This window comes from Streptomyces sp. NPDC039480, assembly GCF_055597165.1.
The window spans coordinates 508,799-564,849 of sequence record NZ_JBVITX010000003.1; the positions used below are offsets into that span (position 1 = coordinate 508,799).

The 56,051-nt window shown below is 68.8% G+C and carries 56 protein-coding genes and 4 pseudogenes (2 of these 60 running past the window's edge); 40 read left to right on the top strand and 20 right to left on the bottom strand.

Annotated elements, in window-relative coordinates:
• Positions 1-411: the 5' portion of an ABC transporter ATP-binding protein/permease gene (locus ACZ56E_RS12920; RefSeq protein WP_471213755.1), read on the bottom strand. The gene continues 1,956 nt to the left of window position 1, outside the view; only the first 411 of its 2,367 coding nucleotides appear in the window; its start codon is at positions 409-411; its stop codon lies beyond the left edge, outside the window.
• Positions 412-690: 279 nt separating this feature from the next.
• Between ACZ56E_RS12920 and ACZ56E_RS12925 the strand changes: the two genes are divergently transcribed.
• Positions 691-1,521, top strand: coding sequence for an alpha/beta fold hydrolase (locus ACZ56E_RS12925; protein ID WP_471214091.1), 831 nt, complete (start codon positions 691-693; stop codon positions 1,519-1,521).
• Here ACZ56E_RS12925 and ACZ56E_RS12930 read toward each other — a convergent pair.
• Positions 1,515-1,885 (bottom strand): annotated as a pseudogene (locus tag ACZ56E_RS12930) (glycoside hydrolase family 6 protein); the annotation flags it as partial. The gene ACZ56E_RS12925 and the pseudogene ACZ56E_RS12930 sit on opposite strands and share 7 nt — an antisense overlap.
• Positions 1,886-2,388: 503 nt before the next feature.
• Positions 2,389-2,970, bottom strand: a complete 582-nt coding sequence (locus tag ACZ56E_RS12935) for a snapalysin family zinc-dependent metalloprotease (protein WP_471213756.1) — start codon at positions 2,968-2,970, stop codon at positions 2,389-2,391.
• 441 nt (positions 2,971-3,411) lie between these two features.
• On the opposite strand from ACZ56E_RS12935, the gene ACZ56E_RS12940 reads away from it, so the two are divergent.
• Positions 3,412-3,870, top strand: a complete 459-nt coding sequence (locus tag ACZ56E_RS12940; RefSeq protein ID WP_471213757.1) for a hypothetical protein — start codon at positions 3,412-3,414, stop codon at positions 3,868-3,870.
• Positions 3,871-3,960: 90 nt separating this feature from the next.
• Positions 3,961-4,224 (top strand): hypothetical protein, encoded by a 264-nt coding sequence (locus ACZ56E_RS12945; protein WP_471213759.1) that lies wholly within the window; start codon positions 3,961-3,963, stop codon positions 4,222-4,224.
• Between the two features lie 53 nt (positions 4,225-4,277).
• On the opposite strand, the gene ACZ56E_RS12950 is transcribed toward ACZ56E_RS12945, so the two are convergent.
• From ACZ56E_RS12950 to ACZ56E_RS12965, 4 genes and pseudogenes are all read right to left on the bottom strand, one after another.
• Positions 4,278-4,736 carry a hypothetical protein gene (locus tag ACZ56E_RS12950; protein ID WP_471213760.1) on the bottom strand — a complete coding sequence of 153 codons (459 nt, stop codon included), beginning with the start codon at positions 4,734-4,736 and terminating at the stop codon, positions 4,278-4,280.
• A complete protein-coding gene (locus ACZ56E_RS12955) occupies positions 4,733-5,431 on the bottom strand; it encodes an amidase domain-containing protein (protein ID WP_471213762.1) in 699 nt (232 codons plus the stop codon). Before ACZ56E_RS12955 ends, ACZ56E_RS12950 begins: the two co-directional genes overlap by 4 nt.
• A gap of 101 nt (positions 5,432-5,532) precedes the next feature.
• Positions 5,533-6,096 (bottom strand): hypothetical protein, encoded by a 564-nt coding sequence (locus tag ACZ56E_RS12960; protein ID WP_471213763.1) that lies wholly within the window; start codon positions 6,094-6,096, stop codon positions 5,533-5,535.
• A 311-nt stretch (positions 6,097-6,407) separates the two neighbouring features.
• Positions 6,408-7,173, bottom strand: a pseudogene (locus tag ACZ56E_RS12965) (RHS repeat domain-containing protein); the annotation flags it as partial.
• A gap of 539 nt (positions 7,174-7,712) precedes the next feature.
• On the opposite strand from ACZ56E_RS12965, the gene ACZ56E_RS12970 reads away from it, so the two are divergent.
• The 8 genes and pseudogenes from ACZ56E_RS12970 to ACZ56E_RS13005 form a co-directional block, all read left to right on the top strand.
• Entirely contained in the window at positions 7,713-8,009 is a 297-nt protein-coding gene (locus ACZ56E_RS12970; RefSeq protein ID WP_471213765.1) for a hypothetical protein, read from the top strand.
• A gap of 92 nt (positions 8,010-8,101) precedes the next feature.
• A complete protein-coding gene (locus tag ACZ56E_RS12975; protein WP_471213766.1) occupies positions 8,102-8,410 on the top strand; it encodes a hypothetical protein in 309 nt (102 codons plus the stop codon).
• A gap of 458 nt (positions 8,411-8,868) precedes the next feature.
• Positions 8,869-9,438 (top strand): SMI1/KNR4 family protein, encoded by a 570-nt coding sequence (locus ACZ56E_RS12980; RefSeq protein ID WP_471213768.1) that lies wholly within the window; start codon positions 8,869-8,871, stop codon positions 9,436-9,438.
• Between the two features lie 397 nt (positions 9,439-9,835).
• Entirely contained in the window at positions 9,836-10,195 is a 360-nt protein-coding gene (locus ACZ56E_RS12985; RefSeq protein WP_471213769.1) for a hypothetical protein, read from the top strand.
• A gap of 310 nt (positions 10,196-10,505) precedes the next feature.
• Positions 10,506-11,309: a S1 RNA-binding domain-containing protein gene (locus ACZ56E_RS12990; protein WP_471213770.1), complete on the top strand. Its 804-nt coding sequence runs from the start codon at positions 10,506-10,508 to the stop codon at positions 11,307-11,309.
• Between the two features lie 510 nt (positions 11,310-11,819).
• A complete protein-coding gene (locus ACZ56E_RS12995; RefSeq protein WP_471213772.1) occupies positions 11,820-12,332 on the top strand; it encodes a hypothetical protein in 513 nt (170 codons plus the stop codon).
• Positions 12,333-13,685: 1,353 nt separating this feature from the next.
• On the top strand, positions 13,686-14,618 hold the full coding sequence (locus tag ACZ56E_RS13000; RefSeq protein ID WP_471213773.1) for a hypothetical protein: 933 nt from the start codon (positions 13,686-13,688) through the stop codon (positions 14,616-14,618).
• Between the two features lie 551 nt (positions 14,619-15,169).
• Positions 15,170-16,111: pseudogene (locus ACZ56E_RS13005) on the top strand (ISKra4 family transposase); the annotation flags it as partial.
• A 107-nt stretch (positions 16,112-16,218) separates the two neighbouring features.
• Here the strand turns inward: ACZ56E_RS13005 and ACZ56E_RS13010 are convergent.
• A complete protein-coding gene (locus tag ACZ56E_RS13010; RefSeq protein WP_471213775.1) occupies positions 16,219-16,728 on the bottom strand; it encodes a hypothetical protein in 510 nt (169 codons plus the stop codon).
• Positions 16,721-17,332: a DUF2867 domain-containing protein gene (locus ACZ56E_RS13015; RefSeq protein ID WP_471213776.1), complete on the bottom strand. Its 612-nt coding sequence runs from the start codon at positions 17,330-17,332 to the stop codon at positions 16,721-16,723. The genes ACZ56E_RS13010 and ACZ56E_RS13015 overlap by 8 nt, the downstream gene beginning before the upstream one ends.
• Positions 17,333-17,434: 102 nt before the next feature.
• On the opposite strand from ACZ56E_RS13015, the gene ACZ56E_RS13020 reads away from it, so the two are divergent.
• The 3 genes from ACZ56E_RS13020 to ACZ56E_RS13030 all read left to right on the top strand — a co-directional run bounded on the left by ACZ56E_RS13020 (position 17,435) and on the right by ACZ56E_RS13030 (position 19,653).
• Positions 17,435-17,983, top strand: a complete 549-nt coding sequence (locus ACZ56E_RS13020) for a TetR/AcrR family transcriptional regulator (RefSeq protein WP_471213778.1) — start codon at positions 17,435-17,437, stop codon at positions 17,981-17,983.
• 159 nt (positions 17,984-18,142) lie between these two features.
• Positions 18,143-18,541, top strand: a complete 399-nt coding sequence (locus tag ACZ56E_RS13025; protein ID WP_471213779.1) for a DUF6234 family protein — start codon at positions 18,143-18,145, stop codon at positions 18,539-18,541.
• A gap of 194 nt (positions 18,542-18,735) precedes the next feature.
• On the top strand, positions 18,736-19,653 hold the full coding sequence (locus ACZ56E_RS13030; RefSeq protein ID WP_471213781.1) for a hypothetical protein: 918 nt from the start codon (positions 18,736-18,738) through the stop codon (positions 19,651-19,653).
• A gap of 363 nt (positions 19,654-20,016) precedes the next feature.
• Here ACZ56E_RS13030 and ACZ56E_RS13035 read toward each other — a convergent pair.
• The 5 genes and pseudogenes from ACZ56E_RS13035 to ACZ56E_RS13055 form a co-directional block, all read right to left on the bottom strand.
• Positions 20,017-20,177: pseudogene (locus tag ACZ56E_RS13035) on the bottom strand (transporter); the annotation flags it as partial.
• Positions 20,178-20,213: 36 nt separating this feature from the next.
• Positions 20,214-20,375 (bottom strand): hypothetical protein, encoded by a 162-nt coding sequence (locus tag ACZ56E_RS13040; protein WP_471213782.1) that lies wholly within the window; start codon positions 20,373-20,375, stop codon positions 20,214-20,216.
• A 202-nt stretch (positions 20,376-20,577) separates the two neighbouring features.
• The gene (locus tag ACZ56E_RS13045; protein WP_471213783.1) at positions 20,578-21,780 is read right to left on the bottom strand and encodes an HAD-IA family hydrolase; all 1,203 of its coding nucleotides are present in this window, start codon (positions 21,778-21,780) and stop codon (positions 20,578-20,580) included.
• Positions 21,780-23,099, bottom strand: a complete 1,320-nt coding sequence (locus ACZ56E_RS13050) for an aminotransferase class III-fold pyridoxal phosphate-dependent enzyme (protein ID WP_471213785.1) — start codon at positions 23,097-23,099, stop codon at positions 21,780-21,782. The genes ACZ56E_RS13045 and ACZ56E_RS13050 overlap by 1 nt, the downstream gene beginning before the upstream one ends.
• Positions 23,096-23,938, bottom strand: coding sequence for a formyltransferase family protein (locus tag ACZ56E_RS13055; RefSeq protein WP_471213787.1), 843 nt, complete (start codon positions 23,936-23,938; stop codon positions 23,096-23,098). Before ACZ56E_RS13055 ends, ACZ56E_RS13050 begins: the two co-directional genes overlap by 4 nt.
• A 416-nt stretch (positions 23,939-24,354) precedes the next feature.
• On the opposite strand from ACZ56E_RS13055, the gene ACZ56E_RS13060 reads away from it, so the two are divergent.
• Genes ACZ56E_RS13060 through ACZ56E_RS13120 form a run of 13 tightly spaced genes read left to right on the top strand, consistent with a single transcriptional unit; the run spans position 24,355 to position 37,533 of the window.
• Positions 24,355-24,930 carry a LysE family translocator gene (locus ACZ56E_RS13060; protein ID WP_471213788.1) on the top strand — a complete coding sequence of 192 codons (576 nt, stop codon included), beginning with the start codon at positions 24,355-24,357 and terminating at the stop codon, positions 24,928-24,930.
• A gap of 16 nt (positions 24,931-24,946) precedes the next feature.
• Positions 24,947-25,864: a diiron oxygenase gene (locus ACZ56E_RS13065; RefSeq protein WP_471213790.1), complete on the top strand. Its 918-nt coding sequence runs from the start codon at positions 24,947-24,949 to the stop codon at positions 25,862-25,864.
• A 20-nt stretch (positions 25,865-25,884) separates the two neighbouring features.
• Complete coding sequence (locus tag ACZ56E_RS13070) at positions 25,885-26,865, top strand: ornithine carbamoyltransferase (RefSeq protein WP_471213791.1); 981 nt, start codon at positions 25,885-25,887, stop codon at positions 26,863-26,865.
• Positions 26,862-27,839 (top strand): 2,3-diaminopropionate biosynthesis protein SbnA, encoded by a 978-nt coding sequence (gene sbnA, locus ACZ56E_RS13075; RefSeq protein ID WP_471213792.1) that lies wholly within the window; start codon positions 26,862-26,864, stop codon positions 27,837-27,839. The genes ACZ56E_RS13070 and sbnA overlap by 4 nt, the downstream gene beginning before the upstream one ends.
• A 17-nt stretch (positions 27,840-27,856) precedes the next feature.
• Positions 27,857-28,870 carry a 2,3-diaminopropionate biosynthesis protein SbnB gene (gene sbnB, locus ACZ56E_RS13080; RefSeq protein ID WP_471213793.1) on the top strand — a complete coding sequence of 338 codons (1,014 nt, stop codon included), beginning with the start codon at positions 27,857-27,859 and terminating at the stop codon, positions 28,868-28,870.
• A 29-nt stretch (positions 28,871-28,899) separates the two neighbouring features.
• The gene (locus tag ACZ56E_RS13085; protein WP_471213795.1) at positions 28,900-29,646 is read left to right on the top strand and encodes a 2OG-Fe dioxygenase family protein; all 747 of its coding nucleotides are present in this window, start codon (positions 28,900-28,902) and stop codon (positions 29,644-29,646) included.
• A gap of 21 nt (positions 29,647-29,667) precedes the next feature.
• Positions 29,668-30,753, top strand: a complete 1,086-nt coding sequence (locus ACZ56E_RS13090; RefSeq protein WP_471213796.1) for an iron-containing redox enzyme family protein — start codon at positions 29,668-29,670, stop codon at positions 30,751-30,753.
• Between the two features lie 34 nt (positions 30,754-30,787).
• Positions 30,788-31,654, top strand: a complete 867-nt coding sequence (gene dapF, locus ACZ56E_RS13095; RefSeq protein ID WP_471213797.1) for a diaminopimelate epimerase — start codon at positions 30,788-30,790, stop codon at positions 31,652-31,654.
• Positions 31,651-32,736, top strand: coding sequence for an aminotransferase class I/II-fold pyridoxal phosphate-dependent enzyme (locus ACZ56E_RS13100; protein WP_471213799.1), 1,086 nt, complete (start codon positions 31,651-31,653; stop codon positions 32,734-32,736). The genes dapF and ACZ56E_RS13100 overlap by 4 nt, the downstream gene beginning before the upstream one ends.
• Positions 32,736-34,115, top strand: coding sequence for a hypothetical protein (locus ACZ56E_RS13105; protein ID WP_471213802.1), 1,380 nt, complete (start codon positions 32,736-32,738; stop codon positions 34,113-34,115). The genes ACZ56E_RS13100 and ACZ56E_RS13105 overlap by 1 nt, the downstream gene beginning before the upstream one ends.
• Positions 34,112-35,455, top strand: coding sequence for an MFS transporter (locus ACZ56E_RS13110; protein WP_471213803.1), 1,344 nt, complete (start codon positions 34,112-34,114; stop codon positions 35,453-35,455). Before ACZ56E_RS13105 ends, ACZ56E_RS13110 begins: the two co-directional genes overlap by 4 nt.
• Positions 35,448-36,209, top strand: coding sequence for a PIG-L deacetylase family protein (locus tag ACZ56E_RS13115; RefSeq protein WP_471213805.1), 762 nt, complete (start codon positions 35,448-35,450; stop codon positions 36,207-36,209). The genes ACZ56E_RS13110 and ACZ56E_RS13115 overlap by 8 nt, the downstream gene beginning before the upstream one ends.
• A gap of 49 nt (positions 36,210-36,258) precedes the next feature.
• On the top strand, positions 36,259-37,533 hold the full coding sequence (locus ACZ56E_RS13120; RefSeq protein WP_471213807.1) for an ATP-grasp domain-containing protein: 1,275 nt from the start codon (positions 36,259-36,261) through the stop codon (positions 37,531-37,533).
• Positions 37,534-37,564: 31 nt separating this feature from the next.
• Here the strand turns inward: ACZ56E_RS13120 and ACZ56E_RS13125 are convergent, their stop codons facing one another.
• Genes ACZ56E_RS13125 through asnB form a run of 4 tightly spaced genes read right to left on the bottom strand, consistent with a single transcriptional unit; the run spans position 37,565 to position 42,052 of the window.
• Positions 37,565-38,659 (bottom strand): diiron oxygenase, encoded by a 1,095-nt coding sequence (locus ACZ56E_RS13125; protein WP_471213808.1) that lies wholly within the window; start codon positions 38,657-38,659, stop codon positions 37,565-37,567.
• Positions 38,660-38,695: 36 nt separating this feature from the next.
• Positions 38,696-38,977 carry a PqqD family protein gene (locus tag ACZ56E_RS13130; protein ID WP_471213810.1) on the bottom strand — a complete coding sequence of 94 codons (282 nt, stop codon included), beginning with the start codon at positions 38,975-38,977 and terminating at the stop codon, positions 38,696-38,698.
• A gap of 6 nt (positions 38,978-38,983) precedes the next feature.
• On the bottom strand, positions 38,984-39,808 hold the full coding sequence (locus ACZ56E_RS13135; RefSeq protein ID WP_471213811.1) for a hypothetical protein: 825 nt from the start codon (positions 39,806-39,808) through the stop codon (positions 38,984-38,986).
• A gap of 48 nt (positions 39,809-39,856) precedes the next feature.
• Positions 39,857-42,052, bottom strand: a complete 2,196-nt coding sequence (gene asnB / locus ACZ56E_RS13140) for an asparagine synthase (glutamine-hydrolyzing) (RefSeq protein ID WP_471213813.1) — start codon at positions 42,050-42,052, stop codon at positions 39,857-39,859.
• 505 nt (positions 42,053-42,557) lie between these two features.
• Here asnB and ACZ56E_RS13145 point away from each other — a divergent pair.
• The 11 genes from ACZ56E_RS13145 (at position 42,558) to ACZ56E_RS13195 (ending at position 52,533) form a co-directional block, all read left to right on the top strand.
• Entirely contained in the window at positions 42,558-43,571 is a 1,014-nt protein-coding gene (locus ACZ56E_RS13145) for a hypothetical protein (protein WP_471213815.1), read from the top strand.
• A gap of 19 nt (positions 43,572-43,590) precedes the next feature.
• Positions 43,591-44,274, top strand: coding sequence for a hypothetical protein (locus ACZ56E_RS13150; protein ID WP_471213817.1), 684 nt, complete (start codon positions 43,591-43,593; stop codon positions 44,272-44,274).
• Positions 44,274-45,005: a hypothetical protein gene (locus ACZ56E_RS13155; protein ID WP_471213818.1), complete on the top strand. Its 732-nt coding sequence runs from the start codon at positions 44,274-44,276 to the stop codon at positions 45,003-45,005. The genes ACZ56E_RS13150 and ACZ56E_RS13155 overlap by 1 nt, the downstream gene beginning before the upstream one ends.
• Positions 45,002-45,775 carry an alpha/beta hydrolase gene (locus ACZ56E_RS13160; protein ID WP_471213820.1) on the top strand — a complete coding sequence of 258 codons (774 nt, stop codon included), beginning with the start codon at positions 45,002-45,004 and terminating at the stop codon, positions 45,773-45,775. Before ACZ56E_RS13155 ends, ACZ56E_RS13160 begins: the two co-directional genes overlap by 4 nt.
• Positions 45,772-46,758, top strand: coding sequence for a nucleoside-diphosphate kinase (locus ACZ56E_RS13165; protein WP_471213821.1), 987 nt, complete (start codon positions 45,772-45,774; stop codon positions 46,756-46,758). Before ACZ56E_RS13160 ends, ACZ56E_RS13165 begins: the two co-directional genes overlap by 4 nt.
• Positions 46,755-47,429, top strand: a complete 675-nt coding sequence (locus ACZ56E_RS13170) for an HAD family hydrolase (RefSeq protein WP_471213823.1) — start codon at positions 46,755-46,757, stop codon at positions 47,427-47,429. Before ACZ56E_RS13165 ends, ACZ56E_RS13170 begins: the two co-directional genes overlap by 4 nt.
• Entirely contained in the window at positions 47,416-47,622 is a 207-nt protein-coding gene (locus ACZ56E_RS13175) for a (2Fe-2S)-binding protein (protein ID WP_471213824.1), read from the top strand. The genes ACZ56E_RS13170 and ACZ56E_RS13175 overlap by 14 nt, the downstream gene beginning before the upstream one ends.
• Before the next feature lie 372 nt (positions 47,623-47,994).
• Positions 47,995-48,981: a helix-turn-helix transcriptional regulator gene (locus ACZ56E_RS13180; protein ID WP_471213825.1), complete on the top strand. Its 987-nt coding sequence runs from the start codon at positions 47,995-47,997 to the stop codon at positions 48,979-48,981.
• Between the two features lie 104 nt (positions 48,982-49,085).
• On the top strand, positions 49,086-50,372 hold the full coding sequence (locus tag ACZ56E_RS13185; RefSeq protein ID WP_471213827.1) for an MFS transporter: 1,287 nt from the start codon (positions 49,086-49,088) through the stop codon (positions 50,370-50,372).
• A gap of 294 nt (positions 50,373-50,666) precedes the next feature.
• Positions 50,667-51,080: a hypothetical protein gene (locus ACZ56E_RS13190; RefSeq protein ID WP_471213828.1), complete on the top strand. Its 414-nt coding sequence runs from the start codon at positions 50,667-50,669 to the stop codon at positions 51,078-51,080.
• Positions 51,081-51,183: 103 nt separating this feature from the next.
• Positions 51,184-52,533, top strand: a complete 1,350-nt coding sequence (locus ACZ56E_RS13195) for a cytochrome P450 (RefSeq protein WP_471213829.1) — start codon at positions 51,184-51,186, stop codon at positions 52,531-52,533.
• Here the strand turns inward: ACZ56E_RS13195 and ACZ56E_RS13200 are convergent.
• Both ACZ56E_RS13200 and ACZ56E_RS13205 read right to left on the bottom strand, forming a co-directional pair.
• Positions 52,508-53,248, bottom strand: coding sequence for a response regulator (locus ACZ56E_RS13200; protein WP_471213830.1), 741 nt, complete (start codon positions 53,246-53,248; stop codon positions 52,508-52,510). The two genes, ACZ56E_RS13195 and ACZ56E_RS13200, sit on opposite strands and share 26 nt — an antisense overlap.
• Complete coding sequence (locus tag ACZ56E_RS13205; protein ID WP_471213832.1) at positions 53,245-54,540, bottom strand: sensor histidine kinase; 1,296 nt, start codon at positions 54,538-54,540, stop codon at positions 53,245-53,247. Before ACZ56E_RS13205 ends, ACZ56E_RS13200 begins: the two co-directional genes overlap by 4 nt.
• A gap of 222 nt (positions 54,541-54,762) precedes the next feature.
• Between ACZ56E_RS13205 and ACZ56E_RS13210 the strand changes: the two genes are divergently transcribed.
• A complete protein-coding gene (locus ACZ56E_RS13210; protein ID WP_471213833.1) occupies positions 54,763-55,452 on the top strand; it encodes an ABC transporter ATP-binding protein in 690 nt (229 codons plus the stop codon).
• On the top strand, positions 55,452-56,051 hold the beginning of the coding sequence (locus ACZ56E_RS13215; RefSeq protein WP_471214093.1) for an ABC transporter permease. 1,845 nt of this gene lie beyond the right edge of the window; 600 of the gene's 2,445 nt are visible here — the first part of the coding sequence; it begins with the start codon at positions 55,452-55,454; the stop codon falls past the right edge of the window. Before ACZ56E_RS13210 ends, ACZ56E_RS13215 begins: the two co-directional genes overlap by 1 nt.

Below are 56,051 nucleotides of genomic sequence, written 5' to 3' on the forward strand. Positions count from 1 at the left end.
CGGGCGCACGGTCGTCGGCTGCCGGAAGGTGCCGGTGGCCGAGGGCGTGCTGACGGAGGAGGGGCGTTCGGGAGCGCGGGGTTCGGGCTGGGTGCGGCCGACGACCACCGCGCGCGGGCCGTCGGTGACGCTGCCGAAGCGGATGACGCTGCCCGGCCCGATTTCCCCCTCTTCGACGCGCCGCCCGTCGGCGTACGTTCCGTTGGTGCTGTGCTCGTCCTCGATGGTCCAGTGATCGAGCTCGGCGTGGAGGACGGCGTGATGCCACGAGACGCGGGCGTCGTCGATGACGATGTCGCTCAGCGGGTCGCGGCCCACGTGATAGTCCCGGCTCGGACTCATCACCGTGGAGCCGGTGTCGGTCTCCAGCAAGAGTTCGGGCGCAGTCGGCGCCACGGGCCGATTCCCCATGCCCAGAATTCTACCCATTCGCCCGAATCTCCGCCTGAGGACACCGCCACCGGCCTCCACTGGCCTCCACCGGGCCGGTGAGCACGAGGGCGGTCAGCGCATGGGCGATGAGTTCGGCAGTGGATCGGGTCTGCCCAGGCATGACGCAAATCCTTGAGGTGGCTGCCGCGCCCGACCTCGGCTGCGCGACGCGGCCGTCGTACGACGACGTACTCCCGGAGATCCGCTGACCACTGTGACCACGGACCACGGACCACGGACCACGCCAATGGGGTCGCCATCGGCATCGAGTCGTTCGGTGACGACGACGCACCCCTCGTCCTGCTCGCGGGCGGGACGACGATGCTTTCCTGGCCCGACGCGCTGTGCGAGCGCCTCGCCGCCGACGGGCGCCGCGTGGTGCGCTACGACCTGCGCGACAGCGCGGAGTCGACCGGCGCGGACCCGCAGGCACCCGCCTACACCCTGCGCGACCTCGCCGCCGACGCGGCGGCCCTCGCCGGCGCGCTCGGCGGGCGGCCCGCGCACCTCGCGGGGATCGGCGTCGGGGGGATGGTCGCGCAGGTGGCCGTGCTCGACCATCCGGCCGTGTTCTCGGCGCTCACGATGGTCGGCACCCGCGCGGTGGCCCCCGACCCGCCCGACGCCGACCTGCCCGACCATGACCGGGCGACGATGAGCCGGCTGTTCGCCCGCCCGCAGCCCGACTGGACCGACCGCGAGGCGGTCACGGAGTTCGCCGCCGCCGGCGCGGAGATCCGGGGCGACGACCCCGTTGCCGCGCGCGAGATCGCCGCGCGCGTCTGGGAGCGCACGCCCGACACCACGCCCCCGGTCCAGACGGCCAACCAGCTGGGCGTGGTGTTCTCCCGGCTCGACTGCGCCCCCCGCTGGCGCGAGCGCCTGCCCGGGATCGGCATCCCGACGCCCGTCGTCCACGGCCGCCGCGACCCGTTCTTCCCCGTCGGCAACGGCGAGGCGATCGCGCGCGAGATCCCCGGGGCGCGGCTGCTCGTCCTCGAGGAGGCCGCCACCGCGATCCCCGGGGCGGCGGCCGGTGAGAGCGCCGAGGCGATGCTCATCCTCGGACAAGGGCCCCCGGATCAGTAGCCGCAGATCATCTTGTAGGCGACTACGGGGAGGAACTGCCCGGCCGAGGAGCCGGTTCCGACGCTGCAGTTGCCGTCGGAACCGGCTCCTCGGCCGGGGCCTTGGTCCACAGGAGCATCTCGGCGCCTCCGCCCAGTTGGGTGGGGGTGCCGATGCGGCGGCCCGAGGGGTTGCACCACTGACCGTTGGAGCCGTTACCGTTGCCGTTGCCGTTGCGGCTGGTGTCCACCACGAACGGCTTGGTGCAGCCGTACGGAGCGCTGAGTTCGCGCTTGATGGCGTTGCCGTACGCAGTGTTCTCGGCCGTGGTCAGGTAGTTGGAGACGTTGAGTGAGAAGCCGTGGGCCTGTCGGAGGCCGGCCTCGGGGCCACCGCGCATCCGACGGTGTCCTGGGTGGTGCAGTTGGGGCGCAACCTCGTCATGGACACCTTGAGCTGGAACCAGCGCCATCTGCTGCACGCGCTACGTGAGTTCCAGCAGTTCTACAACGGGCACCGCCCTCACCGGACGCTCGGCCAAGCCGCGCCGCTTCGAGCTCTACCCGAACCGGTCAAAGGCCCGGCGCGGACAACCTCTCTCAGTGTTCGCCGACACAACCGACTCTGTGGCATCCTTCACAAGTACCGACATGCCGCCTGACCAGCACAGATGATGTATCGGCACCCGCAGTGTCCCGCTGCTCGACGGTGGCGCGCCGTGCCGCTCAGAGGTAAGGGCCATCGCGGCAGGTCGGTCCGGCCGCCTTGCCGTCGCTTCAAGCTGCCGACGGAGGCATGATCGCTTACCGCCGCACACGCGCGGGTGACGATGCCTGACCGCGATACAGCTGGCGTCGGGCATCGTCACGTCGGGGTGGCCCTTGCCGACTAGGGCGCGTCCACCAGCACGCGGCCGCCGGTCCGGGTGTGTGCCGCGGCGCCGCTCGCGTACGCGTTCTCGACTCGCGAGCGCTCGGCCGCGTCGGGCACCGCGTTACGGCAGCTCGTACCGGCGCTGGAGCCCGACATCAGCTGCGAGCAGGGGCCGGGCTTGGTGTCCGGCAGGCCCAGGTTGTGGCCGAGTTCGTGGGCGACGATGCGGGTCTTGTCGTAGCCCTGGGAGACCGCCTGGCTGCCGAGTTCGACCCGTGCCCGGCCGCCCGGCCGGACCGGTCCGAGTGTGGCCTGCGGCCAGCCGGTGGTGGCCACGATCTGGATCTCCGCTCGGCTACCAGGGGCGGCTTTGACCAGCTTGACGTTGCCGACGTTGCCGTTCCACGAGGCGACCCCGGCAGAGATCGCCTGCTCCCAGCCTGCCGCTCGGCTGGCGTCGTAGCGGAGCGTGACCTGCGCGGCCACGCTCTTCGGCATGGTGGGCTCGGCCGCGGACACGGCGTGTGCCGTCGGGACCGCGGTCAAGAGCATCCCTGCCGCGGCACCGGCTATACCCAACCGTAGAAAGTGCACCATCACTGTCCTCTCACACGTGGGGGCTCTCGGACCCTTGGGGACCGAAAGAGGGGACCAAGACGAGTGTCGCGAACATGCCAACCGTGTCAACTGGTTGGGTTGATGGCCCGTGACGACGACGCAGTGCCGAGCCAAGGCGGCGGCGCATGCTTACCCGCTGTCTGTCGTCAGCTGTTGGAGGCGGCGGACTGTATCCAGTTGGTGTACGCGGCGGTGGCCGTGTAGTTCGACTTGGACTGCCGGTCGCTGGTGGAGGCGACGCTCCCCCGTCGGACTGCTCTCGGAGGGCGCGGTCCGTGGGTCCGGCTGTCGGTCACTGCGCGCGCGGATCAATCCACATTTGAAGGGGGCCTTGACCAGTCCGCAACAGCTGAGGCTACGAGTCTGCCGGGATAGATTCACTCCAAGCCTCGTCCGTCCCCGTGGAGTCAACATCCGCACATGTCCGAAAAGTTCGATGCCATCTCGTTCAGCCCCGTGGGTGAGCAACATGTAGTGTGCGGCGCCACCCCCGCCGGGTTCGGCGCGCCGATCTACGTCCAGAACCCGGACGCACAGCCGAACGACGTCTTGAGAAGCCTGCTTCGGGACTACCCGCGGCTGCCGAAAGGGTTGAAGTCCGTCAGCCAGCTCAAGGCCGCAGGGCTGCGCCCGTCGAACTTGTTCCGTCCCGACGCCTACGTGCTCGGGCCTCCGCGTTTGATTGCCGTTGCCGCCCCCGAGGCCCCGAGCACCGGGCGCACGACGCCGGATTGGGAAGAAACCGTATATCCTCCGGCGCCTGTCTACCGCGCGGATCAGGCTGTCACCTTCTCTGCACCGCCCGATGCCGACAAAGCCCAAGCCATCCGCCAGGGAGCGATCTGCTGGGCACAGGATGTCCTCCCGGTGAGAGGTTGAGACGTCCGGGCCATGCCGGGTGGCCCAGATGGCGTCCTGGGTGACGTCTGCGTGGTGCCACTGCCGTTCGCGCCGAGGACTCGTACGGGCATGCTCTTCGCGCTGGGCACACCGCCCTCGATGCCGACGCCCTTGTCGGTGGGCGGCGGCGATGCCGCTCCGGTGATCGACGGCCCCGACCTGGTCGGCGTGGTCGCCCAGGCCGACGTCGCCCGCTCCCTCGCTGGACCACCCCCTCAGGTCGCCGAACTCGCCTCCTCGAAGGGCTCTCCACCGCCGCCCCCCCCCGGCGTCCCCGGGTCCGGCTCCGCCCACCGGGCCCGGGGGCCACCGGCCAGGGCCGCGGAACCGTGAAGGACCCCGGAGTTCACCGTTCCGGGGTCCTTACGCCCTGCTTGACCGTCCGGTTACTCCTTGTCGGACTTCTCGGCGGTCACGATTCCGTAGGTCCAGTCCTCGTCCGTGTCCGCTTCGAGTGTGAGGGGCAGATAGCCCTTGACGCCGCGGAAACGGATCTCCACGCGCACGTACGTCTGCGGGTCGACGGCGAAGTCGGCGACCATCGGCTTCCGCGCCGCCTCACCCCATCTCGCCACCCACTTCTCCGCGCTCTTCTCGGCGTCCTTGCCGTCGGACGACAGCTTCGCCAGTCCCTCCGCGTCGTGCCGCTGGATGCGGACGAGTGCCTTCTCCACGAGGGCCAGGGATTCTGAGGACGGCTGCCCGGTCACGGACAGGTCGAGGTCGGCCCTGCCGTCCTTGACGGGCGGCGGCGTGTGGTCGGTCGTGCACGCCGCGAGCAGCAGCAAAGCCGCTGTCACCGCCGCGGCCAGGAGCCCGCGCTCGCCTGTGCGTCCGTGTGTCAACTGCGTCTCCCGGGCCTGATGATGCTCACCGCCGTGATCTTCTTCGGCTTGAGCCACTGGTTGAGCGTGGTGTGGTTCTTGCTGCCGTGCTGGGTGATGGAGATGTTTCCGCGGCTGCCGCCGGTGACGACACCAGCATGGTTCCACTGCCGGTCCTTCTTGTAGTACGCGAAGATCACGTCACCCGGACGGACGTCGTAGCGGGAGATCTCCCGGCCACCCCGGTGGTTCTTGAGGTGCTGGCGCAGATTGGCGGCGCCGGCCCAGGTGTAGCTGTCGACCCGCTTCCAGCCGATGTTGTTGCGGAACCAGCGTGAGGGGTTCCTTCGGCCGCCCTTACGCTGCTTCATCTTGCCGCCGTGGTGCAGGGCCTTTGACACGAAGTTCGTGCAGTCCTGCTTGTACTGCCAGCCGATGCCGACGTGGCGCTTGGCCCAGCTCGATGTGCCGCTGCCCTTGGGGGCGGCGGTGCGCAGCATCGGTGAATCGGCCGGCGGGGCGGCCTCTTCGGGCAGCATGCCGTCGGAGTCCAGCTCGATCGGCGGGGGCTCCTGCTCGCCCTCGGTGACCTCCTCGATGCTGTCCTCGGCGGGCGGCGCCACGCTCGCCAGCTTCGCGGCGTCGGCGGTCGTGGGCAGTGTCACCTCGACGCCCGCGTCGTCGGTCTCCATGCGCAGGGTGGTTGATGGTGCCATTGCGGGACAGGGTGAAGCCCAACCCGAGCTCGATGAGGCCGACTTCGAACCCCATGTCCCTCGACGCACCCGCTCCGTCGCCCCGGAAGCAAGCCCTGCCCTCAGGAGCGGCCGTCGCCGAGGAGCGCCTCGTGCCACCTCTCGGCCTTGGCGAGATGCGGGCCGCTCACTTCGGTGGAGCCCGCGACGTAGGCGAGCCAGCGCAGTTCGTCGCAGGCGAAGAAGGACTCGCCCCACGTGTCGACCCAGATTCGGGCGGTGCCGTCCGATGAGTGAGTCAGGTCCCACCACGCCCAGCCCCGGGTCTCCAACTCGGGGTCGAATTCGTAGAGCCATTCCTGAAGTCTCCAGGGCCCTCCCTGAATTGCCGAAGCGTACAGTTCCCTGCCCCTCCGCGCGAAATCCGGCGAATCCGCGGAAAGGGGTTCGCATACGGCGGCGAACCATTCGGGGACCGAGTCCTCGGGCAGCGTGTCGTCGAACTTCTCGGTGAGGGCCAGCCCCAGCGCCGCGTCGAGCACGGACCGCAGGCGGTCTGCGTACGCGTCGAAGGGCACTGTGGGAGCGACGTCGAACCAGCACAGCACGGGCGGCGCGTCCTGGGCGGAGGGACGCCGGGCGACGCGGAGCCTCTCCTGCTCGATGTCCTCGATCTCATGCATCATGTCGCCGGCCTCCTCGCCAGCCTTCCTGAACGACCCGTCCAGGATACTTGGCCACTTCTCTCCTGAACTCGTCGAGCATGCCGCTGGGGATGCCGTAGAGGTCCCGCCCCTTGGTCGCGTCCGAGATCTCGGGGTAGAACTTCTTGAGCTGTTTCCATTCCGCATCCGCGAAACCGAGGTCCTCCGGCTGTTTCTGCGGAATTAATTCGACGGTGGATGTCCCCGCTCAGGTTCACGTAGAGCGATCCCTTGCCGGTGATGGTCACCTTTCCGTCCTCGCCGATGTGGATGCGCCTACTCAGCGGGTGATCGGTCTGCTCACGGTAGCCGTCGACCGTGTTGTAGTGGAGGCCGGTCTCCGGGTCGAAGTACTGGCCGGGAAACCGCAGCGGCGTGTATGCCGTGGCATCCGTTGTCCAGACGGTGTTGCCCCACAGTGTGGAGCGGGCACGCCAGGCGACCGATCCCGTTTCGTCGACGAGCTCCGCCGGGGCGCCGACCAGGTCGGTGACGATGGCGAAGAACCGTGCGTCGACGTCGTCCTGGGGTGCGTCGGTGCTCTGTTCGCAGAGAGTCGAGCCGTCCCAAATGAAGCGGGTCTCCTCGACGGGAGTCGTGCCGTCCGGGCCCATCCGCTGCTTGGCGATGCGGCGGCCCAGGGCGTCGTACCGGTAGCGCCACCGTTGCCCGTCCGGTGTGACGACACAGGAGAGACGGTCCTCGGCGTCCCACGTGTAGTGCCAGGTGTCCGGCTTGTGGGGCAGCCTGGTGCGCTGCCGCAGTGTGATGCGGCCCAGAGCGTCGTGTTCGTAGCGGACACGCCGGCGCGGGTGAGGCGCGTACCGGTGGGACGCGCTCCCCGGTTGCCTCTTGGCCGAGGTGGGTGGAGGGCCATGCGGCGTCGGTCTGGTTGCCCGCCGTGTCGTGGGCGTAGCGATCGGGCCAGTTCTGGGCGTCGAGAGCCAACGAATCAGTGAGAGACATGGGCGCGGTCAGCACCTGCGATGCCACCATGCCAACTCCGGGCCTGCCATAGGCTCGTGATGCGTTCGCCCGAGGAGCACCATGTCCAGGCGCTCTACCTGTACCCGTAGTTCGCCGGCGGCCCTTGGCGGAAGCATGTACAGAGCGTCTCGCAGCTTGTCCCGGGCCCACCCCGCACCGCAGCACGGGCAGGTGAACTCAGCCTCCCATCGCCTCCACCGGCGCTTGGTGCCGTGGACGCGCACGGACCACACGCTCAGCGCCACCGCCACGATGCCCGGAGACAATCGCCCCCGTTCGAGCACACGGACGGCGGCATTTGCCGCTCCCGACAGGCCTGGGACATCGCGATACCGCACCCAGGGTCTTCCCCAGCCGCGTTCCCGCTGTCGAAGTGAAGCTGGTGTTCTACGCGGCACGGCCCCTTCGGCTGCAAGTCATGGATGACATCCTCCCACAGTCCAACATCGGCCGGACAGAACCCAATTGGAGATTCAAGATTCATCCAAGGTTTCCACACTGCTGGTGATGCACCGTGTCAAGCGCGCCAGGTGACCACACACCGTGCGCCGAAAGAGAAGCCCTGCGCGCACAGGCAGGGATTCATTCGCCGCTACTCGAAGGGAAATCTGATGCGACTGCGTCATGCACTCACGAGCGCCGGAATCGGAGCCGCGCTCATCATCGGGGTCGGAGTCACAGCAACACCCGCAAGCGCCAAGCCTGCCGGCTGTTGGAGCAACGGCACGGGCACGTCCTTCGGCCGAGGCGGCTGCTCGGACATGTCAGGAGGCGGCTGGTGGCGGCTGGGCATCCGGTGCTCCGACGGCGACTACAAGTGGTCCCTCTGGAAGAACACGACCACGCCCACCAGCCTGCGCTGCACCGGTGGAACCGTCATCACCCACGACTGGACCGACTCCCGGTAGCACCTGCGACACACCCGGGCTCGTCAAGCCAGACAGCCACCGCTCTCGTGTTCAGTACGGACCCGTGCACCACTACCCGAAGGGAAGAACCGATGCGACTGCGTCATGCACTCACCAGCGCCGGAATCGGAGCCGCGCTCATCGCCGGGGTGGGAGTCACAGCAACACCCGCAAGCGCCACACCCCGCGGCTGCTGGAGCGAGCTGACCAGCCCCACCTTTGCCAGGGGCGCGTGCTCGGACATGTCGGACGGCGGCATCTGGCGGCTCGGCATCAGGTGTTCAGACGGTGACTACAAGTGGTCCTCCTGGAAGCGGACCACCACCCCGACCAGCCTGCGCTGCACCGGTGGCACGGTCATCACTCATGACTGGACAGACGCGAAAAACGAGTCCCGGTAGCGCGGACCACCTCGTCGTTGCCCCGTGTCTGCGGCATGAGACCGAGCAATCCGCTTCAGACGGCTCCGCCGTGATGAGCGGGCAGTCCCATTGCAAAAGGGACTGCCCGCTCATCGGTGTGCTCGCGTCGTTAGGGGGCCCTTTTCACTTCGCGCCGCCGTTGCACTACGCGCACGCAACAACTCCACGATATGACTGGGTAGTTGCGGCCCTGCCCTCTCCCCCCCGCCCGGCGCCGGCGCCCGCGGGCTTCCTGGGGTGATCAACCGGCGGCGAACGGTTCCTGATCGGACTCCGACCGGTTAAAAGTGCGTGGTTCGCAGAATCCCGGTTGGAAAAGGACGCGAACCGGCGGGAGGAGGCTCGGTCGAGAGGCGCCGTTCGGCAGACAGGTTCACGCCATGCGCGTTGGCTGGAGTACTAAGTGGTGCCGGTCTGTTGGCGAGTGGAGGACACGAGTGTCGGTGGATGAGTCGTGGGAGAAGATCGAACGCTGGCTGGACCAGTACGCTCCGCAAGAACAGCCTCTGCCGGGGCCGTGCACCCGCTCCGAGCTGGACGACCTCTATAGCGCGCTCGGCGTGCGGCTGCCCGAGGATGTTGAGCAATCGCTGGTACGGCACAACGGGTCAGGGCTCACCGACGTCATCCCGTCCAAGTACGCGCTCTACAGCGCCGATCAGATTGCTGAGGAGCATCTCGGAACGCTCAAGTACAAGCTGAAAAACGATCACTACGGCTGGGGCGACAGCCGCTTGATCGTGCCGATCGGCGCGCTGGGCGAGATGCAGCTCGTCGTCGACACCCAGACGGGGCACCCCGGGTCATGGGACATCAAGGAGACCGGCTACCGCTGGTTCGAGGGCCCGGAGTGGGCATCCCTTTCGACCGTGCTCGAAGTCATCGGAAACGCCCTGGCATCCCCGCCCCCGTGGATCGCAGTCATGGGGGACGGTGACGAGTGGCGGGCCATCGATATGGACACCGACTTCCCGGGCACACTGGTCTGGGCCGACGTTGGGGATTAGGGCCTGTCGCTCGGAGCGTGCTCGGCTCAGGTGAGCAGAGTCCGAAGGTGTGCGCGGGTGGTGCCGGATGGCTCGCCGGCGGCCGAGTGGTTGAGGTGCCCTACCGCAGCTGGGCCTCTGTCTCGTGTTGCAAGGATCGGAAACCCATGATCACTGGCCGCAATTCGGGCATCGCCCACTGCGGCGTCCGCGCGTCTCTACGATCTCTGCCCGCTCACGCATCCGCTTCACCTCGCACCATGCGGCCCCCTTCGTCCAGCGAACAGTAAGTCACGTCCCTGATCAGCTCACACGACCCATCGGACACGGCCTAGGGGCTGTTGGGGCGTTCATGGTCGCGCTGTTGAGTCTCCGAAGCCGATTACCCAAGTCCCGTTTGCCGCGGGATCATCACCGGATGGATGAAGTTGAGGGTCTGATGCTGGTGCGGGTTGTGCAGACGTCTTCCGCTCACCCGTCCCAGTGGGATGCCTGGACGGCGGAGGGCCAGTACCTGTACCTCCGGTACCGGCACGGCGAAGGCTGCGTCGAGCGGCACCCTGGCCCTGACGTCGACACACCAGACACCTGGAACGAGGGCCTCTCGAAAAGCCTGGTCGAATGGGACGACGGCACCGGCAGCGGAGTCATCAGCCTTGAAGGCTTCCTCGCCGCCTCTGGCTTGGCATTGGCTCCCGGCGCATCGGTGATTCAAGAAGTCCCTGCTCAGCTCCCGGGCGGTATCGATGTCCGCACTACTGACCTCGAACGCAGCTGAGACCGGTGACCTACGCTCCTGGAGCCGCAGTCGGCCATGGTCTTGCCCAAACAGCAGTGCACCTCACCTGACGACGTCACCCTCGAGCTCCGAGATGTTCTCACCGAGTGCTGGATCGAGGTCACCAACGCAGGCGGCGCCGCCGGTTTTCCGTTCCCGCCTGTCGACGCAGCCACAGTTAGGCCCGCCCTTGATCACATAGACGAGGTCCTTATGATTCTCGCCCCACTCTGAGTGACTGCGCCTTCAGAGACTTACTTCTCACGAGTGCTGGAAAGCAGTGCGGTCGGCACCGGCTAGGCTCATTTCCATGTCCGAGCCAGCCCGTGACCCTCGCATGCAGTCCTTGATCGACCAACTCCGGCCGGGGGCCGTGAGAACGGTGAAGGTCACTGGGTTCGACGGAGCGGACGTCCTGGTGCGGCTTGTGGATGCCGAAGGCGAGGGAGCCGAGATCGGTCGGTTACCTCGGCATGAGGCGTCGATGCATCGGAGGGAGCATCCATCCGAGCTGTTCGAGGTCGGCCAGGAGATCCATGCCGAAGAGATCGGGCGTTGGTGCGAAGGTCAGCTTCACCTCTCCGCCAAGGCGTGTGAGCTCCCGGCCCTGCGGTCCTTTCTCCTCGCGTTTGAACCAGGACAGGTCGTCTCTGGGACGGTGTCCGGGGTTCACAACTTCGGGGTCTTCGTCCACGTCGATGGCGAACCGGAGGGCCTGTGCACCGGATTCATCCGTGTGCCGGACCTGACGTGGGGCTGGTTCGACCACCCCTCCGAGGTAGTCGAAGCCGGCCAGCGGATCACCGCCGAGGTGATCATTTCCGAGACGCGCTCCGGACAGGTCACGCTCTCGTTGAAGGCTCTGCAGGAAGACCCACTCCTTCGGTTTGCGGATCAGGTCGGCCGGGTCCTCACCGGGCCGATCATCAAGATCGTTCCCTTTGGTGTAGTCGTGCGGCTGGCTCCTGACGTTGCGGGGTTCCTTCACCTCTCAGATCTGACTGACGAGCCGGTCGAGACACCGGATCAACTTGTCGATGAAGGTGAGCTGATCACGGTGAAGGTCACTGAGGTCGATCTCCAGCATCACCGGGTGCGGCTGGGGCGCAGCTGACGTCCTCCTGCACGGTATGTCGAGCCGTGACATCGAGCCCGGGCAGGTACCGGCGGCGCCCGGCACGTGCGTCCAGGCTCAAGGGGCTGCTGGGAGTGGCGCCGCCCGCGATGATCCCGTCAGCCCGCTGACCGGCTGGAAGTCTTCCGAGGCAAGCTGCCGATGAACCACACGGCCGAGGCTCCGGCGGTGTGGGATCCGCCTCGTGTCTGCCGAAGCTCAGAAGATCCACGATGGCATCGCCTCCGGACTCCTCACCATCCACCAGCACGCCCACGGCGGACATAACACCGTCGCGGTGGGCACTACCGGCATGCCAACAACGTCCACCTCCACGGCGAGAACCACCTACACGTCGTCAGCGGTTTCCACGACACCCCCGGCCCCGCACCGACCCCTGTCAAGCCGCGGCGGTTGTACTTGTGGGTACGCCGCTCGGTGGATGAGGACACGACTGCGGGCCGACGCGTGGTGGTGCCCTCGCGCGCGAGTGTGGATCACATGTTGAGAGTGAATACGCTGCCGAACGTGCCACGCTGGGCGCAAAGTGCGGCCCTGGGCGCCGCGCTGACCAATGTGCCCTCGGGGCTGTGGCGCCTGGCCATCGCGGTGGGCCTTCCGGTCGGGCTGGCCCAGTCCGAGTACGACCAGATGCACGCCCCTGGCTGGGGATCGTTCTACCTTGTCGTCCTCAGCCTGGTCGCCGAGTTCTTAGCGTTGCTCGCCCTCGGGCTCGTGCAGGGTTGGGGCGAGACCTGGCCGCGCTGGATCCCGTATCTGCGCGGGCATCGAGTCCCGGTGCTGCTGGCCACCATCGTGGCGGGGCTTGGCGCCGTTGCCACGACGGTCTTCGGAGCGATGTTCGTCTATACGTCGATCAACGCGGACATGGATGCCTCCTCCTGGGGGCTCTGGCTGCTCTACATCGTTTACGCGCCGCTCCTCCTGTGGGGTCCTCTGCTGGGCGCGGTCACGGTGCACTACTACCGTCGCCGCACGGCCGTCTCGCCGGTATCGGCGTGAGCGTCCGTCCACGGCATCCATTGAGTGTTCAGGTCGCGCGTCCCGCCACCCGAAGCACTCACACCCCGAGGCCGCCTACCTCAACGCCCACATGACTCGCTGCCCCGGCAAGTCCCGACCGGCAGCGAAGGTTCTGCACAGCTCGTCAGCGAGTTCCTCGCCAGATCGTCGGCCCAACCACGCACGCCCCGCGCGCGCAACCACTGCGGGCCAGTCCAACAGCTCTTGCCCGCACGGCGCTTCCAATCAACCTGGTTCGCCCTCCACCCTCAGACCAGGTGACGTTGGGGCCCGGCTGGAGCCACATCGCCGACCACATGGCTCCAGCCTCCGCTCTCCCGGGCGTGACGGCCAACAGGGCTACTACCGCAGCCTCTGCCGGCGCCGGAGGGCACCCTCGCGTGATGCCGAATCGAGGGGAGCCCGGTCCCCCGCGCTCCGGCCGCCGCCGTGCCTGTGCGGCGGCCGCACACCACAAGCGCCTCACCGCCGCCTTCCCCTGTCCGCGCGATGCCGTATCCGGGTTACGGATTCGTCCTGTTGCACCGGGCAGGTATTCGAACTACGGCCCCACGGCCAGCCTGCCCGACTACGAGGGGGGAGCTCGACGCGGCCGGACGTCTTGATCCCACTCTCCTGCTTCGCCAGGAGGCAAAACGGGCTGGGACAGCGCAGTTTCTCTACTCCACGGATACACCGCCCGGCCTTCGCCCTCTTGGCACGTCGGCTTCATCAGCGGCTTCTCACTTCCACGAGATCGAGGGCACCGCTGCCACGACTGTTCCGATGGCGACGTCCATCATCGCCGCTCGCACCCGACGAAGCCTGTCCGCAGTCTGCTTCCCTGCCAACTGTGGACCGCACCAGCAGCCTTCTGACGACCCGTGCACCGGGCTCTCCAGCCAGTACGCGCCAGGCAGCTCAGGCGAGCACCACACCGGTTCCGCCCCGGCCACCAACCCCTCTTCATGCCCGTCTCAACGCGCCCCGGCTGCGAGGGAGGAACTCGACGTGGCCGGAACGTCTTACTTGGGTGTAGCTCTCTTCCGGGGACGGCCCCGATGGTTTGAGCTGGGAGATCGTGGTTGTGGTAATGGCGGCGTGGTCGGGTCCCTGCCGTGGGGGTGGAGGAGGCGACGCTGATGGGGTCGGTGATCGGCGAGTTGGAGGCGCGGGAGGCGGCGGCCCGGGCCCGGGTGCGGTCGCCGCCGTCCTCGACGAGTGACGGAGCCGCCGGGGCCGCACCGTGCCGGGGGCCGAGCGGGGCGGGCCGCCCACCGGCTAGCATCGCCGAGTTCGTGCCACCCACCGGCCCGGGCACCGCGGGACGGCGTACAAGGGAGTCGGCACGGCATGAGAACGAAGAGCGCAGCGGCGTGGGCGGTAGCGGTGCTGATGATCGGCGCAGCCGTCGGCGGCTGCGCCGAGCAATCGGACAGGGGACCGTCCGGCAGCGGCGCGAAGCACACAAAGTCCCACCGCGAACCGGAGGACAAGCCTGATTCACGGGTCGTCGAGGACGACGACGACCACACCGTCCTCGAACTCTCCGACGGTCGGCAGGTGTCCCTCCGCTTCACTCGCCGCGGCCTGGAGGCACAGCATCGCCACGCCTCTGACGACGCCTGGTCCGCCCGGAAGACGGTCTATGAGACCGGCACCAAACCGTGCGAGGGCATCAGGGCGAAGGCGTACCGGGACACCGTGTGGCTCGCGGCCGGCTTCGGCCAGTACTGCACGGACGGCGAAGAACCGCAAGAGGTGATCGCGGCCGTCGCCACCGGGGACCTCTCCTCCTGGACCACCGACCCGACCAAAAACACCCTCGTCTGGCCGAAGGTCCGCATCCGCGACGGTGGCGCCCGAGTGGACTTCGTCGATCCCAGCATGCTGGAAACCACCACGCTGACCTGGCGCAAAGGCTCCGGATTCGCCAAGGCGGCCACGGAGTACAAGCCCCTCCACCCCTGGTTCGTGGGCCGGTGGCGAGCCAGGGACGGCAGCCAGCAGCTGACCATCCACCAGGTCGAGTCGGGCAGGCCCGCACGCGTGGTCATCGAGACCCGCACCGGCCCGCGATGCAAGGGCAGCGCCACTGTCACTGGCATCTCCCAGTACGACCTGTCCATGAGCAACTTCAAGCTCGAGCAGGGCACCAGGACCGTCAACTGCCCGCCGGACGAGCTCAAGTACGACTTCGACGTGAAGTCCTCGGACGGCCCGCTGCGTCTACGCAAGATCGGCAACCACCCGAAGACCGTCCTTACCTATGAGCGGGCGGGCTGACGTACGACTGCGCATGAGGGGCGGCGGCCTGGTTGGGTCTCTGCCGTGTGGGTGGAGGAGGCGACGCTGATGGGGTCGTTGATCGGGGAGTTGGAGGCGCGGGAGGCGGCGGCCCGGCCCCGGGTGGAGGCGCTCGAAGCGGAGCTCGCCCGGCTGACGGCCCGTCTGGAGGACGAGCGGGAGGCATGGTCGCGGCTACGGATCGTCCGGGAGACGGTGGCAGAGGTGATCACGGATCTGGGCGGGTCCGGAGCGACCGCACCGGTGGCCGGCGGCGCGGAGCCGGAGAGCCCGGTGCACCCTGAGGTGCGGGTGGTCGGGGCGATACAGTGCCGCGCTGGCGCCATGGGCTGTCGGCTCCGGTGCTGCCGGATGTCTACCGGGACATCATCGAGGTCCTTACCGACGCCGCGAAGCCGATGCAGGCCTAGCAGATCGTGCCGCGGATCGGGCTGCGCGCGGTGACAGGAAAGATCGAGGGGACGCGGGGGAAGCTGAAACGGCTGGTGGAGCGGGGCTGGCTGACCGAGGACGAGCCCGGACGGTTCACGGTGGCCCACCTCTACAGCAAGGGCAGCGCGATGCGGCCGTCCGGTCTGCGGCCGGCCACGCTCAAGGCGCACCTGAAGACCCCGCGGGCGATGCGCACCCGCCTGGCGCCGGGTGAGAAGCCGCACCGCAAACGGATGGCCACGCTGGCCTGCGTGTTCGACGCCGACCCCGCCCCGCGGCGCCCGCACGACATCATCGCCCCGCCGGAGGGCCGCAGCGGCCTCCGGTCTCCGCGCCCGGGACCGAAATCGCGGGCGGAGTGGTTGGCCGGCTCGGTCATCCACCCGCGCGAGCACACCATCGCCGCGGCCTTCGATCAGGCCCAGGCCCGCGATCGCGACCACGTGCGGACCTGGGTCGTCCTGGTCGACGGCGCCCGCGACCAACTCGACCTGATCCCGCGCCGAAGCCGACCGGCGCGGGATCACCGTGCAGGTCCTGCTCGACATCGTGCACGTCAGCGAGTACGTCTGGGCTGCCGCGCACAGCTTCCACCGGCCCGGCACCCCGGCAGCCGAAGCCTGGGTCGCCGGGCATCTGACCACGATCCTCCACGGCCGGGCCAGCCGCGCCGCCGCGGGGAACACCGCGCAGGCGGAGCGGGTCGGCCTGCGCGGAGCGAAACGCGAAGCCGCAGACACCTGCGTCCGCTACCTGGCCGGCCACCTTGACCAACTCTGCTACGACACCCCATTGCCCGAGGGCTGGCCGGTCGCCACCGGCCCGATCGAGGGCGCATGCAGACATCCTCATCGGCGACCGTCTGGAGATCACCGGGGCAAGGTGGGGGGTGGGGGCTGAGCGGCGCCGAGGCCGTCCTCGAACTTCGGGCGGTGAAGGACAACGGTGACCTCGACGCCTACTTCGCCTTCCATCTCGCCCGCGAGCACGAATGGCTCTATTCCACCTCTGACCAGCACGACTACGACCTCACGGTCTGAACTGCAGGCGTCCCTCAGGGAGAGCTACACCCATTGCTTATGCCGAGGCACGCTCGTCGTCTCCCCGACACACCGCGAAACGACTCCCGCCCAGACCCCACAATCAGTCAGGCCGGCGTCGTCCGGGATACGGCCCTTTCGAGGAGCCCGTGCATGACCTGGGGGTGTCGTCCCTCGGCCGGGGCCCACAGGGCACGTGCGGTGTCGTCGTCAAGCTGGACGAAGCAGGCCAACAGCAGTGTGTGCCGCTGCCGTTGGAAGAGCAGCTCGGCGCGCAGCCCGAGAGTGGGGTCAGCGGCGAGGATCGTGATGTCTGGGGTGCTGTGGCGTACCGGCCAGCCGAGCACGTGTCCGTCGGCCTGGGCTGGTGCGAGATTCAGGCCGAGTGATGTCCAGCCCTGGGTGAGAGCCTGCTGGGTGTCGGTGGGTGCGTCTTCCAGGACCGCTCGCGCCCATTGCTCGGCGGTGCGGTCGTCGGCTGGAGCTAGGTCGGCGAGCAGGGCGTTCTCGTAGTCGATCCGGGCGAGGGCGCTGAGGGCATGCGCGGCAGGTGGCACCGGGACGGGGCGCACCCCTCCCGCTACGTGGGCGTGGGCATAGGGCGTGGCATCAACCATTGTTGCTCCTCGTGTGTGACGTAGAACTGTCGCTCAGGGCTCGCCAGCGCCGCCCGATCGACGGGATCAGCGCCGGGTACACGACCAGGTGCCGAAACGGTTTGATCGCGGCCATATAGGCCTTGCCGGCCAGTCCGTTCGGCCGCACCAGCACGGCCATCTGGCCGTGATAGCCGCCGTTTCCGTCCGGGACCCAGCCAATGTGCATCACGCCGTGCATGGTCCGGTTGGCGATCTCGGCGGCCCACTCGTCCGCCAGCAGGTACAGGGAGGTGAACCGCTGAGCATGGAACTCGGGACCGGGTGTGTCGCGCAGGTCCCGTGGTATCCGCTCCCCGAGCGACCGAACCCGCGTGCCGAGACCGGAATTTGGGGTGTCCCAGCCCAACAGCGTCCCGATCCTCCACCGGAGCGCCCAGAGCGTACGAGCGGCAGACGACCAGGTCGACGACGGATCACCCGAGGCCATCAGCGCCACCAGCCGGGAGAGGTCGTCAGGACCCCCTGGCGTCGGGAGCGCCCAGACGTCCTCCAGCTCGAAATCACCGGTGAGTTCATGGATCCGCCACGGCCGGGAGGTGTGCGCGGTGCTCGGGAGTCTCATGAGTGATCCCATCCATACAGTAGTGTATGGATGGAAGTTAGCCGCCTTTCGGCGGCAGGGGGAAGACTCTGTGACGGACCAGACAGAGACGAGGAGAAATCGATGGCGGCACCGACACGCACCCCCCGCAGCACGTGGATCGAAGCCGGACTGCGGGCCCTTGCCGCGGGCGGTCCGGACGCCGTGCGGGTCGAGCCGCTGGCCAAGGCACTGGGCGTGACGCGAGGCGGCTTCTACTGGCACTTCAAGGACCGGGGCGCACTACTGGAGGAGATGCTCGACACCTGGGAGCGGAGAAGTATCGATGAGGTGATCGAGCGCGTCGAGACCGAGGGGGGCGACGCCAGGGACAAGGTCCGGCGCGCGGGCGCACTCACCTTCTCCGACGACCTCCTACCGGTCGACCTCGCCGTTCGCGACTGGGCCCGGCGCGATCCGGCAGTCGCCGAACGCCTCCGGCGCGTCGACAACCGCCGAATGGACTACGCACGCCTGCTGTTCAGCGCCTTCTGCAGTGACCCGGACGACGTCGAGGCCCGCAGCATGCTGGCCTTCTCGCTCGCGGTCGGCAAACACGTCCTGGCCGCCGACCACGGCACCCGCAGCCGCGCCGACGTGCTCGCGGCGGCCACCAGGCTGCTCCTGGCTTAAGGACCGGTCCAACGAGCCGGCGCTGGGTAAGTGGCCCGGGCATCCGAAGCCGGGCTACAGCATTCCTCTGTCACCCAGCTTGTCGTGGGGCCCGCCCGGTCTGCACAGGTGAGTACGCGTGCTCATGCACACCGCCGCTGAACCCGGCACCCTGCGACCATGACGAACACCCTCGCGACGCCGGAGCGCCGGCGTCCCTGGTCGCGCCAGACACCCCGGGGCGCGGACCTCACCTTCGCGATCTTGCTGTTCCTTCTGGAGACCGCGTGGCTCGTGCAGGACTGGATTTTCGGCCTCGGCCTGGACGTATGGGCTGCGCAAGGCCATCAGGGCCAGATCGACGCGGCCGGCCTCGCGCACATCGGGCGGGTGCAGGTGCTGCTGATAGCCGTACTCACCCTGGCGGTTCTCGCAGGCATGTTCCGTGCCTGGCGGACAGTGGTCGCACACCTGCTGGTGGCATTTCTGGCAGGTGGGGTGCTCGTAGTCGCGCAGTACCAGTGGGACACCGCCCACACATCACCACCTGGGTGCATTCGCTATGACGCGCACTGCTGAGGTAGACAGACCCAGCTCGGGACCCGCTGGCGCCTGGGTGACAGACGCGACCTCCAGCTGCACCAAACAGCGGCGAGGACGGGCGTCTTCGTTCCGGAGACTCTTCACTAGGACATCACCTTGCTTGCCGAACTCCGTTGTCAGAGGGGGTGCCTACGGTAGGGCCCAGTAATGCAACGAAGGGGCCCGCATCGATGATCCGCTACATACGCGCTGCCGAGAGCTTGCCGACTCCTAAGCGAGCCGTTGTGGGCGTAGCCGTCTTCCTGGCCAGCACGGTGGCCTTGTTCTCGGCAATGGTTCACGGCGGCCTCTGGCCGCCGCTCGTCCTCGCTCTGGTCGTCGTGCCAATCCTGTGGGGCGGCTGGCTGATGAACGGCTGGTTTCGATCGCTCTCCCCGCTCTGGCAAAAGAGAGGCACTGCGATCCCACTCCTCCTGTACGCGCTGTGGGTGAGTGCGATGAGCGTCTATGCCGTGGCATCCACTCACACGGATCGCGCTTCGGGCAGCTTGGTACTCCTCATCCTGTGGGGCACGCACTCGGTGTACGCCGCGAGCTTCGAGCCTGAGGAGTTTCCTTGGGATCGCTTGCGCTGGCGTCTGGGGAGAGCCATCCACCTGCGCGTATTGATGTTGTGGTTCGGCATCGTCGGGTTGGTCCTCCTGGTCCGTGCGACGTTCGACGCTGATACGTACCGAGTGTTTGTCAACGGGACCACGGTCACCCTCCTTGTAGGTGGAGTGGCTGCGTCGTTGAAGACCTACGCCCGTTTCCGGAAGGTCTGCACGGGGGTCAATCGGCACGCTCAGGGCCTGGTTCGCTCCCTGGAAGAGCTCCATGAAGCGACAGATGACGAGGTCAAGAAGCTCCAGCAAGCGGCCCGCAGGTCGTGGGATGCCCTGGCAGAAAACCTCGTGACTCGGGTGGATACCGGCTTCAGCGTGCCGGGGGTGTCCGTGTTGCCGACGGCAGCGATCGAAGAACTTGAGGAATCGGTGGAGAAGGCACTGCTTGCCGTCCCGGTGACCACTGGCCCTGCCGAGGCGGTTGGGTTCCGTCTCGCTCAGATCAAAGCAGCGGTCCGTGGTCGCATCGATGCAGCGGCATGACGACACCTCGGTCGTCAGGGGGGGGAAGCGCCTTGACGACCGGGGCTCTTACGGATGCCGTGTCTACGCACACAGCACCACTGGCCGCTCCGACGGACTACAGGTGCGCATGTCCCGCCGCATCGGGAGCAAGGCCCGGGAGTTCGCAGAGGACCAGGATGACCATGCGGCCCAACGGCGGCTGTATCGACAGCTGCCGGCGCACCTGCGGGACGACCCGCTGCGCTGACGCCGCATTCGGACACTGCAGCCGAGGGAGCGGAGCCCCCTCGGCACCTAGCGCAGGATCCCCGGTCAGCGAAACCGGGGATCCTGCGCACCATTTGTGGTCCACCGCCGGACCGGTGCCGTAGCGGGAGATCTCTATGCCGCGGCGTAGCTGAGGCGTAGAAGGTCACCGGCGCGCTCCAGATCCCGCTCCGTACGCGGCCGCAGCTCCAAGTCACTCGTGCCGCGGTGCCGAGTCCCGTCACGTCCCGGGTGAAGCCGGGAACGAGGTCGACCTCCTTCGGGTCGGCCATGAGGCCGAGGTGCGCTCCACAGGATCCGGGACGCGGCCGTCACCCCGAGCCGGTCGCGGGCCAGGTTCCGGAGGCGTCCTTGTGGTTCGAATCGGTCCGCCCGCCGTCGACGCATTCGATGACGTACTCACTCGCCAGGAAGGTGACGCCCAGCATCGTCTCCATGTGCGCCTGGACAGCCTCCTCCTCCAGCTCGCTCACTGCGCCCTGTGTCGTCCCCGGGGCCTCCTCCTGCCCCGAATCACTCGATGCTTGCCCGCCGCCTTCCTGCCGTGCCGGGCGGTGTGCTGGCGGCAGGGCCACCGAGTGCCTCACCGGGCCAAGGCAGGTGACTCGGCCTCTATTTCGCAGCGTATGACTGACAGAGCAGCCCGCTCAGGAGGCACTGCCCTCCTCGACCGCCTCAGGACCTGGCTCCCGCCCGGGCGAGCCCGGCCGGGCCTGAGCCGGGGATCGTGAGCCCCAACTCCGCGGCCAGCGCGGCGGAGTCGCGCACCACGCGGGTCGCGCCGGACAGCCGCTCGGCCGGGGTCAGCGCCGCGTAGCCGATGCTGGTCATGCCCGCGGCTGTCGCAGCGTCGACTCCGGGCACGCTGTCCTCGATCACCACCGCATGGGCGGGGTCGGCCCCCATACGGACGGCGGCGTGCAGGAAGAGATCCGGCGCCGGCTTGCCCCGGGTGACGTCGTCCGTGCAGTACACCCGGTGCTCGAAGTAAGAGGCCAGCCCCGTGACCCGCAGGGCGAGGTCGAGCCGGTCCCGGGGCGAACTCGACGCGACACAGAAGGGAGTGCCGCGCCGGGCCAGAGCCTGCAGAACTTCCGCGATGCCGGCAACTGGACGCAAGTCCCGCTCGAATGCCTCGATCAGCCGGGCCCGGTAGTTCTCGGCGAACCCTCTCGGCAGATCGCGCCCGGTATCGGCCCTGAGCATGGCCCGGACGCGGTCCAGGGTGCCGCCCATGTAACGGCACACGCTCTTCTCGTACGAGGTGGGAAACCCGGCCTCCGTGAGCAGCGCGGCCAGGACGCGGTTGGCGATCGGCTCAGAATCGACGAGAACACCGTCATTGTCGAAGATCACCAGATCCGCGTCGGCGAGGTCTCGCAGCGGTCGTGGCGCGGGTGCCGTCTCCGCCGCCCAGTGGGGGTACGGACGGCCGTGCAGGTAGGCGTTGTCGAACCGCAGGTCGGTGGTGACCTCCTCGGTGACCCACATGGGCAGGTCGACCACATCCGCCGCGTCTTCGGCATCCAGCTCCGCCAGCACGAGACCGGCATTGGAGCCGAAGAACTCGTCCACGGTCCAGCCTTCGAAGCGCCCGCCCAGATAATGCCGCTTCTTCTGCACCAACGGCTGTGGGCAGAGCTGCGCGAGGATGTCCTCGGCGTCCGCGAGCGGCACGGGGTACTCGAACTCGGCTCTGCGCGCGCCCTGGCGGGGGCCTTTGACGGTGATGACCGCCTCGGTGCCGTCGGTGATCCGGACCCGCACCGCGCGCTCTGGTTCGGCGGACAGATAGCCCTGCAGGACCTCACGGGTCCGCACCACCGTCTCGCGCCAGCCACAGCCGACGAGGAACTTCCGCTCCGTCTCGATTCCCATCAGGCGATCCCGTTCAACGCCGTCTCGAAGACTTCCGCGAGCACGTCCAATTCGCTTTCCTCGATGACGAGTGGAGGGTGCACGTTGATGACGTCCGGCGCCATGCCGGTCGTCGCGACGAGAACGCCGGTGTCCGGGTGCCCGGACCGGAACAGGTGCCGCATTCGACTGGCGTACGGTCCGGTGAGGGCGATGCGCGCGGTACCGCCCATCGCGTCGACACCGCGCACGAGTTCTGGATGCCTCGCGGCGACGTCGGTGAGCCGGGAGCGCATGGCCTCCTCCAGCCGGAGGATGTCCTTGTCCACCGTCGTCCACCGCTCCCAGCGGTCCAGCACCGTGTCCACGACGGCGAGGGCGCTCGGGATGCCGATGTACGTGGAGGAGTGGCTTCCGGGCCGGTACCTCTCCGGGTTGCCCAGGGGTTCGCGAGACCACACCATGCTCAGCGCCGCACCGCCGTTGGCCAGGCCCTTGCTGGTGACGACGATGTCCGGGGTCACTCCGGAGCGCTGGAACCCCCAGCGCGGTCCCACCCGGTGCATGCCGGTGAAGATCTCGTCCGCGATGACCACTGCGCCCTGTTCCCGGGCGTGCCGCACTGCGGCGCGCAGCAGTTCGTGGTCGGGTTCCACCATGCCGCCGACGTTTTGGACGGACTCGAAGACGAACGCCGACACCTTCCGGCCGAAGTCCCGCCCCCCGACGCCGCTCAGCTCGGAGCCCCATCGGGTGACGGCCTCACGGCATCCCGCCCCGCAGCCGTTGCCCGCGACGGCGTGCGGGCACCGCTCGGGGTCCGGGCTCGGGAGCCGTACCACCTCCAGTCCCCACGCGGCGAGCAACTCGCGGTAGCGCGGACTGGAACTGAGCATGCTCGTCACTCCGGAGCGGCCGTGGAAGGCTCCCTCGAAGACGACGATCGTGCCCGGACCGTTCGCCGCGAAGGCGATGCGCAGAGCCGTCTCCATGGCTTGGGCTCCGCCGAGGTCCAGCTCCACCCGGCCGGGGGTGCCCAGCACACCGGAGACGAGCTTTTCCAGCCTGGAGAGCACCTTGAGCCGCAGCTCGGACTCGGCGAAGGAGGGCAGGGCGGGCAGCTGCTCGCAGCGTCGCATCGCCTCCCTCAGCAGTGTGCTGTCGTAGCCGAAGGCGACGGTGCCGTTGGCGGCCTCCGCGTCGAGGTATCTGCGCCCGTCGTGCGCGACCAGCCAGCTGCCCGAGCCGGAGACGAAGCGGGGAACGTCGGGTTCGCGGTAGACCAGATTGCCCGCCCCGGCGAAGGAGGGGATGCGCTGGTCGTTGGCGAGGTCGGTCATGTCAGGGGCTCCCCGGTCAGTCGCCGTCCGCCGAGCGGAGTCGGCTCTCCGTCCACCACCACGACCCGGCTGCCGTCGCGGTGTTCCTGGTCCGACAGGGCGAGCCGCCCCGCCGCGAAGGCCCGCACCGACCACCGTAGACACGGCCGGTCACTGAGGCTCTTCTGCTTCAATTCCTGCTCCCCCGCGTCCTCGACGGTCGGCTGCCGACCCTCGACGGGCACCTCGGGCCCCATCGCGAGAATCGCACCGCCGTCCCGGGAGCCGTCGACGAGGAAGCAGGAGGTGCGGGTCGTGTCGCGGCCCGCCGCCATCGCGAGCCTGACGGGATCTTTGCCCGTGAACTTCCTGCGGCCCTCGTCGTCGAGGACCGACAGATCGGCCGGGTGCTGGTTGATCATGCGTCCCTGGTAGCGGTCGAGCAACCGGCCGTCGATCCAGCGGTGGTAGGCGAGGACGACCAGGTCCAACTCGCCGTTGTCCCGCTCCCAGTCGGATATTCGTCCGTCCAGCGCGTCGTGCCACTGCCGGGCCCGGTCCCGATAGGCCTCACGGCCCGCTTGGCCGGCGGCAGCCGATGCTGTTCCGCAGACGCGGTCGAAGTCGCCCGGCCATGCCTCGACCCCGGCCTGCCGGGCCACGTCCAGGGCCTTGACCCGCTCCGCGTGTGAGACGACGAGGCAGACCTTGAACTCCTGGGGCTGCACCCGTTGCATGTCCAGCAGTGTGGTGAGGTTGGCGCCGGTGGCGGAGACCAGGACGCCGATGCGCAGCGGCCCGGCCGCTGAGCGGCGGCCCAGGGGCATCGGGTTGCCGGTGGTCGGAGTGGGTGCGGACAAGAGCACTCCATCTCTGTTCTCTCGGGCCCCGAAGACCTTCGCGGCGCTTGCGACGTGACTCGGTCCACTCTGGAAGCCCGTCGGGCGGCCCGTCCACGGCACGCGCGGTTCATCTCCCTGCACTGCAGGGAGATGAAGGCCACGGGGCTGGAGTTGTTGAACGGTAATAGGTGATGCTCGAAACCGGGCCACCGAGCCTGTACTACCCGGAAATCCCGTTCTAACTGGCAATCCCAGAAAGCAGGAGACCGAAAATGGCCTCGCTCATTTGCAACATGTTCCCTCTCGAGCGTTGCGGGCAGACGCCTGACATTCGTTGGGACTGATTCTCCCCGGCCTGCCTGCTGAATTCGGCTACCTAGCAGTGGATCGCATTGATAGACATATCAGGGTACGTGGCAGTCGCAGGTCTCTTGGTGATCATTCCTGGAGCCGACACGCTGGTCGTGGTGCGCAACACGCTGAGCGGTGACTTCAGGAACGCGGTCCGGACCACCGTCGGCGTGTGCGTGGGGCTGGTCGCCTGGGCCCTGATGTCGTCCATCGGGCTCTCGACCGCCCTGGCCGCGTCGCCGACACTGTTCAACCTGCTCAGAGCCGCGGGCGCCGCGTATCTGGTGTATCTCGGCGTGCAGGCGCTCGTGGCGGCACGCCGGATCGCGGCACCGGAAGCGGCGCTGCCGAGCTACGGGAGGAACTGGCGCCAAGGCGCCCTGACCAGTCTGGGAAACCCGAAGGTCGGCGTCTTCTACACCTCCCTGCTGCCGCAATTCATTCCGGCGGACGGGGCTTCCTTTTACTCCTCGCTGCTGCTGGCGGCCATTCATGTCGTCCTGAGTTTCCTCTCCCTGCTCGCGTACGGGGCGATCGTCGCCCGTATGGGAGACGTGTTCCGCAAGGACGGATGGCGCCGCGTCCTGGAGACGGTCGCGGGCGCGGCTCTGGTCGCCGTCGGGCTGTGGCTGATGGCCTCTGCGGTCACGGGAATCTAGACATCAGGAGAGCTGAATGAAGTCGCCGCTGGACGGCTGGTACGACAAGGCCGGGGTGCGGACCGATCCACGGCGGGTCATGGCACGGGAACTGGAGGAGGGCAAGACCCTCTTCCCGCACACGCTCATCCCGTACTTGGACCATCCCCTCGTAGTGGCCCTGGAGCCCGAGGAGCAGTACCGGATCACCGCACGGCATCTCTACCAGTACATGCAGTTCACGATGCACTTCGAGACGAGTGTGGTGAACCGGGCCGCCGAGCGCATCGCGAACGGCACGTCGGGGCTGCCGTTGCCGGCGGCGACGAGGCTGGACGCGTACAAGATCTACTGCGACGAGGCCTACCACGCCCTGTACAGCCTGGACGTAGTGGAGCAGGTGAGCGGTGCGACGGGCATCGAGGTGCCCGATTACGACTTCGCCCCCTTCCTCAACCGCCTCGACGGCCTGGGGGCGTCGGTCATACCCGGTGAGAGGACTCTCGTTCAACTGCTGCAAGTAGTCGTCTTCGAGACGCTGGTCACCTCGATCCTCAAGGACATACCGAAGGACCAGTCGGTGGTTGGCACCGTACGAGAGGTTGTACGGGACCACGCTCAGGACGAGGGCCGCCACCACGCCTACTTCGCGGCGTTCTTCAAGGAACTCTGGCACGACCTGAGTCCCACGCTGAGGGAGCAGGCATCGCGCTGCCTGCCGGAACTGGTCACCAGCAGCCTCACCCCCGACTTGGCTCCGGTGCGCGGCTCCCTACGGCTGGCGGGCCTGGATGAGGCGGCGGCCAGTGAGGTCCTCGCCGACGTCTATTCCCCGGACAAGACCCGGGACGGCATCCGGGCCAGCGCTCGGCACACCTTTCAACTATTCGAATCCGTAGGCGTGTTGGACGTGCCGGGCGCACGGGACTCCTTCATGTCCGCCGGGTTGTTGTGACGACGGCCAGGGAGAATGAAATGACTGGAGAGAGCCGTTCCCTCCTGGGAACGCCGGAAAGCGTCCCTGAGACGGGCATCTTCTCGCTGTCCGAGCTGGACGACAAACACCTGGACGCCCTGGTACGCCGGTCCTGCGACTTCTTCGCCGACCGAGGCGACCACGACCGCCCGTTGCGGGACACGATCGCGGGGATCCTGTTCACCAAGACCTCCACCCGGACCCGTACGGCCTTTACGACCGCCGCGCTCCGGCTTGGTGGCCAGGTCATCAGCTACGGCCCGAACGACCTCCAGCTGGAGACAGGTGAATCCCTGGAGGACACCGGCCGCGTCTTCGGGCGGATGCTCGACATGCTGGTCGCGCGAACCGCGGGCCCCGTCGAACAGCTGCGCGCCCTGTCCCGGCACGGCGGGATCCCCGTGGTCAACGCCATGGGGAGGGAGGAGCACCCCACCCAGGGCATCTGCGATCTCGCCTCCATCAACCTGCACTTCGGCGCAGTCGAGGGCGTCAAGGTGCTCTACGTCGGGGAGGGCAACAACAGCGCCGTGGCCCTGGCGCACGGCCTGACGCACTACTCGGCGACAGAGCTGACCCTGCTCACCCCTCGCGGCTACGGCGTGCCCGAGAGCGAGCTGGCAGTGGCACGGAGCAGGGCCGCGGCAAATGGATCCGTACTGCGCCAGGTGCATTCCCTCGACGAGGCCCCGGATGCCGTCGACGTGGTGTACACAACGCGCTGGCAGACGACGGGAACCTCGAAGCCGGACGCCGACTGGCGGGAGCGGTTCCGTCATCTGTACATCGACGAGGCGTTCATGGGCCGATGGTCCGGGGCCGTCCTCATGCACGACCTGCCGGCGCACCGCGGCGACGAGATCTCCTCGGGGGTGCTGGAGGGCGGGCGCACCCTCGCTTGGACGCAGGCGGAGATGAAGCTCACCAGCGCCATGGCCGTCCTCGAATCGCTGGCGAACGCGCGTCGGGACAGCGCATGATCAAGGACTGCGTGTACGACGTCGTCACCGACGACGTGTTCCTGCGGTTCACCGATGTCCTGCCGGGCAGCGAGCTGTTCCTGAAGCTGGAGGGGCTGAACCCGGCGGGTTCGGTGAAGCTCAAGACCGCGGTCGCGCTGATCGAGGATGCCGAGCGGCGTGGGCTCCTGAGCGCCGGCGGACACGTCATCGAGTCATCGTCGGGCAACCTCGGTGTCGCCCTGGCGGTGGTCTGCGCGGCGAAGGGCCACGACTTCACCTGCGTGACCGATGTCAACGCCTCGCCGCACAGTGTCGCGCTGATGCGGGCCCTGCGCGCGAACGTCGTGCTGGTCGACGGGCGGGACGCCAACGGCGGCTTCCTCGGGACCCGCATCGCGCTGATCCAGAGAATGCTTGCCGAGGACCCGGCCCTGGTGTGGCTCAACCAGTACGCCAACCCAGCCAATCCCCGTGCCCACGCGACGCGCACCGCCGTGTCCATCCTCGCCGAACTCGGCAGGGTCGACTATCTGTTCGTCGGCGCCGGCACGACGGGCACGCTGACCGGGTGCGCCTCCCACTTCCGTGAGGTCTCCCCTCACACCCGGATCATCGCCGTGGACAGCGTCGGCTCGGTCACCTTCGGCCGCCGACCGGGCCCGCGCCATCTGCCCGGCCTCGGCACCAGCCGCGTACCGGAGATCAGCCGCGCCGACCTCGTCGACGAGGTCATGCTGGTGGAGGAGGCGGAGGCGGTGAAGACCTGCCGGTTGCTCGCCCGGCGGCACGGCCTGCTGGTGGGCGGCTCCAGCGGATCGGTCTTCTCGGCGGCCCAGAGCCGGGCCCTCGACATCCCCGCCGGGTCCCGGGTGGTGGCCATAGCGCCCGACATGGGCGAGCGCTACCTCGGCACCGTGTACGACGACGACTGGGTCGCCGCGAGACTCGGCGTCGATCCTGTCTCCCAACTCCCGGCCGTGCTGGGCCGATGAAACCCGTGGGGAACCTCATGTTCGGATTCGATGTAATCAGCGGTACGGTCGCCCGCGAGGTGATCTCAGAATCACGGAAGCAACTGATCGGTATCGTCAGGGACGCCTATCTGGCCCATGAGGCCGGGGGCTCGGTGAACCCGAACAGCTACTTCCTGCGCTTCCCTGAGAAGCCCTCGGCGCGGATCATCGCGCTCCCCGCCTACCTCGGCGGCGGCTACGACGTGGCCGGCATCAAATGGATCGCGAGCTTCCCCGAAAATGTCGAGCACAACGTCCCCAGAGCGTCCGCCGTCCTGCTGTTGAACGACTACGCCACGGGATACCCCTTCGCCTGCCTGGAGGCGTCCCAGATCAGCGCAGCGCGCACCGCGGCGTCCTGCGTGCTCGGAGCCGCGCAACTGCACGGCTCCCGGCGCGCGGCGAGAATCGCCGTCGTCGGGGCCGGCATCATCGCCCGCAACATCCTCGACTTCTTCGTCGCGGACGGCTGGGACGTCGGGCGGTTCGCCCTGTACGACCAGGTGCCGGGTTACGCCGACGCACTGGTGTCGTACGCCCGCGAGACACTGAACACCGAGGCGGAGCGCACGGACAGGCTCGAATCCGCTGTGCAGGGCGCGGACTTGGTGGTACTGGCAACGACGGCCGGAGCTCCCTACATCACCGACCCCCACCTCTTCACGCCGGGCCAAGTGGTGCTGAACATCTCCCTGCGCGACATCGCGCCCGAGATCATCCTGGGCGCGCACAACGTGGTCGACGACGTCGACCACTGCCTGACCGCCAACACCTCCGTGCATCTGGCGGAACAAAGCTGCGGACACCGCGGGTTCGTCGACGGAACCCTGGCCCAGGTGATCGAGGGAAAGATCCGGTTGAGCGACGGCAAACCGCGCATCTTCTCCCCCTTCGGCCTCGGAGTCCTCGATCTGGCCGTGGGTTCCTTCGTCTACCGCAGCGCGGTGGAGTCGGGCCGCGCAACGGGCATCGACGGCTTCTTCGCGGAGACCGAGCGGTGGCAGAAGTAATGCACCGCCCCGACGACAAAAGGACTGTCATGCCGCTCGACTCCGAAGGTTTCTCACTGATCGAACTGCCGCCGCCCTCCGCGGAGTTGTTGGCGACGTACGACGAGCTGCCGCTCGACCCCTACATGGGGCACGGAACCCGGTACAAGAAGTTCTCGCAGTACCGGATGACGGCGTCGGCCGGCAGCGGGTGGAGTTTCCGTCTGCTGCCGCACCGGGACTACACCGCGTTCAAGAAGTTCAACCCCGTCGGTGGCGGCATGCGCCGCACATATCCGCCGCTCGACGCGGACTTCACGCCCCTCATCGCCGTGGGTGCCCGAGCCATGGCGCTGGACCGGGATGAGGATTGGCAGATCAACGTGCACCAGAACCGGAGCCGCGCGGAGCGGGGACGTCCGGGTCCGCTCACGCCGGAGGGTGTGCACCACGACGGGCACGAGTTCGTGATGATCGGTGTCCTGCGCCGGGAAGGGGTCACGGGCGGCGAGACGCGGCTGTGGCATCCCGGGGCCGAGAAGCCCTTCTGGACCGGCACGTTGGAGCCCGGCCAGGCGGTGCTCCTCGACGACCGGCGGCTCGCCCACGACGTGACGGACATCGTGTCCGCAGGGGAGCAAGCCGGCCACCGCGACATCTTCATCGTCGCCTTCTCGCGCTGGAGCGAGAAGTGGTACGGCGACGAGCATGACGCCGCAGCGCTCTCGGACGACAAGAAGCGTCCGGGCGAGAACGACGAGAACAGACCGGACGAGAACCGACCGGACGAGAACTGACAGGACGGGACTGCACTCCACATGTACACGGCATCCCACCCCAGCTGTGCCGACGACAAGAACATGCTCGCCAAGGGCGTATCGGCGCTCCTGCGAGATCTGGAACACCGATCCGCCGACGAGTTGCTCCAGATGTCCGACGACTACGGGTTCCGCGGTGACCTCGCCACCACGTGCCGCGCGCTGACGAGCCGCGCCTACGACGACGGCGACCGGACGGCCCTGGAGGAGGTCCACAGCACCCTGTCCCTGATCTACGACCGCGAGTTCTCCGCCCGCTCCGTCGAGGAGTCGGAACACGAACGCGAACCGATCCTGCGGGACGTGGCGGCCGTCCTGGAGCGTGCTGTGCTCGGACACGAGCTGGAGCGGATCCCCGAGGCGTGCGTCACCGGCTACCCCGAATCGGGCCCGGAGTACGTCCGCTGGCTGAAGGCGGTGATCAGCGACCACCCGGCCGGCTGGCACCCTCTCTACCACCAGCATCTCGCCGAACACGGCAGCGCGGAGGACCTCCGCCTGCTGCTCGCCCAGGAGACCAGCCTGGACCCGCGCTTCGACGACATCCTTGCTCTCCTCCAGATCGGTCGGCACGGCGTCGAGAAGATGGAGATCGCCGCCAACTACTGGGACGAGATGGGCAACGGCGAGTCCGCAGGGGTACACACCACCCTCTTCGGGCAGGCGCTGGAGGCGATCGGCGCCGACCCGGCGTACATACGCCGCGTCTTCCTGCTGGAAGCGGGGATCTCCGGCAACATCTCCGCCTGCCTCGCCCTCTCCCGTCGCCACTACCACAAGGCCGTCGGCTACTTCGGAGTCACCGAGTACCTGGCCCCTCGCCGGTTCCGTTGCGTGGTCGACGCCTGGCGACGCCATGACCTGGACGAGGTCGGCATCGTCTACCACGACCTGCACATCGGGGTGGACGCCGGTCACGCCGCCGGCTGGTTCAAGAACGTGATCGGCCCGCTGGTGAGTGCCGATCCGGCAGCGGGCCGGGACATCGCCCTCGGCGCGATGATCCGACTCAACACCTCCCGTGACTACCTCGACACGCTGCTGGAACGCATGCGTGCCGACGCCCCGGCCCCGGCCGGGGTTTGAGAGGGCGCCGGTGAACAGGGGAGCCTTTCCGGCCATGGAGTTCGCCAAGTACGAGGCTCTGGGCAACGACTACATCGTCATCGACCCGAGCGGTTCGAGCTTCGTACCACGGCCCGAGCACATTCGGCTGGCGTGCGACCGCCACCACGGCCTTGGCGGGGACGGTCTGCTGTACGGCCCGCTGCCGGCCGAGGAGGGCTTCCGGCTGCTCACCTTCAACGCGGACGGCTCCGAGTGCCCGCAGAGCGGCAACGGCCTGCGGATCTTCGCCAGGTACCTGCGCGAGTTCGGCCATACCGACGCGGACACCTTCACGCTGCACTCGCCCGCCGGTCCCGCCACGGTCCATGTCCTCGACATCGACTCGGGCACGGTGAGCGCCGACCTGGGCACGCCCTCACTGGACAGCCGCGCCATCGGGGCGGTCGGCCCCGCTCGCCTCATGCTGGGCGAACCCCTGTTCGCCGCCGGGGAAAGGTGGGAGGTCACCGCCGTCCAACTGGGCAGCCCCCACTGCGTGATCCCCGTGCCGGACCGGCCCGCCGACGAGGCCCTGGCCCGTACGGTCGGCGCGGCCGTGCGCGACCACGCGATGTTCCCGGGCCGGATCAACGTCGAACTGCTCGACGTGCTCGACCGGGAGACCATTCGGATCGAGATCTTCGAGCGGGGCGCCGGGTACACCCTTGCCTCCGGCAGCAGCGCCTGCGCGGCCGCCGTCGCCGCTCACGCCCTGAACCTCACCGGCCCGCGGGCCACGGTCCGCATGCCCGGGGGAAAGGTCGAGGTCAGCATCGGCGAGGACGGCGGAGTCACCCTCACCGGTGTGGTCCACCCGGTGCTGCGGGGCCACTGGGCGCCGGGCATCGGTCAACGGCTGTCCGAGGGGGTGCTCGCGTGATCCGGACCGGCCTGGGCTCCGGGTACCCGATGCGCCGCTGGGTCTTCGAGGACGCCAAGGACCGTTACGACATCGACCTCGGCGACAGCCACGTGGACTGCTCCACCGTTGGCGACCTGCCGTGGCCGGCCGACCTGGTCCTGGATTACGGCAACGACGCCGGCAGCGCCCGGCTCCGCTCGCTCGTCGCGGACTGCTACGGCCGGAGCGTCGACGACGTGGGCATCACCCACGGGGCCCAAGAGTCGCTGTACCTCCTCTACCGCGCGCTGCTGCGGCCCGGTGACCACATCGTGGTCTTCACCCCGGGCTGGCAGCAGTCCCGTTTGGTGCCGGAGGCTCTCGGGTGCGAGGTTTCGTCCGTGGGCCTGACGGCCGACGGGCGCCCGGACGTAGCCGCCGCGGTAGAACTCATCGGACCCCGGACCAAGGCGGTCGTGCTCAACTCGCCCTGCAATCCGAGCGGACGGCGCCTCGCGGACGACGAGGCGGAACCGCTGTTGACCGCGCTGCGCCGGCACGGCGGGCACCTCCTGCTGGACGAGGAGTACGTGGCCGACCTCGCCGCCGGCTCTCTGCTCGGCCGCTTCGAACTCGCGGTGTCCGTCTCCAGCCTCTCCAAGGTCTACGGGCTCCCCGGGCTGCGGACGGGCTGGATGTGCGGTCCCCCGGACCTGGTACGTGCCGCGATGGACCTCAAGCACCTCACCACCATCTCCAACTCCGTGCTCACCGAGTGGCTGGCCGCCGAGGTCCTGGAGCGCCGTGAGCAATACCTCGACCGGTACCAGAGGTTGACCTCGGACGGGTACCGGACCCTGCGCGCATGGGCGGCCGGGTACGAGAGCGCGGTGCGCGTCATGGAACCCGAGGGGACGCCGTTCGCCTGGCTGTCGCTGCATACCGGCGAGACGTCACTCTCGCTGTGCCGGCGCGTCCTCGACCAGGGCCGTGTCCTGCTCATGCCCGCCGAGGTCTTCGACAGCGGACACGGCCTGAGGATCACCTTCGCGCGCGAGGAGTCCGTGCTGCGCGAGGGCCTGGGCCGCCTCGGTGCGCTGCTCGACGACCGGAGCGGCTGATGAGCGCCGGGGGAAGGGTCTCCCAGGCGGACGCGGCCGACCCGGACGGCACCGCGGCCCTGGTGCCGAGACTGACCGGCGACGCCGAGGACGCCCGCGCGGCCGCCACGCTGTTCGACGGCATCCACGGCGCCGACGGTCCATGGCGGCCGGTACGCCCCCTGCTGCTCACCTCACGCGACTACCGCAGGACGGCGGAGCTGTCCGCCCGCGCCGCCCGACTGGTGCTGGACGCCGTCCGGCGCCGGGCTCGGACCGCCGGCGAGCTGCTGGCCGCCCTCGGCTCCCGGCCCGAGGCGTTTCCCCTGCTCGACCACGACGCCCCACTCGGCAGGCACCTGCTGACCGCGATCCGCCCTGACATCCTGATGGAGCGCGGCACGCCCCGGTTCGTCGAACAAAACGTCGACAGTGCCCTGGGCGGCGTGCTCCAAGCCGATCTCGTCGCCACCCGCTTCCAGCGGCGCTACCGACACGCGCCGCTGCCCGGCGGGCTCACGCTCACAGCTCCGCCGTCGGCAGTCGAGGCCCGGGCCGAGGCCCTGCGGTCCTTCCTCGACCTGCCCGAGGGGGCCGCCGTCCTCCTCCCGCACTACAGGGTGGGCAACCTGCCGGGGCTGGCCGAGGACCCCGCTCGGTTCGCCACGTGGCTCGCGCCCGTTTTCCGCAGCGCCCGGCGCCACGGCATCGAGCTGTTCAGCCATCCGCTGGAGGACCTCACCACCGACCGGGAGGGCCGTCTTCGGGCCGGTAGCCGCCAAGTGACAGGTGTCCTCCGGTCGTTCGTCAGCCACGGCCAGGGCGCGAGCCCCGGCCTCGCGGCGCTGGCCCGCTCCCTGTCCACGAGGACGGTGGGGATGTTCACGCCGGAGGCCACCATGCTTCTCACCAACAAGAAGACGCTGGCCTGGCTCTGGGATGACCTGGACCTACTGCCGTCGCGGGATCGCGAGTTGGTCACCGCGCATATCCCGAGGACTCTCCCACTGGAGGCGACCGGGTGCGGAGCCGCTCCGCACGAGGCCTTGGCGGGCCGCTCCCGGCTCGTCCTCAAGCCCGCGGACGGCTTCGGAGGCCGCGGCGTCGTCATCGGGGCCGCAGTGTCCGACGAGACCTGGCATGCCGAAGTCCAGCGGGCGGCGCGCCAGGGCGGCCACGTCCTCCAGGAGCGCGTCGAACCGGACCTGGTCCGCCTCGGCTTCGTCCACACCGCCAGCGGCGAAGTCACCCACGCCGAGGTCCCCTACGTCCTCGGCCCCTTCCTGTACGGACTGCGCGCTTCCGGGGTGCTGGTGCGGCACGGCACTCCCTCGGCCGGGCTCGTGCTCAACGCCGGCGCGGGCGTCGTCATGAACAGCGTCCTGCTGGTGGGGGCGTGAGACGGCCCATGCGTGCCTGCCCGAAGCAGCCCGCCCCGTCCGCACCGGCGGACCGGCAACTGGGCGCTCCGTTCCGAATCTTCCAGGCGTCCGTCCTGGGCTCCAATCTGGCAGACGGCGTCTACCTCGTCACGCTGCCGCTGCTGGCCCTCTCCCTGAGCGGCTCGGCACTCATGGTCAGCGCAGTGGGCGTCGCCATGCGGGCGCCGTGGCTGCTGCTGATCCTGCCCGCGGGAGTGGTCGTCGACCGCTGCGCGCCGATGGCCGTCATGAACTGGGCGTCGAAGTGCCGCTTCCCGCTGGTGACCGCGCTCGGCCTGCTCGCCTGGGCGGGGCTGCTGCCGGTGTGGGCGCTGGTGGCCGGCGCATTCCTGATCGCGGCGACGGGGACGTTCGTGGACCTGGCCGCCCAGTCACTCCTGCCGCGTCTGGTCGCCCCGGAGCTGCTGCCCAGGGCCAACGCCAATCTGCAGTCCGGCCAGACCCTCGCAGCGCAGTTCGCGGGACCGGCCCTGGGCGGCGTCCTCGCCACGATGCAGGGCGTGGGCTTCACTGTCGCGGCCGTGCTCTACGCGGGAACGCTGGTCGGCCTCTCTCTGCTGAACCGCCGACCGGGCCCGTACGGTGCGCACGTCCAGCCGGCCACGCCGCGGGAGCCGGGGCCCGCCGGCCGCGGGCTCGCGTCGATGGGCCGGGACCTGCGCGAGGGCGCCGCCTACTTCAGACGACGCCACGACCTGATCGGCCTCGCCGCCGTCGCCGCCACCGGCAACATCGCGTTCGCCGCCACCATGACGATGCTGCCGGTGTGGGTGGTCTCCCCCGGGCGGCTCGGACTGCCGAGTTCGGCCATGGGCGTCATCGCCGCCGCTCCCGCCGTGGGCGGCGTGCTCGCAGGCCTGGTGGCCGCACGCCTGCTGAATCGCTTCGGCGGGCGGGCGGTGCTCGGCTTCTGCGCCCCCGCCGTGGGGCTGTGCCTGGCCGCGATCGCCCTGCCGACCCCGTCGGCCGCGTTCGCCGCCCTGGCCGTATGCGGAGGACTGATGGTGCAGCTGAACGTGATGAGCATGACCCACCGGCAGTCGACCATCCCGACCGCGCTGTTCGCACGGGTCAATTCCGTCTACCGGTGGATCATCCTCGGCGTCTCCCCTGTCGGAGCCCTGCTCGGCGGCCTCGTGGCGCAGCGGTTCGGCACCGGCGCGGTGTTCCTGTCAGGGGGCATGGTCGCCCTGGCCGCGGGCGCCCTGCTGCCCGTCCTGCTCTTCCCCGCCGCACGCCAGGCTTCCGCCCCCTTCGACCCATCCCGACCGACCGACGAGGAACTGACCCATGACTGAACAGCTCCAGGAGTTTCCCACCGACTGGACGCGTGCCCTGGCCATCGTCGCGCACCCCGACGACGTCGAGTACTCCGCCGCAGCGGCGGTCGCGACCTGGATCGACGAGGGCAAGGAAGTCGTCTACCTGATGGCGAGCAGGGGCGAGTGCGGGATCGACGGTCTGGACCCCGAGAAGGCAGCACCGGTCAGGGAGCGGGAACAGCGCGAAAGTGCCGCGGTCGTCGGCGTGAAGCAAGTGGATTTCCTCGACCACCCCGACGGCCTGATCGAGTACGGCACCGCACTGCGCCGGGATCTCACGCTCGCGGTGCGCAGGCACCGCCCAGAGCTGGTCTTCACGCTCAATCACCACGACCACTGGCGCGGCGTGTCGTGGAACACTCCGGACCACCGCAACGTCGGCCGGGCCGCCCTCGACGCGGCGGCCGACGCCGCCAACCGGTACCTGTTCCCGGAGGAGGGCCTGGAGCCCTGGGAGGGAGTGCGCTGGCAGGCAGTGGCGGGATCCCCGTACCCCACGCACGCCGTGGACGTCACCTGGGCTGTGGAGCGCGGCGTCCGGGCGGTGCTGGAACACGCCACCTACCTGGAGGCGCTCACCGACGACGACCCGGAGGCCTACGTCCAGAGCTTCCTGGGCCGTAACCTCGCCACCGCCGGAGAGCGGTTCGGCGGCCGGCCGGCAGTGTCCTTCGAGGTCTTCCACCGCGACGCATACCGAATGCGCGGCGGTGAGGTCCACTACCGCTGAACCCGCACCGCCCCCGCCCGGCTTCGGACCGACCGTAGGGACTCCGCTCGTGCACATCGCCATCGTCGACGTCAATCCCCCAGCAGTACAGGCCATACGGCTCGCCAAGGAGGCGGGCCACCGCGTGACGTTCCTGCAGCCGGCGCTGACGCAGTACGCGCTCACCGGCGACACCCTGAAGGCCGTGCGGTCGGTGGACAGGCTGATCGACAGGATCGACACAACGGACCCCGTCGTCGTACGGGAAGCGCTCGAAAAGTGCCACGCCGAGTCGCCGATCGACGTGGCCGTGACCTTCCAGGAACTGGCCGCCGAGGCAGTGGCCGCCGCCTGCGTGAGCCTTGGGCTGCGCGGTACGGCGGCCGACGCGGTGCTCACCGCCAGGCGCAAGGACCGGTGCCGGGAGGCACTCGAGGACGCGGGGCTGGCGTCCGCCCGCTGGGCCCGCGCGTTCGACGTGGACGAGGCGCTGACCGCAGCCGAGCGGATCGGCTACCCCGTCGTGATCAAACCGCCGTCCGGCAGTGCCAGCCTGCTTTCGTACGTGGCCGACGAGCCGCTGGAGGCGGCGGTCGCCTGCCGAGACGTGCTGACCGGCACCGACGGGGTCCCGGCGCACTGGCGGGCCCAGTTCTCGCGGGGCGTCCTGGTGGAGGAGAAGCTGACAGGCAGGCTGGTCTCGGTGGAGATCGGGGCCAGGCAGGGCACGTTCTTCCCCTTCTGCGTCACCGGGCGGTTCCGCGCACCGGACAATGAGGTGGTCGAGCTGGGATCGTGCGTCCCAGCGGGACTCTCGCCGCAGGAGACGGCTGACTGCGTCGCCTACGCCGAGGAGGTGTGCCGAGCCATCGGAGCCGACCAGGGAATCTTCCACCTGGAGGTCATGGTGACCGAACGCGGGCCGGTCCTGGTGGAGTTCAACCCGCGGGTCATGGGAGGGGGCCTGCCGCACGCCTACCGGCACGCCACCGGGCAGGACATCTACCGCTCCTGGCTGCAGCTCATGACCGGGGAACCGGTCGACGTCCCCGGCGAGATCACCGGTTGCACCGCCGTGTTCGCGGTCGTGCCCCGAGACGGCGGACGGCTCTTCGACACGGCCCGCCTCACGCCGCTCGAGGGGCAGGCCGACGTCCTGGAGGTGATCGGGTTCGACGCCTACCGGACCGGCCCGGGAGAGGCGGTCGCCCCCGGCCGGGCCGTCGCCCGCTTCATCCTGCGCGCGGTGAACCGCAGGGTCGCGGTGAGCAGGGCCGAAGAGCTGCTGGGCCGGTTGGAGGGGACGCTCGGCATCCGGCTGATGACCGGCGACCTGGACGGATGAGCCACCGGCCACCGTCCCTCCTGTACGGCGGTCAGAGCAGTCCGTGCGCGCGGAACTCGTGCTCCACCATCGGGTCGTCCAACACGTCCAGCGCGACGAAGTAGGAGATCGTCCGCTTGGCCGTCGCCCGGGTGTGCGCGGCCACGGTCCGCTCGTCGTACACCTCGGCGAGGACCTGTTCGGCGTCGTCGCGCTTGAGCCCGTAGCCCAGCAGCTCGGCACGCACGGCGTCGGTGTCCGGCTGCAGGAAGGCCGCGATCAGCCGGGGCACCAGAAGGGCCGCCTCCCGCCGGGCCGCGGGATCGAGGGCGGCCCACAGGTAGCGTAGGAAGGCGGCGAAGTATACATGGTGGCGGCCCTCGTCCGCGGCGTGGTCGCGGATCGTCTCCCGCACGGCCGGCACGATCTCGCTGTCGACCGGCAGCTCGGCCAGACTCGCCGATATCAGCGTCTCCGAGACGGTCACGAAGAGCAGTTCGGCCAAGGGACGGGTCTGCGGCGGCAGCTCCTGCTGGATCTCCTCCAGCCGCCTCAGAAAGTAGGGCTGGTCCGGCAGCACCGGGGCGATACCGGTGGTGTCACGGACCTGGCGCATCAAATCCACCGAGAAGAGGGCGTGGTAGGCCTCGTCGCAGTAGATCTTGTAGGCGTCGAAGCGCATCTCCTCAGGAACTTCGACGCCGACGCTGCCCTGCGCGATGCCGAGCACGGCGCGGTTCACCACCAGGGTCTCCAGCTTGGCGGTGAAGTTCAGGTAGCGGTAGAGGTGCTGGATCAGCACCGCGTCGAACAACTCGGGGCGCAGATCGGTGATGAGCGGGTGGCGCGCGACCGGCACCAGATCGGGAGAGAAGTAGCGGGAAGCATCGGCGGAAGGCGTACTCAGCTCACGCCGGGGCGCCCGGCGGACGGTCGCCCGCTCGGACCAGCGGGCGAAGGGGGAGGTGTACGAGACGTCGGCCTGCTCCCCGTCCCTCCGAGCCCAGGGTGCGGGCCCGGATGTGGGCTCGGAACCGGTGACGGATTCCAGACCCTCGACGGGCGCGGCGCCGACCGGAGCGAGTGCCTTGCGGGGGCAGTAGGTCAGGGCGGAGCACCCCACGAAGAGCCCGACAATCCCGCACATCGCTGGTTCCCAATCGTTGGTGAAGGTGGTGGCAGGTCAGGCGCTGGGCAGGTCCAGGACCTTGCACTCCGCGAGCTGGCCGATCAGTTCCAGGGCGTCCGTGACCGCCTCGTCGACATCGATCCCGTACTCCTCGGCGAGCAGGGCCCCGATACCGGCCACGGAACGTTCCCCGTCCACGCAGGCCAGGATGAAGGCCGCGGAGTCGGACAACTCCATGGCGTTGGGTCCGACGGCGATGACCGTCTTGTCACGGAACCTGCGGAAGCGTGCCTGCAGGCCGAGCTGGGGCACGACATCGGCCGCTGAGATGGTCATGGCCATTCAGATCTCCACCCTCATGGAAAGGTGCTTGCACAGGGACATCACGTCACGGACCCACGTGGCCGGGGCGTCCGGGACGAAGTCGCGCATCGTCTCGACCGCCCAGTAACGCTCGTACGACAGCGCCTGCGGAGAGGCCGCCCGCATGCGCCGGGCCCGCCACTTCACCAGCCGGCCGCACTCCCCGTGCGAGGCGACCAGGGCGTCCACCGAGTGTCCGAACGCCTGGCGGACCGACAGCACCGCGCTCGCCTCGTCGCCCACGGCCAACTGCCCGAGGGCGTCCTCCGCGAAGTCGTCGGCGTTGGTCAGGCAGTGCGTCACCACGGCCGCTTGGAACGCCGACTCCTCGATCAGCCGCTGCTGCCGGCGCACCCACTCCTCGCCGTCCAGCGGCCGGCAGACCAGCAGCCGCTCCAGCAGTTGCTCCTCGTCCCGGGTCAGCATCTGGCCGATGGTTCGGCCCTGATCGAACGCCGCCCAGGACACCTTGGTGAGGATCTCCTCCACCTGGCCGACCGTCCAGTACTTGACCTCCCAGCGCCGCTCCTCGGTGTAGAAGTACTCCGTGGGCACGTCGGGATGGCTCAACGGGACGCGGATCGTACCGGAGGAGGCGCCGGCCCACGGTTTCTCGCTCACCAGGTAGATGTCGAGATCGCTCAGGTCGTTGCCCCAGCCACGGGCAAGGGAGCCGACGACGAACGCGGAGTCGTGGCTGTCGGGCAGCAGCTCACGCCCGGCCAGTTCGTCCAGGCAGCGGGTGAAGTCGAAGCTCATGCGGGCGTTGGCCTTCCGGAGCGCGTCGAGAGGAGGAGTGGACATGGCTGGTGGCCTGCCACCACACACGCCGGTGGCAGGCCGGAGGCCCGGTTACTCTCCCGTCCCCGGGGTGGAGAGGGTGAGCAGACCGAACTCAGCTGACTGGTGGAGCAGTTCCTCGACGTCGGAGAGTCCGCACTCCGCGTCCGCCAGGAGCTCGCCGAGAGTGCGCTGTCCGTCGATGCCGTCGAGCAGCCGCTGCCACTGCGGCATCTCGCCGCCGTCGATGACGAACTGGATCTCGCCGTCAGTCACCAGGTAGCGCAGGAGCGGGTCCTTCTGGTCGGTGAGCAGCAGGACCGAGTCATCGAGTGCGGGCACGATCCCATCGTGCAGATCGGGCCGCCGGAGCACCCGGGCCTCGATGCCGTCGCGCTCCGAGTCCCAGTCGGTGACGGTCAGTTCGACCGGGGTGGAAGCGGGTGTCGCCTCCACCGGCGGCGGGGGCGGCTGCTGGAGCATCACGTCCAGCAGTCCGAGGTTGACCACGCGGAGCAGGAACTCCACATGCCCGGAGGCGGGGTCCTGCTGCAGGGCGCGCAGGGTGGCACGCGCGTTGTCCGCGTCGAGGTACTCCTTGGCCCGCGGGCCGGACAGGGCCTCTTCGAGCAGGGCGTCGCCGTCCGCCGCGAGCATGCCCGCGAAGGCGCGGTAGGTGTGGCGGATGCCTTCCCCGTAGAAGAACCCGACCTTGGTCCGCTCGGCGAACTCGGTCGGGAGTACCCCGTCCAGTCCGTCGCGCAGCAGCCGCTTGTCCCAGGTGAGTTGGGAGCGCAGCGACGGCGGGACGCAGGCGGACAGTTCCACGAGACGGTGGTCCAGGAAGGGCACCCGGGCCTCGATGCCGCTGCCGGCGGCTGTCCGGTCCTCGTGCCAGCAGTTGTACTGCTGGACGTCGCGGTACTTCCAGCGCAGGTACCGCTCGTAAGGGTCCTCGGCGGGCGTTCCACGACGCAGCACCTCGGTGCGCACCAGCGGTCGCGGGGACTGCTCCCACCAGGCCGCGAGGCCGCGGTGGCGGTGGCGTTCGTCGCGCAGCGCCATGTCGTCGATACCGGACTCGAACTGCGCCCAGTCGTCGCCGAGCCCGGCCGTGTAGCCACCGTTGAACTCGTCGCTGCCCCCGCCCAGCAGCATGCCCTTGATTGCGGGGTACCTCGCCTTGACGAAGCGGTACAGCTCCCGCTTGTAGAAGACCTCGGGGCCGCACTGGGGGCTCTCCAGCAGCCACAGTAGGTTCTTCCACTCCTGCCCGGCCGGCACCCGGGAGGCGTCGAAGAGAACCTGGTGGTTGTCGAGTCCGTAGTGCCGGGCGACGCGATGTCCGTACTCGGCGTCCTCGTTGGCGAGGGTGCTGCCGTTGAGAGCGGTGAACGTGCGGGGGCGAATGGTGCTGAGGGCGGCGATCGACGCGGAATCGACGCCGCCGCTGAGGAACAGCCCCACCTCGGTGTCCGAGGTCTCACACTCGCGCACCGAGTCGGCGAGCGCCTGCGCGTACCGCTCGGTGAACTCGGCAGGGGAGAGTTCCTCACGCAGATCCGCCGAACGCGGGAAGGACCAATAGCGGTGATTCTTGGTGCTTCCGTCGCGCAGGTCGATGGTGACGATGGTAGCGGCCGGCACCAGTTCGACACCGCGGAACCAGGTGTTGGGAGCGCCTTCGACGAAATCAGGAGCTCCGGTGAGCGCCTGATCGGAAAGGGCGCTGTCCCAGTCGAGTTCGCGCGGGCAGGCCGGGTCTTCGAAGAGTGTCTTTATCTCGGATCCGAAGACAATGCGCTCGCTGTTCCGGTGATGGAACAACGGCTTGATGCCGAACCGGTCGCGGGCGAAAAGGAGGCGATTTCTCTTGCGGTCATAGAGAACGATCGCGAACATGCCCCGGACGTCATCCAGAAACCGCAGGCCCTTTTGCTGGTAGAGATGGACCAGCACTTCGCAGTCGCCGCCGGTCCGAAGGTGGACTCCGGAAGGGAGGGTCGCGGCCAGTTCGCGGTGGTTGTAGACCTCGCCGTTGGCGATGAGGACCACGTCGCCGTCGGGGCTGTGGATCGGCTGTCCGCCGGTGGCGGGGTCCACGAGGGACAGTCGCGTGAAGGCCAGAGCGACCGGCCCTGAGCGCAACAACTCCTGATCGTCGGGGCCTCGGTGGGCCACGGCCCGCGCCATGCGACGCAGAAGACCGTCAGTGTCCGGCGACAGCGCCTGCCCATCGGTGCGGGCCAGACCTGCAAGGCCGCACATATTCACCTCACTCGATCTCGGAGTCCTGCCAGAAAAGGATTTACGCCGGGGTGGCGAGGCCCAGAGGACCTCGGCACCCCGGCGCTCGAATCACACGACCATGCTCAGAACGGTCCCGTAGGAAACCTTCTTGGTGGCCGGCTTGGTGTACTTCTTCATGTGAAATCACCTCCTTTACTTGGGGAATAAGCGATCCAGCGGTCCCCGGTAATCGGGAGCCCGTCGGTTTCGCTGGAACGACACTATGCCGCCGAGGGCGATCAGCGCGCCTTCACCATCCTGCAATGCAGGATGCTGAGCTCAGTGCGGACTGGTAGCAGCGGAGTACGGTGAACCACAATCACTAAGGCCAACTTATTGGATTGGGAGTTGTCTCGTGGAATCCACTACATCGAGCGGGTCTAGGTCGCCTATGGCGAATCCATGGAGCGGGCTGCCGCCCGTGGAGGTTCATTGCCATGGGTTCGGTGACGTCGATTTCTCGGACTTCACCAAAGTCGATCTCGTGCGCCTCGATGCCTGGTGCGTGAGCGAAGGTGTCCTGTGCCTGCCCACGATGTACCTCCACCGGGAGCAGCTCGCGGAGTTCGAGGCCTTCGTGCACGAGTACCACCGCATGCGGGGTGAGGGACTGCTGTCGCACGTTGCCGGCATCGCTTTGGAGGGGCCGCTCCTGGCCAGCCACGGCGGCACTCCCGCGGCGACCGTCTGGGCCCCCAGCAGGCACGAGTGGGAGCGCCTCGCGGCTCTCGGGCCGTATGGACTCATGTACACCGTCCTCTCGCCTGACGCGTTCTCGCCCGCCTCCGAACTGCACGACGAGCCCACCGCACGCGACACGGGCTTCGACTGGCTCATCCCGGTCCTGATGGCCCACGGAATCCGCCCTGCGCTCGGTCACTTCACCCGGGCCGACCCGGTGCGCAGCGCGGAGCAGGTCGACGAGATCGTGGAGAGGGCATGGCAGAGCGAGTGGTCCGGCACCGGCGTACGTGTCGTCACCGACCACCTGTTCAACGACATGCCGTTGTTGATCCGGCACGCCTTCCGCAGCGCCCGGGCGCGCGCCGAGCGGGACGCCGTCATCGCCTCCTACGACCTGCCCGGCTGGACCCTCGGCCAAATGGCGCGGATCGCCGGGCCGGTCCCGGCGGCGATCATGCGTCAGGCGGCGGCCGGCCGTATCGGCGCCTGCATCAACTTCGATGGGGAGCACGTCGACCTTGCCATCGCGGCCCGCGCCGTCCAGCTGATGGGCGTGGAGAACTCGATGATGATGACCGACCGCTGCGACTCGGCACGGCTGGGCGGCCAGGACCTGCATCACCGCGTGGACAACGCGCTCTGGTATCAGCAGGACGGGATCGTCGCGGCCGGGTCCGTGCCGTTGGCCCGTCAGATGGCCAACGCGCAGTCGCAGGGCCTGTCCCTCGAGGACATCCGCATGCTCGCCGCCGGCACGGCGCACCGAGTGTTCGGGTTGCCCGCCCGGTCGCAAGCCTGTCTACCCGTCGCGTAATTCGAAGAAGGAGCCTCACATGCTGGACTCACTCGACCGGCTGGTCATCGACTGGTCCGACCTCCCCAAGGCCCGTGCGCAGACCAAGGAGATCCTCACCGCGCTCTCCGAGGACAAGGCTGCTCTGACGCAGCTGCTGGAACGGGCGCGCGAGGAGGAGGATCTCTTCGACAAGTGCGAGCACCATCGGCTGCTCGACAAGCTCGTCATCTATGACGCCCTGGACCGTGGATTCCGCATCCGCGTGCACGTCTCGACCGAGGACCACCGGGACCGGCCGCACGACCACCGGTTCACCTTCACCTCGCTGATCATGCGCGGGCAGTACAAGCACGTGCGGCACGAACTCAGCGGACGGCTCTCGGAGGAGGACATCCCGAAGAACGCCCAGGACGACTTCGACGCCGTACCGACCGATCTGCGCGTGGTGCCGAGGTTCGTCACCAATGAGCAGGCAGGCAACTGCTACACCCTCCACCACAGCGAGATCCACACCACGTACACCACCCCGGACACGGTCTCGCTCTTCCTTCGCGGCCCTGCCGAGAAGGAGCGCTCGATCATCACCGAGCGCGAGACGGGCCGGGTCTGGTGGCGCTTCGGTGAGGACAAGGAAAAGGCCGAGCGCCGCGGCAGCAAGCGCATCAGCAAGGACTACTTCGACGAACTCACCGGCCGCCTGCGGGCCATGGAGGTGCTGTGATGGTGACCCGCCCCGGCGACGACCTGCTGGATCTCGCCCCCTCGATCCTGTTGACCGCGCCCTCCGACGAGGACATCGCCAAGGCCGAGGCGCTCATGGCCTCGCTTCCCAAGGTGCGCTGGGACGACTTGGAGGCGGCGGCCGAGATCACCGAGGCCATCGCCCGCCGACTCGGCGACGACCGGGCGCTGCTGCGCACTCTTGTGACCCGCGCGCTGCGCACCCCGGAGCTGCGCGAGAAGTTCGAGTGCCACGCGCTCGACGACAAAATCGTGATCTGGGACGACCAGGACAAAGGCCTGCGCATCCGGCTCCGGCTCGCCAACACCGACCAGTATGAGCGGGTCCACAACCACCGCTACAGCTTCACCGCCTACATCTTGCACGGCGCGTACCAGCACACGCTGTACGCGACCGACCAGCCGCTCGATGAGAGCGCTGACGTTTCCCGCTTCTGGCCGTACTTCGTGCGTGAGGAGCCGGCCGGCAGGTGCATCACTCTCGACCATGAGCAGCTGCACACCACCATCACCGAGCCCGAGACGATCTCGCTGATGATCCAGAGCCCTGCCCGCAAGCAGCGCGCCTTCATGATCCGCCGCGACGACGGGACCGTCTGGTACCGCCTGGGTGCCGCCGAGGAATCCGCCGAGCGCCGTGCGGAGGTGCGGATGCCCGATGAGCGCCTGCACCACTGGCTGTCGCGTCTCGAAGCGTTCGAGCTCCTGTGAACACGGCCTTCGGCCACCTCCGGTACGGAGCTTCCGGGTGGCAGCGCATCGACCTGTACGGGCCGGCGGAGCCGGAGGACGGTGTCGCGACCGTCACCGAAGCCCCCCAGGCCGCACCGGTGGTGCTGGTGCACGGCGGTTTCTGGCGGCACGACCGCACGGCGCAGGACCTGGAACCGCTGGCGTTCGCCTTGGCCGAACTCGGCCACCGGGTCGCTGTCCTGGAGTACCGGCCGAGCTGGGACGGCGGAGCCTGGCCAGGCGCCGCCGAGGACTGCCGGGCCGCCCTGCACCTGCTCGGGCAGAAGGACAGCACCTGGGACGACGCTGTGCTCGTGGGCCACTCGGCGGGCGCCCATCTGCTGCTCGCAACCCTCCAGAATCAGGCCCGCGCAGCCCGAGTCGTACTGCTCGCCCCGGTGACCGATCTCGCCGAAACGGCCCGTCTCGGGGTCGGCGGTGGAGCCGTGGACGTCTTCCTGGCCGAGCATCTCGCAGCTGGCGGGACTCACCAGGAGGCGACGCCCGCCCTCGCACCGGCCGACGCGGCCTCCGTCACGGTGGTGACCGCGCAGGAGGACCAGGCCGTGCCGGCGGAACTCACCCGGCACCAGCTGGACCGCTGGCCGGAGAATGGACCGCGGCTGACAACGGTATCCGTGCCAGGTGCACGCCACATGCATCTGGTGAACCCGCAGCGCCCCGCCTGCCGGACCGTGCTGCAGCTCATCTGCGGCGGTGCCGCGACCGTCAGGAAAGAGGACAGGTGACCGCGACGACAACCGCCGCCCCGGCGCCCGGGGAGACCCACGCGCCAGGCAGGGCCCGCTCGGCCGTGTTGCCGCGGGCGTTCGACTCCCTGAGCGCGGATCCACGCAAGCGGGACCTGTACCGGCTGGACCCCTACGCACGAGAGGGGCTGGAGCTGTTCGGCTCTCCCAGCGAGCGGGCCTGGCTGCACGCGAACACCTTCGTGGTCCTCAAGCCGGACGCTCTGGCCGGCCGACGCGGCGCACGGGTGCTGGAGATTTTGGAGGAGGAGGGGTGGAAGCCCTTCGCGGCCCGGCCGTTCCTCTTCGACCCGGTCCTGACCAGAGAGATCTGGCGCTACCAGTTCAACGCCGCCTCACGACAGCGCATCGCGGTGGTCGACCACCTGCTGGGCTCGGGCCCGTCCGTGCTCGTCCTGCTGCGTGACACGCGCAGAGCGGAATCCGGCCTGCCGGCGAGCGTGCGTCTCACGGCCGCCAAGGGAGCGGCAGATCCCGCCTCCGCCCACGGCCGTGACCTGCGCAGCCGGTTCGGCCGGGTCAACGGACTGTTCAACTTCGTCCACACCCCGGACGAACCCGCCGATCTGGTCCGGGAGTTGCGGTTGCTGACCTACCACACGGGGACTGCGTGGCTGCGCAGCGCACTCACGCAGAGCCCGCCCGCCGAGGGGCAGCCGTGCCCGGCCCGGAGGCTGACCGCCGAGCTGGAGAAGGATGTCCCGCCCCACGACCTGGCGGCGGAGCCGAGCCTCGGCCGACTCGCCGGGCGCACCGACCGATGGGGCGCGCTCGCCCGCGAACACCGCACACCCGACGCGGTCCGGCACTGGCTGACGGCCCTGATCGACACCGAGTTGCCCCCGGGCGCCGCCCGCTGGGACGTCCTGTCGGTGCTGACAGAATGGATCGACTGCAACGAACCGGGTGTCGCGCCACTCCTCGCCACTGTCGCGGCCGATGACTGGAGGAACGAAGAGTGAGCGCCCTTCCCCCCGCCCCGCAAGCGGTGGTCTTCGACTGTGACGGGCTCTTGGTCGACACCGAGGTCTGCTGGACCAGGGCCGAGACCAAGATCTTCGCCGCCCATGGCCATGACTTCGGCCCGGAGCAGAAGGCCCTGGTCATCGGCCGTACACTGCAGGGCGCGGGCGAGGCGATGGCCGAGTACTTCGGCCGGCCCGGAGCCGGTCGGGAGCTCGCCGCCGAGCTGCTCGGCTTGGTGCGCCAAGAGCTGGCGCAGGGGGCCGACGCGCTGCCCGGCGCTGCCGAACTCGTCAAGCGCTGCGCCGCGGCCCTCCCGGTGGCGGTCGCCAGCAACTCCCCCCGGGAACTGCTCGACACCGCGCTCACCTCGTCCGGCCTCGCCGACTACTTCCCGGTGTCCTTCGCCGCCGACGAGGTGACCGCGGCCAAGCCTGCCCCCGACCTCTATCTCGTGGCATGCGAGGCGCTGGGCGCCCTCCCCAGCCGCTCAGTGGCCTTCGAGGACTCCGCCACCGGCATCGGGTCGGCCCGGGCGGCGGGCCTCTACGTGGTCACCGTGCCCTCCCTGCCGGGCGCCTCCCTCGACCACGACTGGCTGGCCTCCTCGCTCGCCGACGCCGAACTCGTCCGCTGGGCGGAAGGACTGGCCGACGGTGTCCGACAGTGACGATCCGCTGATCTGCCTGTGTGCGCGGGTGTCTGAGAGCGAGATCATGGCGGCGATCCGGGCGGGCCACCACGACGCGACGGCGGTGCGTGACGAGACGGGCGCCGGGTCCGGCTGCGGGGACTGCGTCGTCGAGGTCGAGGACCTCATCGCTTGGGCGGATTCCGTCACGCGCACGCTATTCCCTGGGTAACGGCCATCCCGGTGCCGACGTAGCGGGCGACCTTTGCGATCGTCCTGGCTTGAACTGTGTCTGAAAACCGTATGCCGCGGTGTCTGCAGTGACCATACGCTTACTTTCCGCTTGCCGGAATTCGGCGAATGGCGGAAAGCGAGGGGTGCGGCGGCGATGGAAGTGCTAGGGGAATAGCACGGATCCTGTGATGGAGCCAGGTCCGCCGCCCACAATATTCTCGCTTGGAGATAGTGATCAGCGCATCGGGGGTTCACGATGACTGGTCTGCTTGCGCGTTTCAGGGCGAAGGGGGATGGCGTGAGTAGTTCATCACTCGTACGAGTGGCTGGTGCTGACGTAAAGTCAGTCTGCGAGACGGATCCGGAGCGTGTGTATTCCCTGGCGGTCCGCCAGGAAAAGGTGCGTCTGGGCGACCTGAGCGAATCGCTCGGGTGGCACAGGGAGCGCACAGCTGCCGCCATCGAAAAGCTGTGTCGCTATGACCTTTTGGTGCCGGACCGTCAAGACGGGGAGACATTCGTCGTCTCCACACCGCGCCGTGCGGCATCGAGAATTCTTGCTCCGCTGGACCGGCAGATCGAGAACCTCGAGCGCGAGGCATCCCAACTCCGCGCCGACTTCGACAAGTACCAGGTCGCCTACACGGAGGCGGTCACCCGCCCCGATCGAAACCTGGAGTTCCTCACCCTGGTCGGCCACAACGCCATCAACGCCGAGCTGGAGCGGGTGGCCGCACAGTGCCAGGAAGAGGTCCTCACGGCCCAGCCGGGCGGAGGCCGAAGCGCGGAGAGTTTGGAATCCGCTTGGGCGGCCACCAAGGCGATGCTGGAACGCGGCATCCGCATGCGCACCGTCTATCAGCATTCAGCGCGTTTCAGCCCGGCCACCAGACGCTACGTCAATCAGGTCACCGAGCACGGGGGGCAGGTCAGGAGTCTCGAGGAATGCACCGAGCGCCTCATCATCTTCGACCGCAAGGTCGCCTTCATCCCGGCCAGCAGCGATCGCGAGGCCGCCCTCGCCATCTATCAGCCGGCCATAGTGGAATTCCTGATCGGCATCTTCGAACGGGCCTGGCTCCTCGGAACTCCCTTCCCCTCCCGCAACCGAGCCCCCGATGTGCAGGTACTGCTCTCGGGTGTCCGTCTGTCCATCATCAAGCTGCTCGTCGAGGGCGAGACGGACGATACCATCGCCCGTCGCATGGGGTTGAGTGTGCGGACCTGTCGCAGCCATATCTCCAAGATCTACGAGATGTTCGGAGCGCGCAGCCGTTGCCAGTTGGGCGTCCTCATCGCCAACTCGGGTTTGCTCGACGCGGGCGCCGACGACATGGTGAGTGAAGACGCGATCTGACAGTTCACGCAATATCCGCAATACCTTAAACGCAAAAAGTCAGCAAAACCAGCAAGGTCGGCGGGAGCTGCAATTGCTGCGATTCTCATGGAGGTTCGGGACCGGTGACCGACCAGACGACAAGGCCTGGCGACTCTTCAGACATCAGCCCGCCGGAGACGGGGCCGGCGCAGAGTCCGGCCAAGGGTGCATCCCTCTTCTGGCGCTTCTGGACCGCCACGACGATCAGCGGGTGCGGTGACGCGGTCACCACAGTCGCCCTGCCGCTCCTTGCCGTCAGCGTTCTGCACGCGTCGAGCTTCGAGGTCAGCCTCCTCCCAGCGGCCCAGTACGCCGCCTGGATCGCGATCGGCCTGCCCGCGGGCGTCATAGTTCAGCGCCTTCCGCTGCGCGGCACCCAGGTGGCCATGGATGTCATCAGGGCTGTGGCGGTCCTGTCCGTGCCGGTCGCGGCACTCCTCGACGTCCTGCACCTGGCGCAACTCGTCGTCGTCGCCCTGGTCGTGGGTCTGGCGACCGTGGTGTTCGACGTCGGCAACTCCACCTTCCTGCCGTCGATCGTCAGCAAGGACGAACTGACCGCGCGCAACAGCCTCACCTCCGGCTCCGCCGCTGCCACCCAGATGGGCGGCCCGGCGGTCGGCGGTGTGCTGGTGCAGTTGTGTGGCGCAGCCGTCAGCCTCGTCTTCGACGCCGTCAGCTACCTCGTCTCCGCGGTACTCCTGCGCAGCCTGCCGAGACCCGCGACTCCGGCCTCGACGTCGGCCAAGAAGGCGTCGACCCTCGAGCTCATCAAGGAGGGGTGGCACTTCGTCGTCCGCCACAAGGTCATCCGTGTCTGCGCGGCGGCGGCGACCCTGGTGAACTTCACCCTCGGCGCGCTCATGGCGCTCATTCCCGTCTTCCTCGTCAGGACGCTCGACGCCCCGGCGAGCCTCGTCGGCGTTCTCATCGCCACCGAGGGAGTGGGCAGCTTCATCGGAGCGGCCATCACCACCACCCTGGCGAACCGCTTCGGCAGCGCCCGCACGATCCTGTTCTCCACCCTCGCCGGCTCCTGCGCCGCCCTCCTCATGCCCCTGGCCGGCAGCGGCTGGAGTCTGCTCCTGTTCGCCCTCGGCAACCTGGGCGTCGGCGCCGCAGCGGTGGTGCTGAGCGTCCTCGCCCGCACCCACCGCCAGACGGTCACCCCGCCCGAACTCCTGCCCCGCGTCATGGCCACCGTCCGCTTCGTATCCTGGGGAGCGGTCCCTGTCGGTGCCCTGACCGCCGGTATCGCCGGCACCCTCCTCGGCAGCCGCGGTGCCCTCTGGCTGATCGTCGCCATCGGCTTCCTGACCCCGCTGTCCTTGATGGCGAGCTCCATCCGCGGCCGCAGGGACCTGGACTGAGACACTCCTCTCCCGTGCTCACCGCGCCAGAGGGGGTCGTCCGGGCGTAATTCATGGGTGGGGATTGTGCTGGCCGCTGTTTGCCCGCGCCGGTCGGGGCGACGACCACGATGTTCCCGTCGTCGTCGAGGATCGCCGGGACGGCGTCGGCCTGCGCCGGATTGAAGGTCGGGTACTTCAGGAACGGCGCCCAGCCCGGCACTGGGACCACGAGCACTGCTACCCGGGCATCATCGTGGACTGACTCAGGCGGCGTGACTGACATGAAGCCTGGCGCGCGCCTCTCGGGAGGCCGTGGCCGAACTGAATAGCGGGACTGTGCCGCAAGGTCGTGCTGCTCGATTACGGCCCCAACTGCGCGTGGTGGGCGGTACGTTCATCGACACGACAGCAAGCACGATGAGCGCGAGGGGCAGCAACATGTCGATGGTCGACCGTGTCATGACCGGACTGAGCGAGGCGGTACAAGACGGCGTGCGTACGGTGTTGGACAAGGAGTACGAGCGCGGCTACAACGAAGCGGCCAACCTCTGTGTAGAGGTGCTGACGGGCGCCATGGACGGGCTGCTGGCAAAGATGACGTCCGGGGGCAAGCTGTCCGCGCAGGAACAGGCTCTGTACGCGCGGCTGACCGAACTGAAAGCCGAGACGGAGGAACGTCTGCACGCCTCCTACGCGCCGCCGTCCGCACGGGGCACTGTGCCGTAACCGCACGGTGATGACGGTGTTGTCCGGGTAGTCCGCAGCGGGCGCCGGACTCGTCGAGGCCCGCCTGCCGAGTACTCGATCCGTGAGCCGGAAGGCGGTCGTGATGCCTGCACCCACTGTCGATCGTGTGCAGGCCGTGCCTCTGCGCCACATTGTGGGCCGGCTGGCGCGCGGCGGTCCCCTGGGGCTGGTGGAAGAGGTCGGGCGGCGGGCGCAAGGAACGGTGGCGCGGCTGGAGCTCGGGCCCTTTCGGCCGTTGCTGGTCACCCACCCTGATCATCTGCAGTACGTGTTGCGCGACGGCGCGGAGAACTATGTCCGCGGGGCGGCGATGTGGGACGCGCTGGGGCGACTGACCGGCGGGGGCATCGCCGGTGAGGGGCCGGGGTGGTTGGCCAGCCGGGACATCTTGTGCAGGGGGATGTCGGGCGGGTACTTGCAGCGGTCGGGTGCGGGCATCGCCGCCTCCGTCGAGCAGGGCGTCGAGGAACTGGCGGGCCTCTCCCGACGGCAGCCGGTGGACACAGTGGCGCAGATGACCCGGTTGGTGCACCGGGTCATCAACCCGGTCTTCTTCGGCTCCCGTATCAGCGCGGAGCAGTGCGACCTGCTGGGCACGGAGGTGGCCACCGCGCTGGGTGCGCTGCTGTGGCGTATGGCGATGCCTTTCGTTTCGCACCGGGTGCCGATGCCTGGGGACCGTGCGTTTCTGCGGGCAACTCGCAGCATCAATGCCACGCTGCTGCCGGTCATCGAGGCGGCCCGGCGCGAGGACAACGCCGACGGGGCGGACTTGATGAGCGCTCTGCTGGGCGGCAGCGGTGCCGATGGCCGGCCCTTGAGTGATGACCATGTGAGTCAGGACATCGTCGCCTTGTTCGTGGCCGGTTCGGAGTCCAGTGCCTTGACGCTCACGTGGGCCTGGGTGGTCCTGGCCCGGCATCCGGCTGTGGTGGCCTCGATCCGTGAGGAGGCCGATCAGGTGCTGGCGGGCGGGCCGCTGCGACCGGAGCACGCACGGAAACTGGTCTTCACGCAGCAGGTGATGGCCGAGGTGATGCGGCTGTACTCGATGGCCTGGGCCGTCCCCCGAGTCGCCAAGAAGGACGATCACGTCGGTGAAGTGGTGGTGCCGGCCGGGACCACGCTAATCATCTCTCCCTATCTCACCCACCGGCTCGAGGAGTTCTGGCCCGACCCGCTGCGCTTCGATCCCCACCGCTTCGACAGGCCGGCCGTACGCGCGCGGCACCCGATGGCCTACCTGCCCTTCGGGGACGGCGCCCACCAGTGCGTGGGCCAGGCGTTCTTCGCCATGGAGTCGGTGCTGATCCTTGCCACCGTGCTGAGCCGTTACGACGTGCGGGTCTTCGGCGACCCGCGCCCGCGTCTGGCCGTGGCACTGCCCCCACGCGGCCGCGTCGGCCTCACACTGACCCCGCGCAGCCGGTGAAGGTCGCCTCGTCTTCCACACTAGGTCTCAACGAGGCCCCGCCCGGCGCGATCAGCCCCGTCTCGTAGGCGAAGACCACAGCCTGGACGCGGTCGCGCAGATTCAGCTTCGACAGGATGCGGCCGATGTGGCTCTTGATCGTGGTCTGGCTCAGGAAGAGTTGGGAGGCCAGCTCGGCGTTGCTGAGGCCGGTGGCGAGCAGGCGGAGTACTTCGAGTTCACGTGGTGTCAGGTCGGAGAGGGCGCGGTGGGGGGTGGTGGTCTGTGGGTCTTCGCGGTGGGCGAAGCGTTCGACCAGTCGTCGGGTGATCGTGGGGGCGAGGAGAGCGTCGCCGGCATGCACGAGGCGCAGGGCGGCGACCAGCCGTTCGGGGGTGACGTCCTTGAGCAGGAAGCCGCTGGCGCCGGCCGTGAGCGCGGCGTAGACGTAATGGTCGAGGTCGTATGTGGTGAGGATGACGACGCGGGTCTCCTGCGTGCCATCAGCGGCGAGGATGCGTCTGGTGGCCTCGATGCCGTCCATCTCCGGCATCCGGATGTCCATGAGGACGATGTCGGGCCGTGTGCGGCGGACCGCTGCGACGGCTTCGGCCCCGTCGGCGGCCTCGGCTGTCACGTCGATGCCGTCCGCGGCCAGGATCATCTTGAAGCCGGAGCGCACGAGGGCCTGGTCGTCCGCTATGACGGCCCGCAGTGTGGGGGTGCTCGCTGTCATTCCGGCCTCCTCGGGATGCGGGCCGTGACACGGTAGCCGCCGGTGCGGGTCGGGCCGGCCGTCAGCTCGCCCTGGTAGACGGCCAGGCGCTCGCGCAGCCCGAGGTGGCCGCGGCCGTTGCTCTCCACCGGTGGGGAATCCTTCGTGCCGCCGCTGTCCGTCACCTCGATCCGCAGGCTGTCGTCGGTGCAGCCGATGGTGACGGATGCCTCCGCACCGCGGGCGTGTTTGATCGTGTTGGTCAGTGCCTCTTGTACGACGCGATACGCCGCCAGGTCCACTCCCGGTGGCAGCGGTTCCGGCGGCAGCGCCAGCTCGACGCTGACGGGTGTGCCTGCCGCGCGTACGCGGGCGACCAGCGCGTCGAGCTGCGCGAGCCCGGGCTGGGGTTCCAGGCCGTCGGGCTTCTCCTGGTCCGGGGCTGCCAACAGGCCCATCACATGGCGCAGTTCGGCCATGGCGGCCCGGCCGCCCGCCTCGACGGCCAGCAGAGCCTCCTTGGACTGCTCGGGCACCACGTCCATCACCTTGCGGGCCGCGCCCGCCTGGATCACCATCACGCTCACATTGTGGGTCACGACATCGTGCAGCTCGGCGGCTATCCGGGCCCGCTCCTCCTCGACGGCCCGGCGCATGGCCTGCTCCTGAGCCTCCTGCAGTTCGACGACCCGGTCCCGGCTCGACGCGAGGCGCAGTTGCAGGAAGCGGACGAGGCTGGCCAGCATTCCGGCCACCAGCAGCACGAATCCCGGGCTGGACCACCCGGGGACCATGGGGTCCGCGTTACGGAAGGCGAAACCGGACAGCACGGCGGCGGTCACCAGACCGGCGATCGCCATGATCCGGTAACGGCTGTGCACGACCGCGCTGTAGGCAGCGACGACACAGGCCAGGACGGTGATCCAGGAGGCGGCTTCGCCGATGGCCAGGCTCGCGCCCGACACCGTTGCGAAGACGGCCAGCGGGTAGCGGCGCCGCAGCGCAAGCGGCAGTGTCGACAGGACGACCAGGGCCCAGGGGGCGGACGGAAGGTCGTCCTCCACGGGTGCGTGGTCGGGGCCGGGTGGTGGTGGAGCGGGGACGCCGTTCCCCGTGTCGATCGTGGGCGGGTCGATGTGCACCGGCCCCTCACCGGGGTAGCGCACCGCGACGAACAGGGAGACGGCGGCCAGAACGACCGCCAGCACCACATCGGCGCTCACCGCTCGCCCGGACAGCGGAGCGGGCTTCGCCTCGGGGCGCAGCGCGTCGATGACCTGTTGCCGCCTGCTGCGCCGGTCTTCCGTCTCCATCCGCACATTGTGCTGCGCCCCGCGGCCGGTCCGCGGCCGCCTGGCTGACCAGGGCACTGGCCTCTGGTCCTCCTCCTCAGGTAGGGGGTCTCGGCAGGATCGTCCGCGCGGAGGGCTCGATCTTGGTTCCGCGGCCGACGCGCCTGCACGAGTGGCGCTCGTAGGTTCACCGGGCCGGCAACGGCACCTTGCCTCTCGCGACCGTAAGGACGGACAGCCCGCATGAATCAAGTGATCGAACTGGAGGGTGTGGTGAAGCGTTACGACAGCGGCGGTGTGCCGGTGCTCGGACCGCTCACGCTCGGCGTCGCCAAGGGTGAGGCCCTTGCCGTGACGGGTCCTTCGGGCAGTGGCAAGTCCACGCTGTTGAACCTCGTCGCCGGCCTGGACAAGCCGACCGAGGGCATCGTCACCGTGGCGGGGCGGCGGATCGACATGTTGGGTGAGCGCGCCCTCGCCAAGTTCCGTCGCGCGCACATCGGGATGGCCTTCCAGTTCTTCAATCTGCTCGACGACCTCACCGTCCTCGACAACATCCAGCTCCCGGCCCGGCTGACCGGGACCGGTCGGCGCGAGGCCGCGGCCCGCGCGAGTGAGCTGATGGAGATGCTGGGCATCGCCCGACACGCCCGCGCCTACCCGGGCCGGCTGTCGGGAGGTGAACGTCAACGGGTCGGTGTCGCCCGGGCGTTGATCAACCGGCCCGAGCTGCTGCTCGCCGACGAGCCCACCGGTGCGCTCGACAGCGCCTCGGGCCATGACGTCCGCGATCTGCTGACGGGACTGCACCGAGGTGGCCAGACCATCGTGCTGGTGACACATGACCTGGCGCTGGCGGAGGCGTGCGCGAGCCGCACGATTCATCTGGTCGACGGTCACTTGGCCCTCGACACGTGTGCGCGGGCCGTCTGATGGGCGTGTTCGGCCATGGCGCGCTGGGCCGGGTCGTGCGCTCCGGGGTCGGCCGGCGGCGCGTGCAGAGCGTCGTGATCGCCGTGGCGACCATGATGGCTGTGGCGTCGGCCGTGGTCGCGGGGGCGCTGATGGTCGCCGCGGCCGCGCCCTTCGACCATGCCTTCACCGAGCAGCGGGGTGCGCATCTCACGGCACAGTTCGATCCGGCCAAGGTGAGTGCGGCGCGGCTGGCGGAGACCGGGAAGCTGGACGGCGTCACCGCGAGCGCGGGCCCCTTCCCGTCCACGGCTTTCCGCCCGGTGGACCGGACGGGCTTCCGACTGCCGACGCTGACGCTGGTCGGGCGGTCCGGGCCTGGCGGTGACGTGGACCGCCTGGAACTGAAGTCGGGCCGGTGGGCGCAGAAGCCGGGCGAGATCGTGCTCAGCTCGTCGTTCGAGGGGCCCACCACCGAGATCGGCTCCACCATCAGGACCGCGGACACCGCGAAAGCACCGGCCCTCTCGGTCGTCGGCTTCGCCGTGTCGAGCGGCAGGAGCGCCGACTCCTGGGCCACCCCGGCGCAGGTCGAGGCGTTGGCGTCACAGGGCGGACCC

Excerpts from the sequence above, each read along its gene's own strand:
- ACZ56E_RS12935 (WP_471213756.1), bottom strand. The coding sequence starts at position 2,970 with ATGGTGCACTTTCTACGGTTGGGTATAGCCGGTGCCGCGGCAGGGATG.
- ACZ56E_RS12940 (WP_471213757.1), top strand. The coding sequence starts at position 3,412 with ATGTCCGAAAAGTTCGATGCCATCTCGTTCAGCCCCGTGGGTGAGCAA.
- ACZ56E_RS12945 (WP_471213759.1), top strand. The coding sequence starts at position 3,961 with ATGCTCTTCGCGCTGGGCACACCGCCCTCGATGCCGACGCCCTTGTCG.
- ACZ56E_RS12955 (WP_471213762.1), bottom strand. The coding sequence starts at position 5,431 with ATGGCACCATCAACCACCCTGCGCATGGAGACCGACGACGCGGGCGTC.
- ACZ56E_RS12960 (WP_471213763.1), bottom strand. The coding sequence starts at position 6,096 with ATGATGCATGAGATCGAGGACATCGAGCAGGAGAGGCTCCGCGTCGCC.
- ACZ56E_RS12970 (WP_471213765.1), top strand. The coding sequence starts at position 7,713 with ATGCGACTGCGTCATGCACTCACGAGCGCCGGAATCGGAGCCGCGCTC.
- ACZ56E_RS12975 (WP_471213766.1), top strand. The coding sequence starts at position 8,102 with ATGCGACTGCGTCATGCACTCACCAGCGCCGGAATCGGAGCCGCGCTC.
- ACZ56E_RS12985 (WP_471213769.1), top strand. The coding sequence starts at position 9,836 with ATGGATGAAGTTGAGGGTCTGATGCTGGTGCGGGTTGTGCAGACGTCT.
- ACZ56E_RS12990 (WP_471213770.1), top strand. The coding sequence starts at position 10,506 with ATGTCCGAGCCAGCCCGTGACCCTCGCATGCAGTCCTTGATCGACCAA.
- ACZ56E_RS13000 (WP_471213773.1), top strand. The coding sequence starts at position 13,686 with ATGAGAACGAAGAGCGCAGCGGCGTGGGCGGTAGCGGTGCTGATGATC.
- ACZ56E_RS13010 (WP_471213775.1), bottom strand. The coding sequence starts at position 16,728 with ATGGTTGATGCCACGCCCTATGCCCACGCCCACGTAGCGGGAGGGGTG.
- ACZ56E_RS13015 (WP_471213776.1), bottom strand. The coding sequence starts at position 17,332 with ATGAGACTCCCGAGCACCGCGCACACCTCCCGGCCGTGGCGGATCCAT.
- ACZ56E_RS13020 (WP_471213778.1), top strand. The coding sequence starts at position 17,435 with ATGGCGGCACCGACACGCACCCCCCGCAGCACGTGGATCGAAGCCGGA.
- ACZ56E_RS13025 (WP_471213779.1), top strand. The coding sequence starts at position 18,143 with ATGACGAACACCCTCGCGACGCCGGAGCGCCGGCGTCCCTGGTCGCGC.
- ACZ56E_RS13030 (WP_471213781.1), top strand. The coding sequence starts at position 18,736 with ATGATCCGCTACATACGCGCTGCCGAGAGCTTGCCGACTCCTAAGCGA.
- ACZ56E_RS13045 (WP_471213783.1), bottom strand. The coding sequence starts at position 21,780 with ATGGGAATCGAGACGGAGCGGAAGTTCCTCGTCGGCTGTGGCTGGCGC.
- ACZ56E_RS13050 (WP_471213785.1), bottom strand. The coding sequence starts at position 23,099 with ATGACCGACCTCGCCAACGACCAGCGCATCCCCTCCTTCGCCGGGGCG.
- ACZ56E_RS13065 (WP_471213790.1), top strand. The coding sequence starts at position 24,947 with ATGAAGTCGCCGCTGGACGGCTGGTACGACAAGGCCGGGGTGCGGACC.
- ACZ56E_RS13070 (WP_471213791.1), top strand. The coding sequence starts at position 25,885 with ATGACTGGAGAGAGCCGTTCCCTCCTGGGAACGCCGGAAAGCGTCCCT.
- sbnA (WP_471213792.1), top strand. The coding sequence starts at position 26,862 with ATGATCAAGGACTGCGTGTACGACGTCGTCACCGACGACGTGTTCCTG.
- sbnB (WP_471213793.1), top strand. The coding sequence starts at position 27,857 with ATGTTCGGATTCGATGTAATCAGCGGTACGGTCGCCCGCGAGGTGATC.
- ACZ56E_RS13085 (WP_471213795.1), top strand. The coding sequence starts at position 28,900 with ATGCCGCTCGACTCCGAAGGTTTCTCACTGATCGAACTGCCGCCGCCC.
- ACZ56E_RS13090 (WP_471213796.1), top strand. The coding sequence starts at position 29,668 with ATGTACACGGCATCCCACCCCAGCTGTGCCGACGACAAGAACATGCTC.
- dapF (WP_471213797.1), top strand. The coding sequence starts at position 30,788 with ATGGAGTTCGCCAAGTACGAGGCTCTGGGCAACGACTACATCGTCATC.
- ACZ56E_RS13105 (WP_471213802.1), top strand. The coding sequence starts at position 32,736 with ATGAGCGCCGGGGGAAGGGTCTCCCAGGCGGACGCGGCCGACCCGGAC.
- ACZ56E_RS13115 (WP_471213805.1), top strand. The coding sequence starts at position 35,448 with ATGACTGAACAGCTCCAGGAGTTTCCCACCGACTGGACGCGTGCCCTG.
- ACZ56E_RS13125 (WP_471213808.1), bottom strand. The coding sequence starts at position 38,659 with ATGTGCGGGATTGTCGGGCTCTTCGTGGGGTGCTCCGCCCTGACCTAC.
- ACZ56E_RS13130 (WP_471213810.1), bottom strand. The coding sequence starts at position 38,977 with ATGACCATCTCAGCGGCCGATGTCGTGCCCCAGCTCGGCCTGCAGGCA.
- ACZ56E_RS13135 (WP_471213811.1), bottom strand. The coding sequence starts at position 39,808 with ATGTCCACTCCTCCTCTCGACGCGCTCCGGAAGGCCAACGCCCGCATG.
- asnB (WP_471213813.1), bottom strand. The coding sequence starts at position 42,052 with ATGTGCGGCCTTGCAGGTCTGGCCCGCACCGATGGGCAGGCGCTGTCG.
- ACZ56E_RS13150 (WP_471213817.1), top strand. The coding sequence starts at position 43,591 with ATGCTGGACTCACTCGACCGGCTGGTCATCGACTGGTCCGACCTCCCC.
- ACZ56E_RS13155 (WP_471213818.1), top strand. The coding sequence starts at position 44,274 with ATGGTGACCCGCCCCGGCGACGACCTGCTGGATCTCGCCCCCTCGATC.
- ACZ56E_RS13195 (WP_471213829.1), top strand. The coding sequence starts at position 51,184 with ATGCCTGCACCCACTGTCGATCGTGTGCAGGCCGTGCCTCTGCGCCAC.
- ACZ56E_RS13200 (WP_471213830.1), bottom strand. The coding sequence starts at position 53,248 with ATGACAGCGAGCACCCCCACACTGCGGGCCGTCATAGCGGACGACCAG.
- ACZ56E_RS13205 (WP_471213832.1), bottom strand. The coding sequence starts at position 54,540 with ATGGAGACGGAAGACCGGCGCAGCAGGCGGCAACAGGTCATCGACGCG.
- ACZ56E_RS13210 (WP_471213833.1), top strand. The coding sequence starts at position 54,763 with ATGAATCAAGTGATCGAACTGGAGGGTGTGGTGAAGCGTTACGACAGC.